Below are 57,089 nucleotides of genomic sequence, written 5' to 3' on the forward strand. Positions count from 1 at the left end.
GACCCGCGGAAGGTTGCTCGGGACCTCCGTGCGGCGGGCGTTCGCGCCTCGGTCGCGATCAAGCCAGGCACGCCGGTCGAGCGCGCCATCGAGCTGCTCGATGAGGTGGACATGGTGCTCGTGATGACCGTGGAGCCGGGCTTCGGCGGTCAGGAGTTCATGGCGGACATGATGCCCAAGTTCGAGGCGCTGCGAGCGGCCGTGGACAAGGCGGGAGCCGATGTGTGGCTCCAGGTGGACGGCGGGATCGCGCGCGACACCATCGCGACCGTGGCCCTGGCGGGCGGCGACACCTTCGTGGCGGGGTCCGCGATCTACGGCTCGCACGACCCAAGCGCCGAGGTTCGCGCGCTTCGCGAGCTTGCCCAGCAGGCCTGACGTGGCGGAGGCGATGGATAGGGCGGCGGAGCTCGCCGCACGTGGGCGGCGCATGGGCCCAACCCCAGGGTTGGCTGCGTGATCGTGGGCGTTGACGGGGCGGTCCTCGCCGAGGGCTATCACCGGGGCGCGGGCACGCCCCATGCGGAGGCCGCCGCGCTGGCCGCAGCCGCCCTGTCCGGGGTGTCCGTGCGCGGCGCGACCGCCTTCGTGACTCTGGAGCCCTGCAACCACACCGGCCGCACGGGACCATGCGCCGTGGCCCTGGCCGATGCCGGGGTTGCCAGGGTGGTCTACGCGGTTCCCGATCCCAACCCCACCGCCGCCGGTGGCGCCGCCTATCTCGCCGGGCGCGGAATCGACGTGGAACTCGTCCCGCACGCCGTTGCCCGCGGGCTCAATCGCCGCTGGCTCGTGGCCATGGCGCGGCAGCGGCCGTATGTGATCGCGAAGTGGGCCTCGACCCTTGACGGGCGCACGGCCGCGGCCGACGGCACGAGCTTCTGGATCACCGGCGAGGAGGCGCGCGAGCACGCGCACAGCGTGCGCGCAGAGGTGGACGCGATCATCGTGGGCACGGGCACCGTCGCGATCGACGATCCGGAACTCAGCGCCCGCCCCGCGGGCGTCGCTGAACCGCACCAGCCCCTCCGCATCGTCCTCGGTGAGCGCGACACCGCCGGCGCCAAGGTCTGGCGTGACGCCAATGCCGAGCGCGTGGCCTCACGCGACCCCAGCGTCGGGCTGGCGAAGGCGTGGGAGCGCGAGTGCCGAACCGTGCTCGTCGAGGGGGGCGCCACCGTCACGAGCGCATTTCTGCGGGCGGCCTCGTGGACGAGGTCCACGCGTACATCGCTCCCGCGATCCTCGGGAGTGGCACGGCGGCGGTATCGGACCTGGGAATCGGCACCATGGCGGACGCGTTGAGAGGCAAGGACGTGACGGTGACCCAATTGGGCATCGATACGCTTGTCACCGCCGTTCTCACGAAGGAGACCTGATGTTCACCGGGCTTGTTGAGGCCGTAGGCACCGTCACCGCGATCGCCGAACACGGCGCCCAGTCGCAACTGACGATTGCAACCCCTGGCTGGGGAGGGGACCTTGAGTTCGGGGAGTCGATCGCCGTGAACGGCGTGTGCCTCACGGTCGCCAAGCACACTGGCGACGAATGGGTCGCCGACGTCATGCGCGTCACCCTGGAGACCACCTCGCTGCGCAGCGTGTCGGTTGGGGACCGGGTGAACCTTGAGCGCGCCCTGAGGGCCGACGCTCGCTTGGGTGGGCACATCATGCAGGGTCACGTGGACGGCACGGCTGAGCTCGTCGCCAAGGACTCGCAGCCCGACTGGACCGACCTCACGTTCCGCATCGCGCCTGGTTACTCGCGGTATGTGGTGCGCAAGGGCTCGATCGCGCTCAACGGCGTGTCGCTCACCGTGGCCGAACTGGTCGACGACCTCGTCACCGTGTCACTGATCCCGACTACTCTCACGGAGACCAATCTGGGTGAGCTGCCCGTCGGTGCCGTGGTGAACGTGGAGGTGGACGTCGTGGGCAAGTACGTGGAGCGGATGCTGGGGGAGAGGTCGTCGTGAGCCCCGATCCCATCGCGCTGGTTGAGCGCGCCCTCGCGGAACTGCGCGCCGGCCGTCCCGTGCTCGTTGCGGACTCTCGCGATCGCGAGGACGAGGCGGACTTCATCATGTCCGCACAGACCACCACCGTCGAGTGGGTGGCGTGGGGCATCCGCCACTCGAGCGGCTATCTGTGCGCGCCCATGCCGGGGGAGAAGGCCGACAGCCTCAAGCTCCCGCTCATGGTGCCGAACAGCCAGGACCCGCGGCGAACGGCGTACACGGTGTCCGTGGACGCTGCGAGTGGGGTGACCACGGGCATCTCCGCGGCGGACCGGCACCGCACTTTGCAGATTTTGGCCAAGGCGGACGCGTCCCCGGACGAATTCATCCGTCCCGGGCATGTTCTGCCGCTGCGCGCTGTTGCAGGTGGAGTCCTGCATCGTCCCGGCCACACGGAGGCGTGCGTCGATCTGTGTCGGCTTGCCGGCCTCGAGCCTGTCGGGGTCATCGCCGAACTCGTGAACGACGACGGCACCATGATGCGCCAGGGCGATGCTTCCGCACTCGCCTCCAAGGAGGGGTTGGTTCTCATGACCATCGCCGACCTCATCGCCTACCGCCGCGCAAAGAACGACCTGCCCGCGCCGTCGGCCCCGCAAACGCACCGCGTGCTCGCCGAGGGTGAGGCACGCCTCCCCACCAAGCATGGGGAGGTCACCGTCCGCGGCTACCGCGACGCGCGCACGGGCCACGAGCACGTCGCGCTCATCGCGCCGGTTCCCGAGGGCCGCACGCCCATTGTGCGCGTGCACTCCGAGTGCCTCACGGGTGACGCGTTCGGCTCGCTGCGCTGCGACTGCGGCCCGCAGCTGGACGCCGCCATCGATCGTGTCGCCGCAGAAGGCGGTGCGGTGGTCTACCTCACGGGTCACGAGGGCCGGGGCATCGGCATCGTCGCGAAGATCCAGGCGTACGCGCTGCAGGACCAGGGGCGCGACACCGTGGACGCGAACACCGACCTTGGCCTCCCGATCGACCGCCGCGAGTACGGTGCGGCCGCCGCGATCCTCGCGGACCTTGGCTTCACGAGCGTGCGGCTGCTGACGAACAACCCCGCGAAGGTCGAGGGCCTGCGTGCCTCCGGCATCGACGTGGTGGAGCGCGTGCCGCACCACGTTGGCGCGCACCCGGAGAACGAGGCGTACCGCCGCACCAAGGCGGAGCGCATGGGCCACATCATGGAGGAGGGCGCATGAGCGGCGCTGGTGCACCGTCGTTGAGCGTTGACGGATCCGGGCTGACGGTCGAGATCGTGGCGTCCCAGTGGCACACGGAGGTCATGGACGGACTGGTGGCGGGCGCCATTCGCGCCGCAGAGGCCGCCGGGGCCGGCTATCGCGTGACCCGCGTGGCGGGTGCCGTGGAGCTCACCGTGGTCGCGGAGGCGCTCGCCCGCAACGGCGCCGACGCGATCGCCGCGCTCGGCGTGGTCATCAAGGGCGCCACTCCTCACTTCGAGTACGTGTGTCAGTCCGTGACGCTCGGCCTCACCGATGTGGCCCGCACGCACCTGGTGCCCGTGGGCTTCGGCGTGCTCACCTGCGACGACGACGCACAGGCGCTCGACCGCGCGGGCCTGCCAGGGTCTCGCGAGGACAAGGGCGCCGAGGCCGTAGAGGCCGCGCTCACCACGGCGCTCACGCTGCGCCAGCTCTAGCCGAGCCAGCCCACCCCGCCCAACCCCACCGTCGGCCCGTAGGCTCCGCACGGTCCCTGTGACCAGAGTGACGCACACACGCGCCCACGCGGCGCCCGGAGGTCCAGGTGAGTCACATGCGTCACACGTTCCGTGCGGAGCCTTAACGGCAGCGGCCCGACGGCGGGGCCGGGCGGGTCTTAATCGTCGCCCTCGCGGTTCGGTAGGGTTGGGCGCGTGAAAACCTTTGACGAGCTGTTCGCGGAGCTCACCGCCCGCGCCGCCGAGCGTCCCGAGGGATCCGGGACCGTGCGCCTTCTCGACGCGGGCGTGCATGCCATCGGCAAGAAGCTCGTCGAGGAGGCCGCCGAGGCGTGGATGGCGGCTGAGTACGAGTCGGACGAGGCCGCCGCGGAGGAGATCTCGCAGCTGCTGTACCACGCCCAGGTCATGATGATCGCTCGCGGACTGACGCTCGAAGACGTCGGCCGATACCTGTAGACCACAACGATTACCAGGAGAAACGTGCTCCGCATCGCCGTACCGAACAAGGGCTCGCTCTCTGAGCCCGCAAGCCAGCTGCTCCGCGAGGCCGGCTACAAGCAGCGCTCCAGCGACAGGGACCTGGTGCTCGTGGACGCCCGCAACGACGTCGAGTTCTTCTTCCTTCGCCCGCGCGACGTGGCCGTCTATGTTGGCGCGGGTACGGTCCACGCCGGCATCACGGGCCGCGACCTGCTCCTCGACTCAAGCGCTGAGGCCACGGAGCACCTCGAGCTCGGGTTCGCGAGCTCCACCTTCCGCTACGCGGCGCCGGTCGGCACCGCGACCACGGTTGAGCAGGTCCAGGGGCTCCGCGTTGCGACGTCGTATCCGCATCTCGTCAAGAACCACCTGAAGTCGTTTGGGGTCGAGGCGACCGTGGTGCGCCTGGACGGCGCGGTGGAGTCTTCGGTTCGCCTCGGCGTCGCTGACGTCGTCGCCGACGTGGTCGAGACCGGATCCACCCTGCGTGCCGCGGGACTCGAGGTCTTCGGGGACCCCATCCTCAAGTCCGAGGCGATCCTCATCACCGCCCCCGGCGCGCCCGCGGACGAGATCGCGACCCTCACCGGCCGCCTGCGCGGCGTGCTCATGGCACGCCAGTACGTGCTCGTGGACTACGACGTGCCGAATGAGGCGCTCGAGGCCGCCATCGCCGTGAGCCCCGGCTTCGAGGCGCCAACGGTGACCCCGCTCCACGGCGCCGAGTGGCACGCGGTGCGAGTCATGGTGCCGCGTACGGAGATGAACCACATCATGGACGACCTCTACGCGGTTGGCGCGCGCGCCATCCTCACCACCGAGCTGCTCGCGGTCCGGGTCTAGGAGCTGCGTTGGACCGGATCGCCCCGGAGGAGCGGCTGCTCAACCTCTTCATCGCGCTGAGCTCTACTCGCGCGCGCCTCACCAAGCAGGACATCCGCTCCACGGTCTACGGCTACGACGCGCGCATGCAGGGCGAAGACGCCAAGGCGGACACGGCCTTTGAGCGGATGTTCGAGCGCGACAAGGAGGACCTGCGCCGGCTCGGCGTTCCGCTCCAGACCGTCGTCGACGCAGCACACGGCGCGGACATCGGCTACCGCATCGACCCGTCCGCGGCCACGATGGAGCCGATCGACCTCACGGCCGCCGAGCTCGCGGTGCTGAGCCTCGCCGTCGACTACTGGCGCGATGCCGCGCTCGGCACGGACGCCAAGCAGGCCGTCACCAAGGTCGCGAGTCGCGTCCAGCACGAGCCCGTCCCCGAGCTTCCCCTTCGGCGCGCGCGCCACGGGGACTCGGGCGGCGCTCGGCACGCTCGCCGAGGCGCTTCACGATCGCAGGGCGGTCCGCTTCGAGTACGCGTCGTCCACCTCCGCACCCGCGGTTCGCACCGTGGAGCCGTGGCGCATCGTCATGGTCTACGGCACCGAGTACCTGGTGGGCCGCGACCGCACGGCCGACGCTCCGCGCACCTTTCGCCTGAGCCGCATCATTGGCGGTGTCAAGGCCGTGGGCGAGGGCGGCGCGTACGAGATTCCGAAACAGGTCCCGTTGGGCCCTCTCGGCGAACAGGGTCCAGGCGCGATCGTCGGCACTGCGACCCTGGCGCTGCGACCTGAGGCCGGTCACGGCTGCGCCTGGCCGGCACGCAGGTAGGAACGGATGGCGAATGGGACCTCATCGACGTCCCGTATCGCCATCTCGACTCCTTGCGTGCGGAAGTGCTCTCGCTGGGAGGCTCGGCGCGCGCCGTGGCCCCACAGCAGCTCGTCGACGACGTCATGCGCTACGTCGGCGCCGCGGTGGAGGCCACCCGTGAGTGAGAACTCCCGCGCCCGGGTCGCGCGACTCCTCGGGATCGTCGCCTACCTCGAGGACAACGGCTCAACGAGCTTCGAGGAGCTCGCCGAGCACTTCGGCGTGAGCCGCGACCAGATCGCGAAGGACATCGACCAGCTGTGGCTCGTTGGTCGCCCCGGCGGCTTCGCCAACGACCTGATCGACTTCGACTCCGACTCCTTCGACTCCGGAATCGCCAAGATCACGAACACGCAGGGCGCCACCCAGGTTCGCCTGGGGCCGCGCGAGGGCGTTGCTCTCGTCGCGGCGCTCTCGGCGATTGTGGGCGCCGGCGTCGCCCCCCGCGCCGCCCAGAGCGCGCTGGAGAAGATCACGGCCGCGCTGGGGGAGGAGACGGTCACGGTGGTCGGGGAGCCTCGACGCCGCGGCCGACACCGTGCAGACGCTCGCCATCGCGATTCACCAGGGTGTCGTCGCTCGCCTCGACTACGTCGACGCGGCCGATCGCCGCACCCTGCGTGACGTGGAGCCACACCGCATCGTGACGATCGACGGCGCTCCGTATCTCGAGTGCTGGTGCCGGAGGGCCGGCGACTACCGGACGCTGCGCATCGACCGCATTCGCAGCGCCAAGGCGACCGACGAGCCCATCTCAACCCCAGCGTCGGGCAGCGAGGGCTTTGCCCTGGCGCCCATGTACGAGGCGACCATCCGCCTGCGCAGGTTTGGGCGCTGGGCGCTCGAGGACATCCCCGGTGTGGTGCTCGACGATGACGGCGAGCTCGTGACCGCGACGATGGGGGTCAGTAACGAGCCGTGGCTCGCCGGACGGCTGCTCACCATTGCGACGGCGCTCGTCTCTGTGGAGCCGGACGCTCTGCGGAGCGAGGTGGCGCGCCAGGCGAAATCCGTGGCCGCGGCGCACGGCGAGTAGACTGGCCGGGTATTAACGAGCGGAGGATGTCATGAAGCCAATCCACTGGGTGCTGGTTCTTGTGGTTGTGTTGGTGCTCTTCGGCGCGCCCAAGCTTCCTGAGTTCGCCCGCAGCATCGGCAAGTCGCTGAACATCCTCAAGGAAGAGACGCAGAACCTCAAGGGCGACCTGAAGGCCGACTCAGAGGCCACCACCGAGAGCGAGGCGAAACCCGCCAAGGAGGCTCGTGACGACTAGGGCATCACGCCGCGCAGAAGGTGCGCGGATGCCCCTTCGCGAGCACCTGAAGGAGTTTCGCAACCGCCTCATTCTCGCGGCGATCGGCATCTTCGCCGGTGCGATAGCCGGCTGGTTCATTTACCCCTACGCCTTCGACTTCCTTGCGCGGCCGATCGAGGCCGCGGCAGAAGCGTCGGGCGGGGACGTGTCCATCAACTTCTCTGGACTCGCGACCGCGCTGGACATGCAGGTCAAGATGTCCCTGGTAATCGGGGTCATCATCTCGTCGCCGTGGTGGCTGTATCAGCTATGGGCGTTCATCGCCCCGGGCTCCGCGCGCGCGAGAAGCGGTACACGATCGGCTTCCTCGGCGCGGCCGTGCCGCTGTTCCTCGGCGGCGTGGCGCTGTCGCTGTGGGTCTACCCGCACGCCGCAGAGATCCTCCTCGGCTTCACGCCGCCGGAGGGGTCAAACTTCCTCGACGCGCAGATGTTCATGAGCTTCGCGATGCGACTTGTGCTCGCATTCGGGCTCGCTTTCATCTTCCCCGTGATCATGGTGGCGCTCTCCGCGGCCGGCCTGGTGAAGCCGACGACGTGGATGCGCGGCTGGCGGTGGGCGGTGTTCCTCATCGCGGTTTTCACGGCCATCATGACGCCCACCCCGGACGCGATCACCATGATCATCATGGCGATCCCCATGATCGGCCTGTACTTCGCTGCCGTCGGTGTGGCCGCGCTGTTTGAGCGCTCTCGTCGCCGGCGCAAGGCCGCCCTCGAGGCCGAAGCTGCGCTCGGTGACTAGTGGCTGAGCTGGGCCTCATCACCAACCCGACATCGGCGTCGGGCAGGGGAGCGAAGTGGGGAGCGGAAGCGGCCGCGGAACTGGCGCGCTTTGGTCATCGCCTGCGTGACCTCTCGCGCGGTTCGTGGGCAGCCTCGTACGAGGCGGCGATCAACCACCGCGACGAGCTCGACGGCCTCGTGGTTGTTGGGGGCGACGGGATGGCGCACCTTGGCGCGCAGGTGTGCGCGGAGCACCGGCTGCCGCTTGGCCTGATGGCCGCCGGTTCCGGCAACGACGTTGCGGCCACTCTGAGCTTGCCGATTCACGACATGCGCGCCGCGGCGCGGCGGGTCGAGGACGGCCTGCGTGGCGATGTGGCGCGCGTGGACGTTGGCCGCGTCACCGGGCCCAGCATCGAGTTCCCCGGAACGCCAAGGTACTTCCTCGCGGTGCTCAGCGCCGGGCTCGACGCCGCCGTCGCGGCGTACGCGGCAAGGCTCACTTTTCCTCGCGGCCCGCTCAAGTACAAAGTCGCCACGCTGAGGGAGCTGCCTCGCTACCAGCCATACGGTCTCACCGTGACGATTGGCGACTCGCCGGCGGAGGCGACGAGCTGCACGCTCGTCGCGGTGGCCAACACTCCCGTCTTCGGCGGCGGGCTGGTGCTCTCACCGGATTCGTCGATGACGGATGGGCTGCTCGAGGTGGTCGTGACCGAGCCGCTGACGCGGCGCGAGATACTCCAGATCTTCCCCAAGCTCCGCGATGGTTCGCACAAGGGCGATCCCCGCATTCGCACAGTGCAGGCCAGGTCCGCCACTATTGCCCAGCACCTAGGGGGAGCGACGCTTCCGGTGGCGAACGCCGACGGCGAGCTCGTCGGGGCCGAGCCGCTCAACGTGGAGGTGGCCCCGCTTGGGCTGACGGTGCTCGGCGGCCAACCGCGGTAGTCCCACGCCCCACGCCCCAACACTCCTGACCACTCAGAGGGCCTTTGGTCGCGTTGTGCACGGTCACAGGGCCGTTGAGTGGTCAGGAGTGTTGGGGGCGCGGTTGGGGGCGCCTCGGCAAGTAGCCTGGAGTCATGTCAACACCCGCGGAGCGATTCGCTGCCGCGAAGGCGCGCAGGAACCGCCCAGACCTCCAGGAGTTCGCCGAGTCGCTCGCGTTCCCGCTTGACGACTTCCAGCGCGAGGCGTGCGAGGCGGTCGCCGACGGACACTCGGTGTTGGTGGCCGCCCCCACAGGGGCGGGGAAGACGCTCGTCGGCGAGTTCGCCGTGCGCCACGCGTTCGAGCGCGGCGAGAAGGCGTTCTACACCACCCCCATCAAGGCGCTGAGCAACCAGAAGTACCAGGACCTTCGTGCTGTGTACGGCGCCGACGCCGTGGGTCTCCTCACGGGTGACACCTCGATCAACCCGCACGCGGACATCGTCGTCATGACCACCGAGGTGCTCCGCAACATGATCTACGCGAGCTCCTCGACCTGGACCGCCTCGCCTTTGTGGTCCTCGATGAGGTGCACTACCTGGCCGATCGCTACCGCGGGTCCGTGTGGGAAGAGGTGATCATCCACCTCGAGGAGCGCACGGCCATCGTCGCGCTGTCCGCGACCGTCTCCAACGCGGAGGAGTTCGGGGCGTGGCTGCGCGAGGTCCGCGGGGACACGCGCGTGATCGTCTCCGAGCATCGCCCCGTGCCGCTGTGGCCGCACGTTCTCATCCGCGAGGGCCTCTTCGACCTTTACTCGCCGGGAGTGGACCCCCTAGACCCGGGCCCCAACCCTGCGCTCAACCCCGAGCTCGTGGCCGTGACCAGGCGCCAGCGCCACGAGGTGCTCCCGGAGCTCAGGCGCGCGGGGTACAGGCCCGCGCGCGGCAGCTCGCGCCCACGCCCGCGTCGCGCGCCCCCGCGCTTCGCCGTGGTGGAGCAGCTGGACCGCAACGGCCTGCTCCCCGCGATCGTGTTCGTCTTCAGCCGCGCGGGCTGCGAGGACGCCGTAGACCAGGTGTTCGCGGCGGGCCTGCGCCTCACCAGCGGACCGGAGCGCCAACTCATCCGCGAGATCGTCGACGAGCGATGCTCCGCAATGCCGACGGAGGACCTCGGCGCGCTCGGATACACGGCCTGGCGGGAGCGCCTGGAGGCCGGCCTCGCGGCGCACCACGCAGGCCTCATCCCGCTCTTCAAGGAGGTCGTCGAGCACCTCTTCGCGCAAGGGCTCATCAAGGTGGTCTACGCGACCGAGACGCTCGCGCTTGGCATCAACATGCCTGCTAGGTCGGTCGTTCTCGAGAAGCTCGTGAAGTGGGACGGCAAGGCCCACCAAGACCTCACGGCCGGGGAGTACACGCAACTCACCGGTCGGGCGGGCAGGCGCGGCATCGACATCGAGGGGCACGCGGTGGTGATCGAGCACCCCGGCTTCGACGTTGGCCAGCTCGGCCGCCTCGCGAGCCGCCGCACCTATCCGCTCATCAGCTCGTTCCAGCCGTCGTACAACATGACGATCAACCTCGTGGCGCAGATGGGTCAGGAGCGTGCGAGAGAGGTGCTGGAGCTCAGTTTCGCCCAGTACCAGGCCGATCAGGCCGTCGTGGGCAAAGCGAGGCGTGCGCGAGAGCTCGAGTCGGCCCCTCCAGGGGTACCGCCAGGCCGCCCACTGCGACAAGGGCGACTTCATGGAGTACGCGGCACTTCGCGAGCGCATCTCTCGCGCCCAGAAGGACGCGGCGAAGGCCTCCGGAAGGGCCCGACGGGAGGCAACAGCGAGCACGCTCGCGGGCCTTCGCAGGGGCGACGTCGTGCGCGTGGGCGGCGGCCGACGCGCCGGCCTCGCCGTTGTCGTGGAGCCGGACGCCGATCCTGAGTCCCCGCGCCCAACGGTCGTCACCGACAACGCACGGACGTTCCGCCTCGCGATCTCCGAACTCCACCACGGGATCGAGGTCGTTGGAGCGGTCAAGGTGCCCAAAGGCAACGACCCACGCAACGCCCGCAATAGGCGAGAGCTCGCGGCAACGGTGAGCGCAGCGTCGGGCACCTTCCAGCGCGCGCGCAAGAAGGCGGAAGATACCAGGGATGACACTCTCGATGACCTGACGCGCCAACTGAGAGCGCACCCGTGCCACTCGTGTCCGGACCGCGAGGCGCACGCGCGGTGGGCCGAGCGCTACTACCGGGGCCTGCGGGATAAGGACCGCATGGTGAACGAGATCGACAGGGCGACCGGCTCGATCGCGCGCATCTTCGACAAGCGAATGGCGGTGCTCACGGACCTCGGCTACCTCACGCCGGACCGGGAGCCCACGCCCGCCGGCCAGACCATGCGCAAGCTCTACGCGGAGAACGACCTCGTCATCGCGGAGTGCCTGAGGCGGGGAGTGTGGGAGCAGCTGCACGGGCCGGCGCTCGCCGCCGCCGTGTCGACGCTGCTGTACAACGGACGCCGCGAGGACGAGACCCGCACGCCGCGAGTTCCCGGCGGGCCGCAGGGCGTGCTCGGCAAGGCTCTCGCCGAGACCACGCGCGTGTGGTCCAAGATGGACGACATCCACACCGAAAAGAGCCTCCCGGAGCTGCCGAGCCCGCAGTGGGGGATCGTGGGCCCCATCCACGGCTGGGCGCAGGGGCGATCGCTCGCGACAGTGCTCGCGGGCGCGGAGATCGCGCCCGGCGACATGGTCCGCTGGTGCAAACAGGTCATCGACGCTCTGGACCAGATAGCGGAGGCGACCACCTCGAGCGCGGTCCGCGCGGCCGCCGTCCAGGCCATCACTGCAATGCGCCGGGGCGTCGTGGCCTACTGATCCGCGAGCGCTAAGTAGTCTTTGGGCATGCGTCTGCTGAGGAGCCTCGCGCTCGCCGTTCTGGCGGGCGTTCTGCTGACTTTGGCCTTCCCCGATTTCAACATCTGGCCGCTCGCGATCGCGGCGATCGTGGTGCTGTGGTTTGCGCTCGGCCGCTGCGGCGCGTGGGCTGGCGTGCTCATCGGCTGGGTCTTCGGCACGGTGTTCATGCTGCCGCTCACCGTGTGGGCAAACGGCGCGGTGGGCGCCGTCCCTTGGATGGCCCTGTCGATCGCGTCAGGCCTCTTCTATGGAATCTTCGGCGGCGCGTGGGCCACCGTGCGGCGCTCGGCGATGCTCGTCAACGCGCGAGCGTGGGTGCAGCCAATCGCGTTCGCGGTCCTGTGGGGCGCCATGGAGGAGCTGCGGTCGATCTTCCCGTTCGGCGGATTCCCGTGGGGCCGCGTCGCTTTCTCGCAGTCCACGTCGCCGTTCCTGAGCCTCGCGTGGGCGGGCGGGGCCCTGCTGGTGTCATTGGTCGTGGTGCTCACCGGTGCGGTCATAGCGCTCGGCATCGAGGCCGGCAGGGCCCGACGCTGGGGTTTCGTCGCCGTGACACCCGTGGTTGCGATCGGGCTCGGCATGGCGGGCATCTTCATCCCGCTGAACGCGCAGGCCGAAGGGGGCAGCCTGAGTGTGGGCGTGGTGCAGGGGAACGTGCCCAATGACGGGCTCGACTCCTTCGACGAACCGCGCGAGGTGACGCAGAACCACCTCGACGAGACCAAGCGACTGGTGGCCCAGAATCCCGGCCCCTACGACATCATGATCTGGCCCGAGAACGCCGCGGACTACGACCCGCGCGTGGACGAGGCGACCAACCAGATGGTGACCTCTGCGGCCGTCACGGCCAATGCGCCCCTGCTGTTCGGCACGCAGGACCTCACGCCCCCGGACGGCAGGTACAACGTCTCCCTGCTGTGGTCCACGAGCGGAAAAGTCCTCGACGAGTACCGCAAGCAGCGCCCGGCGCCCTTCGCCGAGTACATCCCCATCAGGGGCTTTGCCAGGCACTTCTCCTCGGCCGTGGACCGCGTGACCAAGGATGTGCTGCCCGGCGAGGGCCCAGCGGTCATGGACCTCCCCGCCGCGGTGCTGGGCCGCAACGTGCAGATCTCCACGATCATCTGCTTTGAGGTGGCGTACGACGAGATCGTGCGCGCGTCGGTCGTGGACGGCGGCGAGATCATCATCGTGCAGACCAACAACGCGACGTTCGGCGCGACGGCAGAGTCCACGCAGCAGCTCGCTATGACCCGCCTGCGCGCCGTCGAGTTCGGCAGGACCGCCATTCAGGCGTCTACCGTCGGCGTGAGCGCGATCATCCTTCCGGACGGCCGCATCACTCAGCAGACGGAGCTGTTCACGCCCGCGTCGATGGCCGCGGAGGTTCCGCTGCGGACGTCCATGACGCCGGCCCTGTACTTCGGGGGACTGGAGCACTGGATCGTGCTGGGGCTCGGCGTGCTGATTCCGTTCTTCGCGATGCGCAAGCGCTTGGCCGACAAGTACGAGTGGTAATGCGCACCCTCGTCATCATCCCAACCTTCAACGAGCGCGAGGCCCTCCCCGTACAACTCGCGGCGGTGCGCGCCGCCACGCCGGACGTGGACATCCTGGTGGCGGACGACAATTCGCCTGACGGAACCGGCGCGTGGGCCGACGCTGTGGCCGCCGAGGACCCGCACGTGCACGTACTGCACCGGCCCGGTAAGGCCGGGCTAGGTGCCGCGTACATCGCAGGCTTCGCGTGGGGAATCGAGCGCGGCTACGACACCATCGTCGAGATGGACGCCGACGGCTCACACAGGGCCGCGGACCTGCAGGCTCTACTGGACCGAGCCCACTCAGCCGACCTCGTGATCGGCTCGCGGTGGGTTGCGGGCGGAGAGGTCGTCAACTGGCCGTGGCGTAGGAAGTTCCTTTCCGTCAACGCCAACCGCTACGTGCGCCTCGCCATGGGCCTGCATGTGCACGACGCCACGGCCGGGTTCCGCGCATATCGCGCCGAGACCCTGGCCTCATTGGATCTCGAGAGCGTCGAGTCGCAGGGCTACTGCTTCCAGGTGGACATGACGTGGCGCGTCATCCAGGCGGGAGGGAGCGTGGAGGAGGTTCCAATCACCTTCGTGGAGCGTGAACTCGGCGTCTCCAAGATGAGCGGCTCCATCATCAGGGAGGCGCTCGTGAAGGTCACGATCTGGGGCGCGCAGAGGCGCTGGCGGCAGATCACTGGTGCGGAGCGTCGGGCCGCCAAGGCGGCGCGAAAGGCGATTTAGCCCGCGCGGCCCGCGCGAAGCAGCTCGAGTCGCTCCTCGAGAAGTTCCTCGAGCTCCGGGATGGTGCGGCGCTCAAGGAGCATGTCCCAGTGCGTGCGCGCCTGGCGCTCTTCCTTCATCTCGGGACGGTCGCCGTCGCGCAGAAGCGCGAGCGCGCCGCAGTGGCACTCCCACGACAGAGGGATGTCCGCCTCAACGGAGAACGGGAAGGTCAGCACGTGCCCGTTGGGGCAGTCGTAGTGAACCTCGACGCGCTCCGCCAGTTCGGCGTGGGCTGCGGTCTCCATGCTCTGGGTTCCCAGTCGCATGCCGCGCAATGCTCGATCAGCCATGTCAGCCTCCCTCGATCGTGAGGCGCTTGTGGCGCCCGCTGTCGGTGGAACGAGTTGGGGCGTGGGTTTGTTCCGTCAGGCCGACGCTGGGGCGAGTTCGGGCACCGGCGGCGCCTTGACCTTGGGGCTCGTATTGCCCAGGAGCACCGCCCCAAGGATCGCTACGGCGCCCAACCACTGCAGTGGGCTGAGGGACTGGTCGAGCACGGCCCAGCCCAGCGCGGTCGCAACGAGTGGGGCCAGGAAGCTCAACAGAGTCACGCGCGTGGGTGGCAGGGCGAGGATGCCTCGGAACCACAGGAAGTAGCTGACGGCGCCGCCCGCGATCGCGAGCCACGCGTAGCCGGCGATGTTGGTGCCCGTGAGGTGAGCCGGGATCCCCTCAAAGAGCAGCGTGGGGATCAGCAGCACTAGGCCTCCGGCCACGAGCTGCCAGCCCGTGAAGGCGAGAAGGGACGTGGGGCGTCCCCACTTCTTGGTCAGGATGACGCCAAAGGCGGTACTCAGCCCACCCGCGAGGCCCGCGAGGACGCCGACCGTGTCGAGCGCAGCGTCGGGCGTGAGCACGAGCATCGCCACTCCCGCCAGGCCGATTCCCGCGGCCGTGAGCGCGCGGCGGTTGATCGCCTCATGCAGCACGGCGACGGCGAGCAGCGCCACGAGGAGCGGGTGTATCGCGCCAAGGGTCGCGGAGACGCCTCCCGGAAGGCGGTAGGCGGAGATGAAGAGGAAGGCGAAGAACGCGCCGATGTTGAGGGAGCCGAGGACCAGCGACTTCCACCACCAGGCGCCGCGGGGGAGCGAGCGTGTGATCGCGATGAGAATGAGGCCAGCTGGCAGGGCGCGCAGCACGCCCGCGAGGAAGGGGCGCCCTGGAGGGAGGATCTCGCTGGTCACGAGGTAGGTGGTTCCCCAGATGATGGGGGCGATGGCCGTGACGGCGAGGATGCGGGAGATCTTCATGGGGGAGTCAACTATCTTGATGTCAAGATATATTCCAATTATCTTGAAGTCAAGATAAGTTGGCGTCATGGACAGTGTGGGGCGCATCATCGAGCAGTGGGGGAGCGAGCGGCCGGAACTCGACGTGTCCGGGCTCGAGGTGATCGGCCGCATCTCGCGACTCGCATCGGTGGTTCAGGTCAAGCTCGATGCGGTGTTCGCCGAGTTCGGGCTGCAGGGGTGGGAGTTCGACGTGCTGTCGTCGCTGCGCCGGGAAGGGGCGCCGTATGAGCTCACGCCGGGGATGCTGGACGAGGCGCTGATCATCTCGTCCGGAACCACGACCCATCGGCTCAGGAAGCTGGAAGAGCGAGGGTTCGTCACTCGGCGCCAGGACGCCGAAGATGGCAGGGTGTGGTGGGTGAGGCTCACGGATGCAGGCCGCGAGGTGCAGGCTGCGGCGCACGATGCGCACGCGGCCAACGAGCTCGAGATTCTCGCTGGCCTCTCGGACGCCGATGCCGCGGCCCTGAAGCGCGGTCTCGTCGCCTTCGCTCGGCTCATCGACACCGGAGAGGCTCCGTGACGAGCCACGACGTCATCCGCGTGCAGGGTGCGCGTGAGAACAATCTGCGCAACGTGAGCGTGGACCTTCCCAAGCGGCGCCTCACGGTATTCACGGGCGTCTCCGGCTCAGGCAAGAGCTCGCTCGTGTTCGACACCATCGCCGCCGAGTCGCAGCGCATGATCAACGAGACCTATCCCGCGTTCGTGCAGGGCTTCATGGGCACCATGTCGCGGCCGGACGTGGACGTGCTTGAGGGGCTGACCACCGCGATCATCGTGGACCAAGAGCGGATGGGGGCGAACTCGCGGTCCACTGTCGGTACGGTCACCGATGCGAATGCGCTGCTCCGCGTGCTCTTCTCGAGGCTTGCCTCGCCTCACGTGGGCGGCCCGCAGGCGTATTCGTTCAACATCCCGTCCTTCACCGGCGTTGGCCAGACAAAGGTGGCGAAGGGCGCCGGGCTTGCGCAGAAGCGCGAATACGCGCAGATCGGCGGCATGTGCCCGCGCTGCGAGGGCATGGGTTCAGTTTCAGACCTGGACCTGGCCCAACTCTTTGACGAGAGCAAGTCGCTCGCCGACGGCGCGCTCACGGTACCTGGATACACGCCGGACGGCTGGTACGTGCGCGTGTTTGGCGCGGTCGTGCCCATGGACGTGCCCATCAAGGACTTCACCAAGAAGCAGCGGGACCTGTTCCTCTACGGCGCGCCGCAGAAGGTGAAGTTCGAGGCGATCAATCTGACGTACGAGGGGCTGATCCCCAAGATTCAGAAGTCGATGCTGTCCAAGGACGTGGACGCGATGCAGCCCCACATCCGCGCGTTCGTGGAGCGCGCGGTGACGTTCCAGACGTGCCCGGACTGCGGCGGAACGCGCCTAGCGGAGCACGCGCGCTCGTCACGGATCGACGGTGTGTCCATCGCCGACGCGTGCGCGCTGCAGATCTCGGACCTCGCTCACTGGGTGCGCGGGGTGGGCGACGCGAGTGTGGCGCCGCTCATCGCGAATCTCTCGCACCTGCTGGAGTCGTTCGTCGAGATCGGGCTGGGCTACCTCTCGCTCGACCGCCCCTCGGGAACCCTCTCCGGCGGCGAGTCGCAGCGCACCAAGATGATCCGACACCTCGGCTCGGCCCTCACGGACGTCACATATGTCTTCGACGAGCCGACCATTGGCCTGCATCCGCACGACATTCAGCGCATGAACGCCCTGCTACTTCGCCTGCGGGACAAGGGCAACACCGTGCTGGTGGTGGAACACAAGCCCGAGGCGATCGCCATCGCGGATCACGTGGTGGACCTGGGCCCCGGCGCCGGCGACAGCGGGGGAGAGGTGGTGTTTGCGGGCACCGTGGCCGCCCTCGCGGAGGCGGACACGCTGACGGGAAGGCACCTCCACGACAGGGCGACGCTCAAGGAATCGGCGAGAGCCCCGTCGGGCAGGCTGTCTATTGAGAAGGCGAGCCTGCACAACCTGCGCGACGTGAGCGTGGACATCCCGCTTGGCGTGCTGACGGTGGTGACTGGCGTTGCTGGAAGCGGCAAGAGCTCGCTGATCCACGGTTTCGTGGCTCCACGCGACGGCGTGGTGGCGGTGGATCAGGGTGCGATTCGCGGGTCCAGGCGGTCCAATCCGGCCACGTACACGGGGCTGCTCGAGCCGATCCGCAAGGAGTTCGCGCGAGTGAATGGGGTCAAGCCGGCGCTGTTCTCCGCCAACTCCGAGGGCGCGTGCCCCGTGTGCAACGGCGCGGGTGTGATCTTCACCGAGTTGGGATTTCTCGAGACCGTGGAGTCCGTCTGTGAGGAGTGCGAGGGACGCCGATTCAGGGACGAGGTGTTGGAATTCAAGCTTGGCGGCTTGAATATCGCCGAGGTATTGGACCTGTCGGTGGGCTCCGCCGAGGCGTTCTTTGGGCCCGACGGCGCGGTGAGTCTCCCTGCGGCGCACGCGATCCTGGATCGGCTGGCAGACGTGGGAATCGATTATGTCAAGCTGGGCCAGCCACTCACGACGCTGTCCGGGGGCGAGCGGCAGCGGCTCAAGCTCGCCGTCTCGATGGCCGGCAAGGGGGACGTGTACGTGCTCGACGAGCCGACCTCGGGCTTGCACTTGGCCGACGTCGCCAAACTGCTGGGGCTGCTGGACCGTCTCGTGGAGTCCGGCAAGACGGTGATTGTCATCGAGCATCATCAGGCGGTCATGGCGCACGCGGACTGGATCATCGACCTGGGGCCGGGCGCCGGTCATGACGGCGGGCTGGTGGTGTTCGAGGGGACGCCGGCGTCGCTGGTGGCGGCCAAGTCCACTCTTACGGGGCAGCACCTCGCAGACTATGTGGGTGCGTGACACAACGAAATCTTGCGGGACTGCGTTTGTGCTGACATGAGATGGGGGACCGTGGGTCGATGAGCAACTGGCGGGGTGTTCTCGAGCAGCTCGTACGCGAGCGCGGCAGGGCGCTCTTTGGCTACGCCTACGTGCTGACGGGGAGCCGAGATGAGGCGGACGACCTGCTGCAGGACGCGCTGGTGCGTGCATTCAAGGCGGGACGTTCCGCGCGGTCGGTCGACGAGGCACACGTCTATGTGAAGAAGGCGATTGCCACTGCATTCATCGATCACGGCCGCAGGGCCGCGGCGCGGCCGCGGTTCGCAGATGCTGACCTCGGCGTCCACGCGTCGCTGGTCGACCACTCGCATGCGACGGAGATGGTGTTGGACCTCCGGGCAGCGGTGCTGGCGTTGGGAGCGCGAGAGCGCGCGTGCATCGTGATGCGCTACATGGAGGACCTGCGCGTCGACGATATTGCGGCCGCGTTGAACCTTGCTCCCGGAACCGTCAAGCGGTACCTGCACGAGGCTATCCAACGGCTGCGCGCGATGCTTCCGGAGCTCGAGTTTGCCGATCTCGACACCACGGACGTGACCACACTCAAGGGAGGTGCGCGATGAGCGACGCTGGCGCCGCTTTCCGCATGCTGCGCGATCAAGCGGGGGCCGCGTTTGACGCGCCCGCGATGCACTCCCAGCTCGACGCTGCCGAGCATCGAGTAGAGCGCGCGAGGGTATGGCGAGCCGTTATGTCAACCGGCGCGGTACTGGTGTTCGCCTGTGTCGCCGTGTTCGCGGTACAGGCGCTCCTCGGGGACCGCAGCTCACCGATGCCTGCGCATTCGCCCTCGCCAAGTCCGAGCGTCACGCCGGACATCGCGGACGTGCTCGCATTGCCGTGCACCGTGGCGACCGTCGTGCCTGGTAATCCGATAGAACGGTCCGACGGCGGAATCCTCAGGGGCTTCGAGGGCTGGTTCAATAGCACCTACGCCGAGCCCGGGGGCTGCGACAGCTCCGAAAACTGGAACGAGGAGATCTGGCTCATGGCGAACCATCCGGACACGGTGTGGATCAACACGTCGGACAACACGGTCATCGAGGCGTACTTCCGAACGAGCAAGGACGCGCTCGGCATCTGGGCCCACATGGACGGCAAGACGATCGCCGATCCTGATCCCGCGTGGCCCGCTGACAGCGCGGTCCTCATCGACGCGCACACCGGCGAGGTGCTTCTCACGTCGCCGCTGTCGGACTATCTGGACCTAACTGAGAGCAACTCTTCAGGCTGAAAGCCACAGCACGCGTAACGCCGATAATGTCCATTATGTCAGTAAAGACGAACTTCGTACGTGGCGCGCGTAGGTGGAGACCAACGAGATAGCTCCCGCGCCGAGTTGAACGAACTATATGTAACAGGGCAACCAGTCGCTGAACTGAGGCGAACTCGTTCGCAGGAGCCACTCAGGATGCTCGCCGACGCTTGGCTAAGCACGTAAGCTCGGCGCTCGGATCGTCCGCGAACGGCAAGCGCGCTTCACCACTATCACCGCCGGTTCAGCGCTGCCAAGACGTGCGCGGCGGCGACACCCATGAACCTTGCTTGATGACAATCGACGGAGGCCCACAGCGGCCGACGTGAAGGCCCGCAGAGGCGACATGCTCATCGCACATGGCAGGCCGGCGAACGGCCCGAAGATTGCGAGATGTGCGACGCTTCCTATGCCTGCCAAGTAGCGCTTGAGCCAGATGAACGCACACTCAAGACGCACGACAGTGACCGTGCAGCCATCGGAGTCTCCTTGTAGCAATGTCACCGGGGATGACCGTGCACGTGCTTCGCCTCGCGCCGAGGCGGTGACTGGGTGTACGGTCGCTCTGGTTCGCGCAATGGTGCGCGAGCATGAACTCGGGGGGACTCGTGAACTCAACGAACATCCGCAGAATATCGCTCGTGGTTCTAGTCGCATTCTTCGGCGCGATCGTCGTGGCAGCCCTGTTGCCGTCGCGTGCGGACGCGGGCGACGACTCGGACCAGCCATGGCTTTCAACACTGGCGGACTACCTACACGTCTCCAAGCCTGAGGCCGCCGCGATCGCGGAGCAGCAGGGCGAGTTTGCTGACCTCGCGACCCGGGTGCAAGACAAGTATCCAGACGAGTACGTCGGGGCTGAGTGGTTCGGCGATCATGGCGTCGTCACCGTGACATATCCTGCCCTCGAGGGTGCGAAGCAAATCGTGGCCGATGCCGATGGGGATGTCACGGTTGTCGGCGTTGAGGGGCTTGGTCGAGGGCCCCGTGATGAGCTCATCGGCGACACCATAGACCGACTCAAAGGGGTGTTGGGCGGTGGCGACAGCGTGGACGTGGATCCCGTTACGGGCGTAGTCACAATTGGACTCGTCGACATGTCGAAAGACCATCAGGCAGAGGTTCTTCAAGGTGCCAGGGTGGCGCTCGGTGACGACGTAGTGGTCCGCATTGTGCGCAGCGAAGGGCTCGAACTGTACTAGGACGGCGGCGAGTACTACCAGGACTCGGACTCATATTGCACTGGGGGATTCATCGCGAATCGCGGCAGCACAAGCGGGGTCGTCACGGGTAAACACTGCAGGCAGAATGTTACGACTTATGATGGACAATCGGTGGGCGCAACGACTGCGGCTTCCGGCAACTACGACTTGAGGTTCCGTCGAGTGGCGTCCGGAACTCCCGACAACACGATCCGCGTCACGACCGGAAGCGTATGGAACATCACGTCCATGGCTACGTTGCCAGTTGGCATTAACGTGTGCAAGTGGGGATGGAAGACCAAGAACACATGTGGAACTACGACTTCTGCTCCCGCGGAGTGCTTGCTGGACCCGGAAGACGGCGTCAGCCACTACTGCAATATGATCGCCGTCTCTCCGTTCAGTTTCGCTGACCATGGCGATTCCGGCGGGCCTGTATACGCGGGCCAACGCGCCTACGCCACCATCACAGGCGCCAATAGCGCTGGCAATCGAGTGCTCGTGACCCCCATTCACTGGATAAGCACGATTTCCGGATCTGTCACCATCAAGACCAACTAGGGCAGAACCACGTCGGCGCGATCATCGTCAACAGGCTCCCGGAGACTGCCTCCAAGCACGACTAGTAGGCATGCCGCCGATGAGCGGCCCGAACCACGACCACCGTGAGCACCTCATCTTCGATGCGATAGAGCACCCGGTAATCCCCCGTCCTAACCCTCCACTCCGGGCGACCCACCAACTTGCGGGCCGCCGGTGGCCTGGGGTTCTCTGCAAGGAGCTCCAGCACCGCCTGCACGCGTCGCTTGGCCTCAGGAGGGAGCTTCCGGATCTCCCGAGTAGCTACCGGGAGCACCACAACCGAGTAGGTCACAGACCGAGCTCGCGCTTGACGTCCTCCCACGGAACGGGAGTTTCGCCCAGTCGCTCGGTCTCGGCCCATGCCTCGTCGACTGCGCGAATGTCCTCAAGCTCCTCCGCATCGCTCAGGAGTCGTTCGAGGACGCTGGCATCCACCACTGCCGCGACACGACGATTGCGTCTGGTCAGGTAGACGGGCTCGTTTCGAGCCTCATCGACTACCGCAGCAAGACGGTCTCGCGCCTCCGTGATGGGAATCTGGCTCATTGCGCCAGAATACCCGAGAACGTACGTTTGGCACGCCTCCGAGGAAAGGCCGCCCGCGCCGCACTAGCCTGGCGACATGGCGCGCATCTCCCCTCTCCACAGTCAGGACCGCGCCGCATGGCAGCCACTGTGGGACGCCTACCTCGCCTTCTACGAGTCTTCGCTGCCCGACGCTGTCACAAGTGACGTCTTTGCTCGCCTTGTCGCCGGCGAGAGTCTGCATGGAGCGGTCGCCTGGGGCGACGATGGCAAAGCTCTGGGACTGGTGCATTGGCTGTTCCATCCGTCCACCTGGTCCACGGCCGACTATTGCTACCTCGAGGACCTCTACGTCTCCCCCGCTGCGCGCGGGCTAGGCGTGGGTCGCGAACTGATCGCTCACGTCACGGAGGCTGCGGCCGCGGCCGGCGCGGAGAAGGTCTACTGGCTCACCCACGACACGAACGTGACGGCGCAGCGCCTCTATGACCGGGTAGCGCGGCGAACCGGATTCATCCACTTCGAACAGTCGCTCGACTAGCCGAAAGCGACCTCGTCCGTCTTCTTCACCTCGGCCGACTTGCCTGGCGCGCTCGTGAACGTCCAGTACAGGTTCGTGTGCGAGACCACGAGATCCGGCGTGGGCGCTCCCCACTCGCTGAGGTCCTCCGTAGTGTGTGCGTCCGAGACCAACGTCACGTCGTAACCCCTGGTAAAGGCGCCATGAATGGTGTTTCTGATGCAAGCGTCGGACTGTGCGCCGACGACCGTAAGGGCGCCCACTCCCAAGCCTTCGAGCACCGAACCGAGGTCCGTTCCCTCGAAGGAGTCGCCGTGAACCTTGTGGATGACGGGCTCCCCCTCCCCCATCACCAGCTCGTCCACGTACTGCCAACCGTCACTGCCGATCTCGAGACCATCGGAGTCGGAGTGCTGCACCCACACCACGGGCACGCCCGCGTCGCGCGCGCGATCGACGAGCACGGCGATGTTGGAAACTACGGCGTCACGGTTGTACGCACCGCCAACGACGTCCTTCTGGACGTCCACGACAAGCAGGGCCTCGTTGGGCCGGTTCTCCAAAGTAGTCATGACGCCAGCCTAGGCCGGGCCGCTGACACGCGTTCAGTCGAAGACGTCTTCCTGAAGCCGCTGCGCAATGGCCTCTGCCCACTCGCGGATGTCCTCGAAGTCGCGGAAGTCGCCGGGGGGCGGATTGATCGCCTTGATCAGCGCCTTCTCCCCGATGTTGAGCTTCTCGAACTGGATGGTGCCGCCGAACCTCTTGTGCTCAATGGCGCCCGCAGCGGCCGCGAGCTCCTCCGCCTCGTCGAGCGGCTGATCCGGCTTCGTCACCTGCGTCATCCCCACCGAGAACAGCCAGGTGTCGCGCGCACGAAGCGTCTGCGCGTTGTCACGCACGAGAGCCGACGCGTCTTTCCGCCACAGCCCGCCATACACCGCAGACCCGATAACCGCGGCGTCGTAGAAGCGCACCGCGTTGGCGACGTCGCAGGCGTCCATGAAGTCGGTCTCGAAGCCCCGGTCTCGCAGCACGGCCACGATCTCCGCGCCCACTTCCCGTGTTGCGCCGTACTTGGATCCCACTGCGACCAGAACCTTCATGGCTCCATCTTGCGCCACCGCGCCAAGATGCGCCGGGGACGATGGTCCCTGCGTCCATCGACAGCTAGGAGACCTCGAGCACCAGGTCGCCGCCGGACAGCGTCTCCACGCCGGACACCACCACGCGAGTGACCGTCCCGTCCACGGGCGACGTGATCGACGACTCCATCTTCATGGCCTCGATCGTCGCCACGGTCTGCCCGGCCGTCACCGTGTCGCCCACCGCAACCACCGGCGACACGGCCCCAGAGAACGGCGCGGCGATCGACCCTGGCCGCCCAGCGTCGGCCTTCTCGCGAGACACGAAGTCAACGGTCGCCGACTCGTCACGCACCTGCACGGGCCGGATGGCGCCGTTATAGGAGAACATCGCGGTGCGTTCGCCGTGGTCGTCCGGCTCGCCGAGCGCCTCGAGCGTAGCGATCATCTGGACGCCCTGGCTCAGATCAACAGTGACCTCTTCCCCACTGCCGACCGTGAGGCCATAGAGGTAGTGGAACGTGTCGATCACCGAGATGTCGCCGTACGTCTCCACGGCCACGTCGAAGTCCTTGGCCGGTCCTGGGAACAGCAGGTGGTTGAGTCGCCGTTGGCGCTCGGGGCCCGACGCTGCGAGGACCGAGCGGTCGTCTTCCGTGATCTCCGCGACCTTGCGCTCGAACGAGCGACCTGCAAGTGCCTTGGTGCGGAAGGGCTCGGGCCAGCCGCCTGGTGGGTCCCCGAGCTCGCCCTGCAGGAAGCCGATCACCGAATCCGGGATGTCGTACTTGCCAGGATTCTCCGCGAAGTCCGCCGGGTCAGCACCGATGCCCACGAGGTGCAGCGCTAGATCGCCGACCACCTTGGACGACGGCGTGACCTTGACGAGGCGGCCAAGGATCCGGTCCGCGGCCGCGTACATGTCCTCGATCTGTTCGAACTTCTCCGCGAGCCCGAGCGAGATCGCCTGCTGACGCAGGTTGGAGAGCTGTCCGCCCGGAATCTCGTGGTGATAGACGCGGCCCGTGGGCCCCGGCAGGCCGGACTCGAAGGGCGCGTAGAGGCGCCGCACGGCCTCCCAGTAGGGCTCGAGCGCCTCGGCGGCCTCAAGGGATACGCCTGTGTCTCGCGTCGTGTGCTCGAGCGCCGCGATGAGCGCGCTCATGGGCGGCTGGGAGGTGGTGCCGGCCATCGCGGAGTTCGCGACGTCCACAGCGTCCACCCCCGCCTCCGCTGCCGCGAGGAGAGTGCCGATCTGGCCGCCGGCCGTGTCGTGCGTGTGGAGGTGCACCGGCAGGTCGAAGCGCTCGCGCAGCGCGGATACCAGCGTGTATGCCGCCGCGGGTCGCAGCAGACCCGCCATGTCCTTGATCGCGAGGATGTGCGCCCCGGCCTCGACGAGCGAGTCGGCCAGCCGCAGGTAGTAGTCGAGCGTGTAGAGGTCCTCGTCCGGCGAGACCATGTTGCCGGTGTAGCAAAGCGTCGCCTCCGCGACGGACTGCCCGGTGGCGCGCACCGCCTGAATCGCCGGGCGCATCTGGTCCACGTCGTTGAGCGCGTCGAAGATGCGGAAGATGTCGATCCCGGTCTCGGTTGCCTCTTGAACGAACGCAACCGCTACCTCGTCGGGATACGGCGTGTAGCCCACCGTGTTGCGACCCCGCAGCAGCATCTGCAGGGCGATGTTCGGCATGGCCTCGCGAAGCCGCGCGAGCCTCAGCCACGGGTCCTCGCTAAGGAAGCGCAGCGCCACGTCGTACGTGGCGCCGCCCCAGCACTCCACGGAGAACAGCTCCGGAGTCATGCGCGCAACGTGCCCCGCCGCCTTGAGCAGGTCGAACGTGCGCACACGCGTGGCGAGCAGCGACTGGTGGGCGTCGCGCATCGTCGTCTCGGTGACCGCGAGGGACTGGCGCTCCCGCAGTGCCCGCGCAAAGCCCTCGGGGCCAAGTTCGAGCAGCTGCTGACGCGTGCCCGCCGGCGGCTCCGCGTGGATGTCGATGCTGGGAAGCTTCTCCCACGGCCGCAGGATGTCGTCAGCGTGCTCCCCGTTGGGCCGGTTGACCGTGGTGAAGCCAAGGTAGGTCAGCAGCTTCGTGGAGCGCTCGGCGCTCTCCGGCACCTGCAGCAACTCCGGGTGCTGGTCGATGAACGCGGTGGTCACTCCCCCGGCGCGGAACTCCGGGGTGGCGAGCACGGCCCGCAAGAAGCGAATGTTGTTGGTCACGCCGCGGATGCGGAACTCGGCGAGCGCGCGAGACGCCCGCGTCACGGCGGTCTCGAAGTCGTGGCCGCGGCACGTGAGCTTCACGAGCATCGAGTCGAAGTGCCCCGTGACCGAGTTGCCGGCCATGGCTGTGGCGCCGTCGAGGCGCACGCCGGCGCCGCCCGGGGACCGGTAGGCGACGATGCGGCCCGTGTCAGGGAGGAAGCCGTTGGTGGGGTCCTCGGTCGTGATGCGCGTCTGGATGGCGAAACCGGTGACCGTGACGTCCTCTTGGCGGATCCCGACTTCCTTAAGCGACTCGCCGGAGGCGATCCGCATCTGCGCGCACACGATGTCGATGCCGGTGACCTCCTCGGTCACCGTGTGCTCCACCTGGATTCGCGGGTTCATCTCGATGAACACGTGCTGGCCGGCGCGCTCCCCCTCGGTGGCGAGCAGGAACTCTACGGTGCCCGCGTTCACATAGCCCAAGGACGTCGCGAACTTCACCGCATCCGCGCACAGCGCCTCGCGAATCGAGGGATCCAGCGCCGGAGCGGGAGCGATCTCCACGACCTTCTGGTGCCGACGCTGCACCGAGCAGTCGCGCTCGAAGAGGTGCACGGTGGTGCCGCCCGCGTCCGCGAGGATCTGCACCTCGATGTGTCGCGGCCCAAGCACCGCCTGCTCGAGGAACACCGTGGGGTCGCCGAAGGCGTTCTCGGCCTCGCGCATCGCCGCCGCCAGAGCGTCGGGCAGGGCGTCCCTCGTCTCAACACGCCGCATGCCACGGCCGCCACCGCCCGCGACCGCCTTGACGAAGATCGGGAAGCCGATCTCCTCCGCGGCACGAATGAGAGTGCCCACGTCTCGCGAGGGCTCCGAGGAGTTGAGCACGGGCACGCCCGCGTCGCGAGCGGCCTTGAGCGCCGCGACCTTGTCGCCCGCCTTGGCCAGCACCTCTGGTGGCGGGCCGATGAAGGTGATTCCCTCTGCGGCGCAGCGACGCGCGAGCTCAACGTTCTCACTGAGGAACCCGTACCCGGGGTAGATGGCGTCGGCGCCGGAGAGCTTGGCGACGCGGATGATCTCGTCGATGTCGAGGTACGCCTTGATGGGGTGCCCCTCGACCCCGATCAGGTAGGCCTCGTCCGCCTTGACGCGGTGCTCGGACATGCGGTCCTCGTGCGGGAACACCGCCACCGTCTTTGCGCCGAGTTCGTAGGCGGCGCGGAACGCGCGCACGGCAATCTCGGCTCGGTTCGCCACGAGGACTTTGGAGAACATTTACTTCCCTTCGACGGTGGCTTCATCTTGCCAGGTTTCAGCGCGCTTACTAAAGCGGCCCCGCACCGTCGCGGGAGGTGAGCACAGTATGCCCGACGCCGTGTTTCAGGAGCGCTTCAGACCCGGCCGATTCATGGGTTCAGGAGGCGTTCGAACGGCGGGCGCGACGCTCGGCAAGCTCATCGACGACGCCGGTATCGGTCGCGACGTCCGCCTCGCCACGGTCGGCGGGCAGCTGGGACAGCGATCCCTCGAGTTCGCGCCACACCTTGCCGAGCGCGATGCCGAACACTCCCTGGCCGCCCTGCACGAGGTCGATCACCTCGTCGTTGGACGTGCACTCGTACACGGAGGCACCATCGGACATCAGCGTGATGCGGGAAAGGTCCTCGACGCCGCGTTCGCGCAGGTGCTCCACGGCCGTGCGAATCTGCTGAAGCGAGACTCCGGAATCGAGCAGGCGCTTCACGACGCGCAGCACGAGGATGTCCTTGAAGCCATACAGACGCTGGGTTCCCGAGCCGGTCGCGGACCGCACCGTGGGCTCCACGAGCCCCGTCCGGGCCCAGTAGTCGAGCTGTCGGTAGGTGATGCCCGCGGCCTTGCACGCGGTGGGACCGCGGTAGCCGACGTTCTCATCGAGGTGCGCGAGCCCGTCGTCGAACAGGATGCCTTGCGCGCCCTCACCCACACCGGAGAGGTCGATGCCAGCCGTATCAGTCACTGCCTCTCCTTCACGTTGTAGTTCAACGTTATGGCCCGGGGTTGACCGGGTCAACGACCGCGGGCTTTCACGGTACCGCGTGTCGCGCCGCACCGGAACTACACCACGGTAGTTATCGACGCAAACTGCCCCTGACACAAGCCCCGAACACCGCGATCGCGGATTCCGAGAGCTCTCGGGCGGATTCCTCGGCCTCCCCCCGCCTCTCCCCTGCCGCGCACGGGGGCGACCACGGCGTCGGCCCTATCCGCCTCTCGCCGCGCGGAGAGGCACAGCGACCGCAGTGAGCGGACGTCGCCACCCGCCGCGAGGTACGCGCCGCTCGCGACCACGAGGTCAAGAACGTCCCTCTCGAACGCGCCGGGCACCGACTGGCGAATGACTCCCGCCTCCGCCAGCTGGGCCACGACCTCTTCGCTCACGCCCGCGCGCGAAGAGAGCTGAGGGATCGTCAGGTAGTCGTCGTCCTCGCCGTCGATCGCGTGCGGAGACACCCGCTCGTGCATCGTTCCCTTGTCGAGGGCATCGAGGTGCTGCGCGATCACGGTCAGCGGGCGGTAGTGGTCGCGCTGCTGCCGCAGCACAAACCGCACCCGCTCCACGTCCGCGGCCGAGTACTGGCGGTATCCCGCGGGCGTGCGCCCCGGGCAGACAAGGCCCTGCGCGTCGAAGAAGCGGAGCTTGGAGGGGGTGAGCGCGGGAAACTCGGCCTGGATGAGCGCGAGCACGTCGCTCACGCGCAAGAGCGGTTCGTGGGACAGCGCGTGCGGCCAGCGGCCGGTCAGCACCTCGCGGTCAATGCCAGAGGTTGCAGCGCCGGAATTGGCGCTGTCGAGCGCCCCGTGCGAGGCGGCTGCCGAGCCGCTCATGAAGCGGGGCGGCCGGCGTGGAACGTGAGGCGGTACTTGCCAATCTGCACTTCATCGCCATCGTGGAGCACGGCGTCGGTCACCGACTGGTGGTTCACGTAGGTGCCATTGAGGGAACCCGCGTCCCTGATCGAGAACTGCGAGCCCTTGCGATCGAAGACGACGTGCTGGCGGCTCACGGTGACGTCGTCCAGGAAGATGTCCGAGTTGACGGAGCGCCCCGCCGTCGTCGAGTCCACGTCGAGCAGGAAGCGGGCTCCCTGGTTGGGGCCGTAATGGACGATGAGGAGGGCGTGCTCGGGCCCTAGCGCGTCGACGGCGGCCTGGTCCGCGGCAGACAGCCTCCCGGGTGCGGCCTCGTCGGTCGCGGCGTCGATCGACATGGTGCGCTCAAGAGGAGACTCGTCAAACGTCATGGCTGGCTCCCTTCTCTGTTGCAAGTGTAGGCGGCGCGCCGTCACCGGGGTGGCTAGCCGCGCGGTTGCGCACGTCCCTGACGTAACCGAGCCCGGCCGCCCAATACAGCACCGCGGCGCCGGCCGCTCCGATGATCGCGACCGTGTGCAGCCACTCCCAGTCGGGGGAACGCCACCGCCGCAAGGTAGGCGAGCGGCAAGAACACGTAGAGCAGGGCGGTCGCCCACTTCCCAGTCATCGTCACCTGCGGGGAACCGACGTTCCGAGAACGGCCCCACAGCAGCGCGATCCCCACCACGATGTCGCGCGCGAACAGCACGCCCACGAGCCACCACGGGATGATCCCGCGCAGACCAAGGCCGAGCACAACGGCCAGGGTGAGCAGTCTGTCGGCCGTGGGGTCCAGAACGCGACCCAACTTCGTGACCTGGCCCCAGCGTCGGGCAAGGAAGCCGTCGAGGAAGTCGCTGATGCCCGCGGCGGCGAGCGCCGTGATCGCCCACCCGTCGTGCTCGGTGACGAGAAGCCACGTGAACACCACGATGAGGACTATCCGCACCATCGAGATGATGTTGGGAATGGTCCAGACGGCGTCCGACGGTTCGGCGGGATTGGGCGGCGGGGTCACGCCGCCAAGTCTAGGGTCGCGTCAGTCGCTGCCATCCTGCGCGGCGAGAACCTTGTCGACCGTGGCCGCCGCCGTCTGAGCGGCCTCGTCCTCGCTCGCGCCCCGCGCGAGCTCGTTTGCGCGAATCTGCTCAAACGCCTTGTGGCGGCGATCATCCTTGTCAGTCATGGCACACCCCTTTCTTCCTCCGACGCTACGCCGGGCACCGGAGCGAGGCAAGGCGGCGCTACTGGCCGATCGGCGCGGCGGTGTCGTACTGGTCGATGACGTCCTGAATGCGGTCGAGGGCCGCCTGGTCGAGGCCCCCGTCTCCCGTGACCTTGATCCACGCGTAGAAGGTCGCGTCGGCGTAGCGGTGGCGGCATCATCCGGGACGCCCTCTGCCATCGCCATATCCGCGAGGCCCTGGAGGCCCGTCACGAGCGGGATGAAGACCATCTGCTCCGAGATGTCCGGTGAGCGCTGACCCGCAGAGAGCCACTCCGGCTTCTTGTAGAAGATGGACCAGTCCATCCACACCACGGGATCGTTGCCGTGCTCGAGGTACGCGATGCGCGGAGCGGCCCAGGTCCCGTCGAAGTCCCTCGCCGCGCTCGCATTGGGGAAGAACTGCACTTGCGGCACCGACGACACGACGGGCCAGGTGACGGGGGTTCCGGGATCGCGCATGGCGCGCAACTCGTGCGAGAGCGGCGTGATGGCCGGGGTGCCCGCGAAGACCGCGCCCTCCACCCCGTCGACCATCGCGTCAACGGTCCCGAAGGTCTCCTGGAGCGCCTGGGCCCCCAGGCTCACGCCGTACACGACCAGCTGCGGCCTATGGTCCGCGGGCAGCGCCTCCCACCATGCGTGAACTGCTTCGTAGAGCGCCTTCGTCCCCGCGACGGACTGCTCGGGGTGGAAGATCGAGCTCACCCATGAGGGAGACACCGAGTACTGCGCGGCGACCATTGCGGTGTCGCCGCCGTGAAGGTACTCGATGGAGTCGATCGCCTGCGGCTCCAGCCAGCCGGTGCCGGTCAGCCCTGGCAGAACGACGATCGCCCTGTCTTCCGCATGGGTGCGTTCGAGTTCCCTGACGGCGAGCTGCGCGCGCTCCGCGTAGGTGGGCGCCGAGTTGAGCCCAACGTAGATGCGGATGGGCTCGATGGCTGGCTCTCCGGTGACCTCGGCGATCTGTGCGGCGCTCGGTCCCGAGTCGACGACGGACCGACCCTTGGACCCGACGTCTGCCCAGTTCACGAGCGAGCCAGGGCCTCCGGATCGCAGCGACGAGGTGGGCTGTGGGTACGCAGGATCCATCGTGTTGTTGCGCACGTCCCACCTGGAGTCGAGGAACAGCACCACGCCCGAGGAGACGACGAGCCACGCGAGCAGCACGCCAAGCGCCATGACCCCGGTCGCCGTGAGGGTCGCGAGCGTCCCGCCCGATCGCCTGCCCCGCGCGGCGAACAGGTGCCCCGTGCGAACCCGCACGCGTCGGTAGAGGCGCGCGATTCCTCTCCCAATGGCCACGCAGATCCCGGCGACGGCCACGGTCACCGCGAGGAGTCGCCAGCCTTGCGCCGAGTCGAGGTCGTCCCACCCGACGGCGGCCCGCACGCCGTTCTGCCACTGGGTGGCGAAGTGCAGCATGATCACGAATAGCACCGCCCAGACGCCAGCGATGATCGCCCAGCCCCAGACCGTGAGCCAGTCGTTCCGCCACCGCACGGCCCACCGCACCACCTGCCACAGGGCCACGCCAAGCGCGTATCCTCCGGCGAAGCTCACGCCGGAGACGGCGCCCTGGTAGTACCAGGGTCGAGGCAGCATCGACGGCGTCATGGACAGCGCCACGAAGACGAGACCCACGAGCACGCCGCCGTAGTCAAGGCGGGCCCAGCGCGGGTAGGTCATCGAGGGCTCCTCATGTGTGCGTCCCGGCCCAGGCTATCCAAAGCGCGCCGCGGTCTGGGCACGCCTTGCTGTGTCATCCCAGACCGCGGCCTAGGCTGTTCACCATGTCCGACGCTGAGTTCCCCGATCGCCACGTCGCCACGCGCGTCGCGATCGTGGGCGCGGGGCAGGCGGGTCTTGCGGTCGCGTACTTCCTGCGTCGCGCGGGTCTGCTTCCCGGGCAGGACTTCCTCGTGCTCGACGCCGGGCCCCGTTCCGGCGGCGCGTGGCAGCACCGCTGGGAGTCGCTGCGCCTCGGAGACACGCACAAGGTCCACGACCTGCCGGGGATGCACGAGATGGGCCTCACGTTCGATGACGCTCCGCGAGACCGTCCGGCCCGTGATGTCGTGGCCGCGTACTACTCCATGTACGAGAAGCACTTCGATCTGAGGGTTGCGCGGCCCGCGGCCGTGACGTGGGTGGACAGGACCGATGACGGCTATCGCCTCACTCTCGAGCCCGGCGGGCCTTTCGACACCCTCGACGCGCAGGTTCTTGTGAACGCGACGGGCACGTGGACCAACCCGCGCGTTCCCGCGATCGCGGGGCGCCGAGAGTTTGGCGGGCTCCAGGTCGCGACGCCGGAATGGGTCAGCGCCGAGCCGTTCCGCGGCAGGCAGGTCGCCGTCGTGGGCGGTGGCACCTCGGCCCTCGGATTCCTGGACGAGCTCGCCAACGTCGGCGCCACGACGCTCTGGTACACGCGCCGCGAGCCGGTGTTCGTCGACGACGAGCCGTGGCTTTCCGAGACGCGCGGTGCCCGTGCCGTCTCGCTCCAGGACGCCGCCGCCCGCTCCGGTGCCATCCTCCCCTCGATCGTCTCCGTGACGGGCCTTGCCCGCAGCTCGCTCGTGCAGCGACTCGAGGCGCGCGGCCAACTCCAGCGGCGTCCGATGTTCCGCCGCGTCGTCGCCGACGGCGTCATCGAGCAGGACGGCACCTTCACCTACGTCGACGCGATCGTCTGGGCAACGGGCTTCCGTGCGGAGCTGCGCCACCTCGAGGGCCTCGACCTCGCGGGCCCCAGCGGTGCCATCACGGTCCAGCGCGGACAGGTAGTCACCGAGCCGACGATCTACATGGCCGGCTACGGCCCCCAGGCGAGCACCGTGTCGTCGAATCGGGCTGGCCGCACCACGGCCAAGCTGATCCTCGGTCAGCTCGCGGAGCGCGCTGCCGCCAACTCGACCGCCTGAGCCATCGGGCTTGGCGTGCCGAATCGGTGCGCGGTCATGGAGATCGCCTGCTCGCGCACGAACGGGAACAGCTCAAGCCGGGCCGACGCCGTGACCGGGTCGTCGAATATCGTCACCGAGGCGGTTCTCGCCTTTGCTGGGATCTCGCCAAGCGCGCGCACCCTGGCGAACCGCTCGGAGGTGACGCGCTCTGCCCACTCTTCGTCGCCCTCCGCGGTGACCACGAGGCCCCTGGATTGAAGCTCCTCGGCGAGAGCGGCGTCGGGCATGCCGGCAAAGGTGACGCGAGTGCCCGGCGACGCGACGGCCGCAGCGGCCGCTAACGCGCGCACGTCGCCAGGTGCCGCGTCGTGGCCGACGCGGATCTCGGTGAGCGCGGGCACGTAGCGCAGCACGTTGCGTTCGCACGCGAGTCCGCTCTCGTCTGTCGCCGCGAAGTCGGTGGCCATCGCCTCGGCGAGCAGCGTGTCCCACCCCGTGAGGTCCGATGGGGTCAGCGGGGCCCAACCGGTGAGTCGCTCCACGTAGTGCGGCCCTCCCGCCTTGGCGCCGGGCCCCACCGCGGAGCGCTTCCAGCCGCCGAAGGGCTGGCGCCGCACGATCGCGCCCGTGATGCCGCGGTTGATGTAGAGGTTGCCGGCGTCGACGCGCGCAAGCCAATGCTCGATCTCCGCGGGGTCGAGGCTGTGCAGGCCAGAGGTGAGGCCGTAGTCGACCGCGTTCACGACCCCGATGGCGGCGTCGAGGGTGGGCGCGGTCATGACCGTGAGGAGCGGGCCGAAGTACTCCGTGAGGTGCGCCTGCGCGCCGAACTCGACGTCCGTGCGGATTCCGGGAGACCAGAGCGTCCGCTCTTCGTTGAGGGGCTCGGCTCGAGCATCCAGCTCTCGCGGAACCCAAGCGTGGTCAGCCCCTCGAGGAGTTTGCCGCGCGGCGGCTCGATGACGGGCCCCATCTGACTCTTTAGCGTCCCCGGTGTACCGACAGCGAGCGAGGACGCGGCGTCCTTGAGCTGGGTCAGGAACCGGCGCGAGTGCGCCACGGAGCCGACGAGCACAACCAGCGACGCGGCCGAGCATTTCTGACCGGCGTGGCCGAAGGCCGACTGCACCACGTCGCGGACGGCGAGGTCGAGGTCCGCGCTGGGGGTGACGATGATCGCGTTCTTTCCGCTCGTCTCCGCGAGCAGGCGGCCCCCAGGGCGCAGACGGGAGAAGAGCTCCGCGGTCTCGAAGGCCCCTGTGAGCACGATCTGGTCCACCCGCTCGTCCCGCACGAGCGCGGAACCCACCGGGACCTCCTCGCAGTCGACGAGCTGCAGCACGTCACGCGGGATGCCGGACGCCCACAGCGCGTCGGCGAGCACCGCCGCGCAGCGCCTGGTCGCCGGTGCGGGCTTGAGGATGACCGCACTGCCCGACGCGAGGGCCGCGAGCACGGAGCCGCCCGGAATCGCGACGGGGAAGTTCCACGGTGGCGTCACCAGCGTGACGGGCCTGGGAACCGGAGTTGCGCCGGTGATGGCCGCGAGGTTTCTTGCGGACTGCGCGTAGTAGCGCGCGAAGTCGACGACCTCGGACACCTCGGGGTCGGCCTGGTCGATGGTCTTGCCGGCCTCCGCCGCCATCACCTCCACGAGGGCGGTGCGCTCGCGTTCGAGCGCCTCCGCGGCCGCCTCCAAGATCGCGGCACGGTCTCCGGGCGCCACCCGACCCCAGCGCTCCCCCGCCGCGACCGCCCTCGTCACCACGGCGTCGGCCGCGTCGACGTCATCCACCCACGCCGCGCGCACCGTCTGCTCACCAAGACGTGAGCCCGGAACCTTGCGCGCGATGTCCGCGGCCCAGCGCCTGGACTCCGGTATCGAGGGATCGGTGTCCGGCTGGTTGCAGAATCCCGCGTGAGAGGAGCTCACCACTCCCCTGTGTCGCGCCGGGATCTCGTCGTTGAGCTTTTCGAGCGAGGCCCTGAACCGGGTCTCCTCGGTGGCGACGGCGTCGGGCTGCGTGTCGAAGCGGAACGCGGAGCTGAGGAAGTTGCTGGGGTTGGCGACCTCCTCGAGTCGGCGCACCAGATACGCGATGGCCACGTCGAACTCCGCGGGCGGCACCACCGGGGTGTAGAGCCGCACGGCGCCCACGTCCTTGGCGACCACTGGGCCAACGCGTTCGGCCATGCCGAGCAGCATCTCGACGTCCATCGCCTCGGCCACTCCGCGCTCAGTCGCGAGGAGCCACGCGAACGCGAGGTCGAACAGGTTGTGGCCCGCGATGCCGATGCGGACCGCGGCGGTGTGCTCTTCGGTGAGCGCGCGAGACAGGATCCGCTTGTAGCTCGCGTCGGTCTCCTCCTTGGACTCCCACGTCGCGAGCGGCCAGCCGTGCCACTCAGCATCGACGCGCTCCATGGACAGATTCGCGCCCTTGACGAGGCGCACCTTGATGGGCGCTCCCCCGCTTGCCACACGGCCCGACGCCCACTCCAGCAGGCGGTCATACGCACCGAGGGCGTCCGGCAGGTAGGCCTGGAGCACGATCCCGGCGTGCAGCTGCGAGAACTCGCGCTCGGCAAGGAGTCGCGTGAAGACCTCGATCGTGAGGTCGAGGTCCCTGTACTCCTCCATGTCGAGGTTCACGAAGGTTCCCGTGCGGGAGGCCGCCTGGTAGATGGGCCGCAACTGGTCGCAGATCGCGACCAGGGCGTCGTCGAATCCCCAAGGCGAGTGAGGGGCCACCACGGAGGACACCTTGAGCGACACGTAGTCCACGTCCGGTCGTTCGATGAGCGCGATGGTGCCGTCGCGGCGTTGGCGGGCGGACTCGTTCCCGAGGACGGCCTCGCCGAGAAGGTTGACATTAAGCCTGACGCCTTGATTGTGGAGGCGGCGTAGGCCCCTTGTGAGCCGAGCCGGTCGGGCGTCGAGCACCAGGTGGCCCACGAGTGCGCGCACCACGCGGCGCGTGATCGGCACCGCGATCCAGGGTGCCACGGGCGCCAGGCGCGCGAGCGACAGCGCGGCGCGCATGGGGCGTGAGAGGAAGGGCGCCGGCATGCGTGCGGCGGCCGCGAGGTTTCGCGCAGCGACGTGCGAGTCCTCTGGGCGGATGGTGCCGTCAACGAACGCGACGGCGAACGCGAGACCCTCGGGATCGGCGACGAGTCGTGCGAGGCGCCTGCTCGATGCAGACTCCCTATGGCTATGGGCTTCGGCGAGCCACGAGTGAACGCGCGCGACCGCGGCGTCCGCGACGGCGCTGTCGGCAGTGACGGTCATAGTGCCAGTGTGCGGCGAGCGACCATGAATAAGAAGCGATGCTTCCTTAACAATATTGTGCGGCACGGCTTAAACTGGAGAGATGCTGGACCTTCACCGCCTTGCCCTGCTGCGCGAACTCAGCCTGCGAGGCACCATCACCGCCGTTGCGGGCACCACCGGGCTGTCCGCATCCGCTATCTCCCAGCACCTCTCGACCCTGGAGCGAGAGGCAGGCGTGCCGCTCCTGCGCCGCTCGGGCCGGGTCCTCACACTGACGCCCGCAGCCGAGAGGCTCGTGCACCGGACAGAGGAACTCCTTGCAACGATGGAGCGCGCGGAGGGCGAGCTCGCCGAGACGGGCAAGGCGGCGGGCACCGTACGGCTGGCGATCTTCCAATCGGCCGCGCTCGCTCTCCTCCCCGGCGCACTCCTGCACCTTCGGGAGCGGTATCCGGACGTGAGGGTCGTGGCCACGCAGCGCGAGCCCGCGGCCGCCCTCGAGGACACCTGGGTGCGCGACGTCGACCTCGTCGTGGCCGAGGAGTATCCGCACCACGCCGCGCCGCACTATCCCGGAGTCGAGCGCGTCCCGCTCACGCACGATGAGATTCTGTTGGCCGTAGGCCGAGACGTGAACGTCGTCACCCTCGCCGACGCGGCGGGCCTTCCCTGGGTGATGGAGCCGCGGGGAGCGGCCTCACGCCACTTCGCGGAGCAGCAGTGCAGGCTCGCCGGCTTCGAGCCCGATGTCCGCTTCGAGACGGCGGACCTGCAGACCCACGCACAACTCGTGGAGAGCGGGCTCGCCGTGGCGCTGATCCCGGGGCTAATGTGGCGCGGACGGACCATCGACGCGCACGCGCGCGGCTCCCAGAGCGGCCTCACAGGACGGTCTTCACGGCCGCGCGTGGCTCGTCCCGCAGGTCGGCGGCCGTGAGCGCCGTCAGGGCCGCCCTGCTCCAGGCGGCGCAGGCTCTGACCCCGTAGGCGCCGCGAGGCGCGCCGCGAGCAGCGTGCCGCCCGCCACGAGCGAGGGCATCGCCACCACCGCCGCAAACGGGATGAGGCACGCCAAGTAGCAGGTGACGCCGAAGCCCAAGGTGAGAGAGCGTCGGGCAGCCGCAAGCCGCCTGCGCTCACGGAGCGTGGTGATGCCAACTCGCGAGAGCGGGTACGCGGTGAGCTCGAGGGTCAGCAGCGATCCGCCGACGACCGCCGCGAGGACGAACGCCGCCGCCGAGCCGACGACGGGGATGAAGCCGAGGGCGAAGCCAGCGATGCCAACCACCAGGCCGAACGCGAGCAGACCCAGCCCCTCGCGGATGCCGCGGAGGGTCGAGCGCAGCCACGGCTGCTCATCCGCGGTGAAGACCAGTCCCGCCCCTGGAGCGACCCGATCGGCGATCGCCTCGAAGAAGGGCTGCCCGATCAGCAGGGTCACCGCGGTGAAGGTGAAGACCGCCAGGAGCGCGCTTCCGCCGATGATGCCCACGGCGACGAGCGCGACGATGAGGCCGTTGGGCGTGGGGTCGCCGGTGACCGCGCTCGCGATCCCCCGCGACCAGTCGTCGACCCACACGGCGATCGCGACGAACACCCCTACGAGAAGCAGCGCCGTGATCGCACCCGGAATGAGACCGAGCATCATGAGCCGCGGCGAGGACCGCCACACGCGAAAGCCGGCGCCGGCGAGGCGAAAGCCCTCGATCACGCCGCGCCCTGGCCTCCGCACGGTGGCCAGCCTAGGGCCGGATCAGGCGAGCGTGGCCTCCACGAGCTCGATAGGTACGGCGCGCAGCGCCTGCGACACGGGGCAGTTCGCCTTTGCATCGAGAGCGGCCGCCGAGAAGGTCTCCTGGTCGATTCCCGGCACAGTCGCCACTACTGCTATCTCGATGAGCGTGATGCCCTCGCCCGGCACGAAGGTGACGCGTGCGTCGGTCGTCACGGCCGTGGGCGGGTTGCCGGCCTTCGCGAGCCCGTTGGACAGGGCCATTGAGTAGCAGGAGGCGTGCGCCGCGGCGAGGAGCTCCTCCGGCGTGGTGGTGCTGTCGGCCCCCTCCGATCGCGCCTTCCAGTTCACTGCGAACGTGCCGACGCCCGACGCGAGCGTCGTCGTTCCCGATCCGTCCGTGAGGCCCCCCGCCCACTCGGTGCGCGCTGTGCTGATCATGTGTCCTCCAGGTGCTCGCCGGCGCGGCCGCGCCGTGCTCGGTCCACGGTAACCCGGCGGGATAGATTGCCACCAACGGAAGGAGACACTTTGGCGGTACCGGTGATCGGCATCTCGAGTTACCTCGAGCGTGCGAAGAGTGGCGTGTGGGACGCGCAGGCCGTGTTCCTGCCGTGGGCCTACGCGGCCCCCGTGGTGGCAGCCGGGGGCGCGGTGAGCGTCCTGCCTCCTCAACCGCCAACGCCCGACGCTGTGGCTGGGGTGCTCTCCTCGATAGACGGGCTCTACCTCGCCGGGGGTTACGACGTGGATCCGGCGACGTACGGCGCGGAACCCCACGCGGAGACCGACGAGCCACGTCGCGACCGTGACGCGTGGGAGGCCGCGCTCTTCGATGGCGCGTGCGGACTAGGGCTTCCGGTGCTCGGCGTGTGCCGCGGTGCACAGCTGATCAACGTGGCGCGAGGCGGCACCCTGGTTCAGCACCTCCCCGACCGGCTCGGTCACACCGGCTACCAGGGCGGGGATGCCGTGTACCGGCGCGTTGGGGTCACCGTCAGCGAGGGCTCCTTGCTGGCAACCATGCATCCGCGTGAACGCGAGGTGCCCATGTATCACCATCAGGCGATCGACAGGCTCGGTTCCGGGCTGACAGTCTCTGCCGTCTCCATAGACGGGGTGATAGAGGCCGTGGAGGACCCTTCACTCGCGTTCTGCGTGGCCGTGCAGTTCCATCCCGAGCGCGATGACCTCACGGGGATCTGGGATGCGTTCGTCGCGGCGGCAGCCGCCTACAGGAAGGCTCGCTCATGATCGTGATCGCCCTCGTCTTCGCGTCGCTAGCGGCGCTCATCCACGTGTACATCTTCTGGCTCGAGTCGTTCGCGTGGACAACGCCGCGGGGCCTTGCCACGTTTGGAATGTCGGCAGAACAGGCCGCTGCCACCAAGGAGCTCGCCTTCAATCAGGGCTTCTACAACCTGTTCCTCGCGGTGGTGAGTGCGGCGGGGGTGGTGACCACGGCCGTCGGCCATGAGGGGCCGGGGGCGGCGCTGCTAATCGCGGGCTGCGGGTCCATGGTCGCGGCCGGGCTGGTGCTGCTGATCTCGTCGCCGTCCAAGGCGAGGGCCGCGCTGGTGCAGCTTGTAGCGCCGGCGCTGGCGCTGCTTTTCTTGGGGATCGGCGCCCTCAGCTAACCGTAGTACCGCCCCGGGCGGTGATTGATGGCGAGCACCAGGTTGAGCACCAGAGCGCCCACCACGGACCAAGCCAGCGTCCACAGGTCCACAAGGGCGAGCGACGCGATCACGACCACCACGTCAAGCGCCCCCTGCACATAGCCCGCCCTGATGCCGTGGCGCTCCTGCATGTACGCGGCGAGGATGCCGAATCCGCCCGCGGAGGCGCCGTGGCGGAAGAGAACCAGCATCCCCATGCCGATCGCGAGGCCCGCGAAGATCGCGGCGTAGGGCGTCGCCACGTGGCTCACGTCGATGTAGAGCCGGTGCAGCCCGGTGCCGATCGAGATCAGCGCCACGGTCACCAGGGTCTTGACCGTGAACCGCGGGCCAAGGCGTCGCCACGCGAGGTAGTAGAACGGCAGGTTTACCACGAAGAACACGAGGCCGAGTCGCCACCCGGTCGCGTACGTGACGAGGAACGAGACGCCGGCAAGGCCGCCGCTCACGCCGCCGATCGTCTTCAGCAGGAACATGCCCCAGGAGACGAGGAACGCGCCCGTCACGAGCGCGATCGCGTCCTCCCACAGCGCATGCTTGCGCACCGGCGCCGGGGTTACTAGAGCTTCCACTCGCCCATCATGCCGCGTCAGGAGGGCAGGCCCGCGGCGAGCTCGCGGAACACGTCACCCGCCTCGGCGAAGATCGCGAGCGGGGCCGATTGGCCAACCCAGAGCGACAGCAGGTCGGCCTGGTCTCGCTTCGCGGCCTCGGCGCGGAACTGACCCGTGAGCCAGTTCTGCGCGGGGAACGGGAGCTGCGGCTCCGATTCGGCTACCCGCATGGCCCGGTTCGGGACCCCGCGCGAGAGGCGCCCGCTCATCGCCGTCGTCAGCACCGTGTCGTGGGCGGCGGTGCCCAGGATCGCGCGCCGGTATGAGGCGCAGATCGCGGACTGCTGCGTCCTGAGGAAGGCCGTGCCGACGACCACTCCCTCGGCACCGAGGGCGAACGCGGCCGCCACTCCCCTACGATCGGCGATGCCGCCGGCGGCGAGCACGGGCACGCGCACGGCGTCGGCGACCTGAGGCACCAGGCTCATGCTGCCCACAAGAGCGCCCGCGGGGTCGTGGAGGAACGACACGCGATGGCCCGCGGCCTCGGACCCGCTGGCAACGATCGCGTCCACTCCCCCGGCCTCGAGAGCGAGCGCTTCCGGAACGGTCGTCGCCGTCGCCACCACCGCGATTCCCTCCGCGTGCGCGCGCTCTATGACGTCCGCGGACGGAACCCCGTAGACGAAGCTCAGCACGGCCGGCCTGGCCTCGATAGCCGCGTCCACCTGCTCCTCTATGGGGGGTAGGAAGCGCTCGGGGAGCACGGGTTGCGCGTCCATCTCCTCGAGCAGCTGCCCGACGCCTGGGCCGGGTGTCACGTCGACGTCGCCTGGGGTCACCTCGTCTCCGCGGGGCAGCCACAGATTCAGCGCGATGCTCCCGGTTGTGCGCGCTCGCAGCTGGGCCGCCGTGTCCGCGATGCGTGCGGCGTCATACCCGTAGAGGCCATAGGACCCTACGCCCCCGAGATCCGCGACGGTGCCCACGAGCTCCACGCTCGAGGCTCCCCCGAAGGGGCCAAGGACTATCGGCAGTTCACTGTTCAGCAGTCGCGTCAGCCGCGTCATCCCTCTCCTCGGTTCGTATGTCCCTGCCGCAGCGCCAGCATGTGGTCGCGGGACCTTCGTTGATCGCTCCGCACTCACACACTTCGGAGAGCCAGCAGGCGTCGCTTCCGTTCACTTCAGCCGCTCCAGCAGCGCCTCGCGCAGCACCACGGCTTGGTTCACGGCGGGATCCTTAGCCGCAAACAGTAGCGTGACCACGGGGTTGGCCTCACACACGGTGACGAGCTCATCCAGCCCGGTGCGGCCGCGAGTTCGGCGCGATAGCGCGCCGCGAACTCCTCGAAGAGCTCGGGGTCATGGTGAAACCAGTTGCGAAGTTCCGCGCTCGGCGCGACGTCGGTCGCCCACAGGTCGAGCGGGAGCCGCTCTTTGCTGATCCCCCGCGGCCACAGCCGATCCACGAGCACGCGGAAGCCGTCAGCCGGCGACGGCGCGTCGTACACCCTTGCGAGCCGGATCTCGGTCATGTGGAGCTCCCCGCGCTCAGCGCGATGCGGCACAAGGTGGGGTCCACGAAGGGCTCGATGTCCACGCTCCAGGTGCCCACGCCGTCGGCCCTGTCCGCGAGGCGCTGCGTGAGGCCGAGGTGAAGGGCGCACACGACGCGCGGTGACCGGCGTGCCGCCTCGCGGAACGGGCAGCCATGGAGATCAAAGCCGCTCTCCGTGCGTTCCGGCGCGAAGCCGCGCACGGCGAGGACGCGCTCGATGGTCTCCGGCGCATCGCCGGTCACGTCGGAAATCGCGTCCGCCCAGGCTCGCCCCGCCGCGAGGGCGCCGTCGGGGCCGGTTCCGCTGTCCACGAGGTCCGCTAGCAGCGCTATGAGCGAGTCGCGAGCGGAGTCGGCGTCGATGAGGGCATAGGCGAGCTCGGGACGCCCGCGCGCGCCCTTGGGCGCGTGCGAGATGCGAACGGCGGTGCCGCCCGACACGAGCCTGTCGAGGTGGTACCGCGCCGTCGTCACGTGGACCCCGAGGGCGGCGGCCAGCCACCGAGCGGTCACGGGCGCGCCGTGGCCGCGCATCGCCTCGACCACCGATTCCTGCATAGGATTGACCGTAACATCTTCCGCTTTAATCGTGAGGCACTATGTCCCATCTAGTGATCCGCCCATCGGTGCTCTACGTAGGCACCCCCGTCATGCTGCTGGGGTCCACCAACGGCGACGGCACCGCCAACCTGGCCCCAGCGTCGTCCTATTGGGCGCTTGGCCAGATGCTTGTCATCGGCCTTGAGGATGGCGGGCAGACCATCGACAACGTGACGGCACGCCCAGAGCTCACCGTGAACTTCCCCGGCCCCGAGCTGTGGCCCGCGGTGGAGCGCATCGCGGACACGACTGGGCGCAGCCCTGTGCCCGCAGAGAAGGCGCACCGCTACGCGCACGTGGCGGACAAGTTCGCGGCCGCAGGTCTCACGCCGGAAGCGGCGGATCTCGTGGCCCCTCCGCTCGTGGCCGAGTGCGCGCTGCAGCTAGAGGCGCGCGTGCTGCGCATCACCAAGGGACTCGAGGGGTACTCCATCGTGGAGGCGGAGGTGGTGCGGGTTCACGCGGATCCGCGGATCGTCGCCCCTGGAACGCAGCACATTGACCCGCGCGCGTGGGAGCCCACCATCTACAGCTTCCGCCACTACTTCGGCATCGGCAAGGAGCACGGGCACAGGCCGACGAGCGACACCGCGGGCGCGCATGCGATGCACGGGGAATCTTGAGCCGCGAGACGCGTTGTTTCTGACATGACGACTCTCGCGGACTTCAGTGCCGACCTGTTGCACGGCGGGCACAAGGATCTGGGCGACTACGTTGGCAAGGTCGTGCTCGTGGTGAACACCGCGAGCAAGTGCGGCAAGACGCCCCAGTTCGAGGGTCTCCAGAAGCTCTTTGAGGAGTTCGGGCCCGACGAGTTCGTGGTGCTCGGCTTCCCCTGCAGCCAGTTCGCCGGTCAGGAGTTCGACGACGCGGATGCGATCGGCGAATTCTGCCAAATGAACTACGGCGTCACCTTCCCCATGTTCTCCAAGATCAACGTGAACGGGCGCCACCAACACCCGCTCTACAAGTGGATGAAGCAGCAGAGGCACAACCGCCTCACGGGCGTGATTCCGTGGAACTTCACCAAGTTCCTCATCGACAAGCAGGGCAACGTCATCGCGCGCTACTCCCCCGACGACCTGCCGGCAACCCTCGTAGGCGACATCCGCGCCGCCCTGGACGCCTAGCGCCAGCGCTAAGTCTCAGCAATCTCCCAGGCCGTTCGCGGCCGAGTCCAGGGGTGCGTTCATAGCGTCGACCGCATGAGACGTCCCCTCGTGAAGTCGATCCTCGGATCCATCGCCCTGCTGCTGCTTGCCGCGGGCATCGTGGTCTACTGGGCGCTCGATCGGTACGTCTTCGACCATGTAGAGGTCTCGCACGCCAGCGCCTACGAGGCACAGCAGAGCGCGGACGCGGCCTCCAACGACACCGACCTCGCCGAGCCGAGCGTCACGTACACCAAGCACACGCTGGAGACCGCCAGCGGCACGGTGACCTACTACGTCGCCGACGTCACCTTCAGCGACATCACCCAGCTCAAGTCAGCGTTCGCCAACGACGAGTTCGGCCTGAACATCACGGAGGATCCGAGCGACATTGCGGCAGATGTGGGCGCCGCTTTCGCCATCAACGGCGACTACTACGGCTTCCGCGACACCGGCATTGAGATCCGCAACGGCGTCATCTATCGGGACTCCGGGGCGCGCACCGGCGCGGTCATCTACCGCGACGGCACCATGGCGATCTACGACGAGACCGCAACCTCGGCCCAGGAGCTCGTCGACGCGGGCGCGTGGCAGACGCTGTCATTTGGCCCCGCCCTTGTCGACGACGGGGAGATCGTCTCGGGGATCGATGAGGTCGAGGTCGATACCAACTTTGGCAACCACTCCATCCAGGGCAGCCAGCCGCGCACCGCCATCGGCATGGTCAGCGCCAATCACTTTGTTTTCGTGGTCGTCGACGGCCGCTCGAGCGAAAGCTCGGGCGTCACGATGACGGAGCTCGCCGAGATCATGCAGTCGCTCGGTGCCACGGTCGCCTACAACCTCGACGGCGGTGGCTCCTCGGCGATGGTCAGCGACGGTGAGCTCGTGAACAACCCGCTCGGCAAGCACCGCGAGCGCGGCACCTCAGACATCCTGTGGTTCGAGTGAGCGGGCGGGTGTCGCCGTGTGGGTGCTGATCCCCTCCTATGAGCCCGACGCTCGCTTGCCAGAGCTCGTCTCTCGCCTCGCCCCGTGGTCCCGCGTGGTCGTGGTAGACGACGGATCAGGGGAGGCGTACGCGGAACTGTTCGCAGCGTCGGGCCGGCTTGGCGCGGTGGTCCTGACCCATCTCGAGAACGAGGGCAAGGCGGCGGCCCTGCGGACGGGGTTTCGCTGGCTGCTCGAGAATGCGCCGGGCGAGACGGTGGTGTGCGCGGACAGCGATGGCCAGCACCTTCCCGAGGACGTGCGCGCTGTCGGTGCATTGGCGTCGGAACGCCGGGCCGCGGGTGAGGCGGACGGCATCGTGCTGGGCGCACGAAGGTTCGATGTGCCGGTGCCGTTGCGGTCGCGATTCGGCAACTCGGTGACCTCGTGGCTCGTGGCATCGGTCACGGGCAGGCGCCTCACGGATACGCAGACGGGGCTCAGGGCGTACCCGCCGGGGCTCCTTCCGTGGCTTCTGACCGTCCGCGGCGAGAGGTTCGCCTATGAGCTGCGGATGCTGCTGGACGCGGCTCGGCAGGGCGTGCCCGTGGTCGAGGTACCCATCGAGACCGTCTACCTCGACCACAACGCGTCCTCGCACTTCCGGCCCATTGCGGACTCGTGGCGAGTGCTCCTGCCGATCCTGCTGTTCGCCGGATCGTCGCTCATCGCCTTCGGGCTCGACACCCTGCTGTTGCTGGCGCTCTCGGCCCTGACCGGTAGCCTCGCGGTCTCCATCGTCGGCGCCCGGCTCGTCTCCGGAACGGTCAACTTCACGCTGAACCGCCGCACCGTCTTCCGCTCCACAGGGCGCCTTGGGCCGCAGATCGCGCGCTACGCGGCGCTCGCCGCGGCACTGCTGGTCGCTTCGTACCTCGGACTCTGGGCGCTCACCTCCGTTGGGCTCCCGCTGCTGGCGGCCAAGGTCGCTACGGACCTGACGCTGTTCGCCGCCTCCTACGCCGTGCAGCGCACGCACGTGTTCGGCCGCGTGGGGGCGCACCGCCAGGCTTCCGTAGAATTGCCCGAATGCGCGAAGGAATCGACCCCGACGACCTCGAGGTGACCCTGCGCGTGCTCGCGTCGCTCAAGGAGGTCGGCGAGGACCACCCGGACTTCGTCACCGTGCGCAACGCCACGGCCCACATGATCAAGGCCGTCAAGCAGCAGCGCCGCAGCGACCGCAGGGCGGCGATCTATGAGGCAGACAAGGCGGTCGTGGAGGCCACGGCCACCGGCGCGCCAGACCGCATCGACGATGAGACGCGGGGCATCACGCTCACGGCGCAGGCGGCCGTGCCCACCGTCGGCACCTTCGCCAAGGCGCGCCCGTGCTACATCTGCAAGCGCAAGTACACGGTGGTCGACGCGTTCTACCACCAGTTGTGCCCCGATTGCGCTGCCCTCAGCCACGCCAAGCGCGAAGCCCGAGCGGACCTCAGTGGGAAGCGCGCGCTGCTCACGGGCGGCAGGGCGAAGATCGGCATGCACATCGCGCTGCGGCTGCTGCGCGACGGCGCGTACACGACCATCACCACGCGCTTCCCTCGCGATGCCGTGCGCCGGTTCTCCGCCATGCCCGACGCCGCCGAGTGGCTACACCGCCTGCGGGTGGTGGGCATCGACCTGCGCGACCCCTCTCAAGTGGTCGCGCTCGCGGAATCTGTGGCCGCGGACGGCCCACTCGACATCCTCATCAACAACGCGGCGCAGACGGTCCGACGCTCCCCCGGCGCCTACTCTCCGCTCGCCGATGCGGAACTGGCTCCCCTCGAGGCGGGCCTGTGGCCGGAGGGCCGGGGTCCGGAACTGCTCACGCTCGGACGCACCAGCGACGTGCACCCGCACTCGATCGAGGACGCCGTCGCCACGCACCCTTTGCTCGCGTCCGCGAACGCCCAGCGTCTCACCGCGCTCGCCTTGGCCCCCGGATCCTCTTCGCTCGCGAAGCTCGCGGACGGCACCGCGATCGACGCCGGAGGCCTCATTCCCGACCTGCACCACACCAACTCTTGGGTGCACGCGCTCGGCGATGTGGACGCGCTGGAGCTGCTCGAGGTCCAGCTGTGCAACAGCACGGCGCCCTTCATCCTCATCAACGCGCTGAGGCCGCAGCTGGCCACCGCGGCCCGCGGGGCCCGCAGCGGCCGCAGCTACGTGGTCAACGTGTCCGCGATGGAGGGGGTCTTCAACCGGGGATACAAGGGTCCTGGTCACCCGCACACGAACATGGCGAAGGCGGCCGTGAACATGCTCACCAGAACCAGCGCGCGCGAGCTGTTCGAGGCCGATCGCATCCTCATGACGAGCGTGGACACCGGCTGGATCACCGACGAGCGCCCCCACCCCACCAAAGTGCGGCTCGCCGAGGAGGGCTTTCACGCTCCCCTCGACCTCGTGGACGGCGCCGCGCGCGTCTACGACCCCATCGTCAGAGGCGAGCTCGGCGAGGACCTCTTCGGCGTCTTCCTGAAGGACTACAAGCCTTCGGCTTGGTAGTGCGCCACGACGCGCTGTCGAATCCATCACAGCGGGCGTGCCTGGGTGAGGACTTCCCCCGGCCGGTAGGTAGAGTCCCGGAGTGTGAGCAAGGGTGCCACGATCGCCGGGCTGAGACTCGGCGCCGCCGCCGCCATCGCCACCAGTCTGTGCTTCCAGGCCTGGGCAGACCTCACATATGGGACATTCACGTGGGCGGAACTACCCGTCTACTTCACCCCACTCGCAGCCCTCGCTGCCATCGCCGCGCTCGTCTGCGCCGCACTCAACGGTCCGCACGAGCCGCGCTGGGTGGCCCTGCTTCGCGTCAACGCCGCCACCTACGCCGTCATCACCGGCGTCGTCTACTGGGCGATGCTCGCCCACTTCGGCCACCCGACGTTCCCGTGGGCGAACGCCATGATCCACGGCGGCACCGGCGTGATCCTCGTGGCCGACTGGGTGCTCGTGGGCCAACGGGAGCGGCTCCCGTGGCACACCCTGTGGACCGTCTTCGCGGTTCCCGCGCTGTGGCTCGGTTACATCGCCGCCAACGAGGCGCTCGGCGGCCGCATCCCGTACCCGTTCCTCGACCCCGCCAACGGGTTCGGCAGGCTCGCGCTCACGGTTGCACTGCTGGTTACCGCGGGCCTTGGCGTGGTGAGCGCGCTGAGGCTGTGCACGGGGGCGCGCCTCTTCGCGCGGCACTCAGCGCCCGCACAATAGTCGGGTGCGCCTCTGGTCCCTCCATCCGAGCCAACTCGACCGAGCTGCGCTCGTCGCATGCTGGCGAGAGGCGCTCTTGGCGCAGGCCGTGCTCGCCGGCCGCACCCGCGGCTATACGCGCCACCCGCAGCTCGATCGATTTCGCGCGACCGAGACTCCCCTTGAGACGATCGGCCGCTACCTGTCCGCCCTCGCGGATGAGGCCGATGCCAGGGGTTACCGCTTTGACCGAAGCCGAATCGACGCACCAGGTGAGGCGAACGCCCAGCTGACCGTAGCGTCGGGCCAACTGGAATTTGAATGGGCGCACCTTGGCGCAAAGCTCGCGGCCCGCTCTCCCGCGGATGCCCGACGCTGGGCGGGCTCAGCGCCGAGGCCTCACCCCCTCTTCACGGTGGTTGTAGGACCAACGGAAGCGTGGGAGCGTCCCTGACGGCGGGATACTGGTCTCACGGGCCGACGCTGGGTTGGCTGGAACGAAAGGGTCACCGTGCGCGCGCTCCTCAAATCGGCGGCTGGGCCGGGTCTGCAGCTCACCGAGGTGCCAGATCCCACGGCCGGCGATGCGGACGTGACGATCCGCGTGCTACGCACGGGCATCTGCGGCACGGACCTGCACATCGAATCTTGGGACAACTGGGCCGCGTCGACGCTGGTGCCGCCCATCATCCCCGGGCACGAGTTCTCCGGCGAGGTCGTGGCGGTGGGGCGTTCGGTGCGGGACGTCCACGTTGGCGAGATCGTCTCCGGCGAGGGCCACATCGTGTGCGGCACGTGCCGCAATTGCCGCGCGGGGCGCCGGCAGATGTGCAACCGCACATCCGGTTTGGGGGTCAACCGCAACGGCGCCTTCGCCGAGTACGTGGTGCTTCCGGAGTCCAATGTGTGGGTCCACCACGACGAGATCGACCTGGATCTCGCGGCGATCTTCGACCCCCTCGGCAACGCGGTCCACACCGCGCTCAAGTTCCCCCTCGTGGGCGAGGACGTGCTCATTACCGGGGCCGGGCCCATCGGCCTCATGGCCGCCGCCGTCGCGCGGCACGTTGGTGCGCGGTTCATCGTGGTCACGGATATCTCGGAGCCGCGCCTCGAGCTCGCGCGGCAGGTGGGCGCCGACCTCGTCATCGATGTCTCGAGCGAGCGCGTGGCTGATGCGCAGCGGCGCCTCGGCATGCGTGAGGGCTTCGACGTCGGCCTCGAGATGAGCGGGCAGCCGACCGCGCTGCCCGAAATGATCGACAACCTCACCCACGGCGGCCGCGTGGCGATGCTGGGCCTGCCAACGGGCCCCATCGACGTGGACTGGGCCAAGGTGGTCACGCACATGCTGACCATCACGGGGATCTACGGTCGGGAGATGTTCGAGACCTGGTACGCGATGAGCGCCATGTTGCAGACCAGCGCCGAACTGCGCGCCGCGCTCGACACCGTCATCACCCACCGCATGCCCGCCCGGGACTGGGAGCAGGGCTTCGCGACGGCCCGCACCGCGCATGCGGGCAAGGTGGTGCTCGACTGGACCCAGGCTTTCGACTGACCGCCGGTTTTCGACTGACCATCTGAAGAAGGGATCGCCATGTACGGAGCGATGAAGGAGCGGCTCGCGACAACGCTCGAGGAGATTCGTGAAGCAGGCACGCTCAAGGGCGAGCGGCCGCTAGCGGGCGCGCAGGCCGCGCTCGTCAGCACTGGCGGTGCCGAGGTGCTCAACTTCTGCGCGAACAACTACCTCGGGCTCGCGGACGACCCCCGCATTGTCAAGGCCGCGCAGGGCGCCATGGATGAGTGGGGCTTCGGCCTGGCGAGCGTGCGGTTCATCTGCGGCACGCAGGAGCTGCACGTGGAGCTCGAGCGCCGCGTGTCCGAGTTCCTCGGCACCGAGGACACGATCCTCTTCTCCTCATGCTTCGACGCGAACGGCGGCGTCTTCGAGGCGCTGTTCGGCGCCGAGGACGCGATCATCTCCGACGAGCTCAATCACGCGTCGCTCATCGACGGGATCCGGCTGTGCAAGGCCCAGCGGTTCCGCTACCGCAACCGGGACCTCGGCGACCTCGAGGCGCAACTGGAGGCAGCGTCGGGCGCCCGCCAGATCGTCATCGTCACGGACGGCGTGTTCTCGATGGACGGGTACTTCGCGCCGCTGGAGGGAATCTGCGACCTCGCCGAGCGATACGGCGCCCTGGTGCTGGTGGACGACTCGCATGCGGTGGGCTTCATCGGCGCCAACGGCCGCGGCACGCCCGAGCTGTTTGGCGTGGAGCGGCGCGTCGACATCTATACGGGAACCTTCGGCAAGGCGCTCGGCGGCGCCTCCGGCGGGTACGTCTCCGGGCACGCGGAGATCATCGCGCTGCTGCGGCAGCGCGCCCGGCCCTACCTGTTCTCGAACACCGTGGCGCCGGCCGTCGTCGCCGGAACCCTCGAGGCTCTGGACCTGGTGGCGGGCGGCGCGGAGCTCCGCGCTCGAGTGGCGCGCAATGCGGCGCTGTTCCGCTCGCTCATGGCGGATGCGGGGTTCGATCTGCTGGACGGCGAGCACGCGATCGTGCCCGTGATGTTCCGCGACGCCGCGCTCGCCGCCCGCATCGCGGACCGGATGCTCGCGCTCGGCGTCTACGTGGTGGCGTTCTCGTATCCGGTGGTGCCCGTTGGCAAGGCGCGGATCCGCGTGCAGCTGTCCGCGGCGCATTCCGAGGACGACATTCGCCGCTGCGTGGAGGCGTTCACCGCGGCTCGCGACGCGGAACTCCGCTAGCGGCGCGCTCCGAACACCGCGTACGCGAGCGGGAGCACAGACGCCGCCATCATCCAGGTGCCGAGCGCGGGCTCGTGCGCGTGCAGCACCGCGCCGCCAACGAGCAGCCCAACGAAGATGACGGAGCCGACGGCGCGCTTCACGAGCCTCTCGACCCGCTCCACGGCCGCCTCCACCTTGGGCACCGAGATGGGCAGGGTGCCGTCCTCGAGCCGCGTGACCACCTCGTCGAGCCGTGCGGGCAGCTTCCACGCCACCTGCACGTTGCCCACCGCCTGCTTGGCGAAGTCGTTGAGGAGATTGCCGCTCTCCTCGCGCAGGAGCTGCTGCGCGTAGGGCTCCACGGAGTCCCACAGGTTGTAGTCGGGCTCGAGCGAGCTGCACAGCCCGGACGTCAGCGAACCCGCGCGGCCGATCAGCAGGAAGTTCTCCGGGAGCTGGAAGGGCTGGGCGAGCAGCACGTCGCCGAACTCCTCCGCGAACTCGCGAAACTCTCGCGGGTCCACCTCCTTGAGGTCGGCGAAGCCCATCCCGCCAAACCGCGCGAAGAGCTTGGTGAGCACGCGCTCCAGCTCGTGCGTGTCCGCGCCGGGCAGCAGCACGCCTGCTCCCTGAACCGCATCCACGATGCCCTTGCCGTCGCGGGCTGCGGCGGCGATGAGCAGTTTGCGCAGGTTGGAGCGGAGCGTGGGCGGGATTTCGCCCATCATGCCGAAATCGACAAATACCAGGGACCACGCCGGCCCAACGCTTGGTTCGGGTGAGGGCGCGACGAACAGATTTCCCGGGTGTGGGTCCGCGTGGAAGAACCCGTGGGTGAAGAACTGGTCGAACATCACCTCGGCGAAGCGGTTGGCGACGTCCTTGGGCTCGATGCCGGCCGCGATGAGCGCGTCCTTGTCGATGATCTTGATGGCGGTGACGTCCTCGAGCGTCAGCACCCTGCGAGTTGTGCGCTCCCACGCCACCGCCGGCACCTTGACGTCCGGCGCGTTGGCGAAGTCCGCGGCGAAGCGCTCGGCGTTCGCCGCCTCATGCAGGTAGTCGATCTCCTCGCGGCTCGTGGCCGCGAATTCCTCGATGAGGGCGGGTGCGTCGGCGCGCTTGGAGACCGCCTTCAGGCGCTGCAGCCAGCGCGCGATGCGGCGCAGGGCCGCGAGGTCCACGTCCACCACGGCGTCGATTCCCGGCCTCTGCACCTTGAGCACGGCCTGCGTGAACCCGGCGTCCGCAGCGTCGGCCGGGCTGAGGGTGACCCGGTAGACCTGGCCGAGCGAGGCCGCGGCAACGGGAGTGGTGTCGATCTGCGCGAAGACGCGCTCAAACGAGACGCCGAGCTCCTGCTCCGCGAGTTCCTTGATGTCGGGGAACGGGACTGCCGGCACCTCGTCCTGGAGCCCTTCGAGCTCCTTCGTGAGCTCCGGCGGCAGCACGTCGAGGCGGGAGCTCATGTACTGGCCCACCTTGATCATGAGCCCGCCAAGCTCCACGGCGAGCGCGCGGAACTTCCTCGCGAAGCGAATCATCCGCTCCGACCGGTTGCGCTCGGCGACTCGGCGCAGGCCGATGACGGGCAGCACCAACTCGAACCACCAGGTCACCGCGAGATTCCACGCGGCGAACCTGATGATGCGGCGGTAGCGCGCGCGACCGCTAAGGCTCACTGCGCCAGGATCGCGTAAATCTTGCGGCGCGTCTCGTCGAGCAGGTCCTTAGCCTGTTCCTTCTGCTCGGACGTACCCGTCCGGGCGACCTGGGAGACGGCCTGTGCGAGGTCCAGGCCCGCCTTAGGTAGCGGGCTGTGGGGTGCGGCGGCCTCGAAGGCCTCCTCCTTGGCCCATGGGGTGTCGTCGACGACCTCCGCCGCGGCCTCCTTGCCGGTCTCGGTTAGCTCGTAGGTCTTGCGGTCCTGCTCGACCTTTGCCGTCACGAGTCCCTCGTCGGCCAGCATCTGGAGCGTGGGGTAGACGGAACCGGCGCTCGGCTTCCAGCGGCCGTCCGTGCGCTCCTCGATCTGGCGGATGATCTGGTAACCGTGCATGGGCTGCTCGGTCAGGAGCGACAGGATCGCGGCGCGCACGTCTCCCCTGCCCATTCGGGTGCTGACCTTGTTGCCGACGCTGCCCACCTTGTTCTCGAGCGCCGAGCGCAACTGGCTCATGGCGTCGAGCATGGTCTCGGCTGCAAGCTTGGTGTAGGTGCCGGCGCTCTCGCTCGGCGTGGACTGCTCGGTCATGACAAACCTCTTCTCAACGACTGTCGAACGATAGTGACCGACATATCGCTAGGCTCGCACCTTTTGCACGAATTGGCAAGCCGGGCGCCCGCTGACTAGAAGGGTGCAAGCAGCGGCACAAGGATCACGGCGACCACGAGGACGACGAAGGTGAAAGGTACGCCGATGCGCACGAAGTCTCCGAAGGTGTACCTGCCAGGGTCGACCACCAAGGTATTCACGGGAGATGACACAGGGGTCATGAAGGCCGACGAGGCTGCGAGAGCGACGGTGATCGCGAACGGAATGGGCGAAACCTCGAGCTGCGCCGCCGTGGCGATCGCTATTGGCGCCATGAGGATCGCCGTTGCCGTGTTGGAGACGAAGAGCCCGATGACCGCGGTCGCCACGAAGAACACGGCGAGCATCACCCTGGGCGCGGCCCCGCCGAACGCTCCGACCAGTCCGTCCACTACGAGGTCAACACCGCCCGTCTTCTCCAGCGCGATCGCGATCGGAAACATGCCCGCGATGAGAAGCAGCGTCGGCCAGTGAATTGCCCTGTAGGCGCTGCCCATGTCGATCACGCCGAACGCGCCCATGAGCACCGCGGCAATGAGCGCCGCGATCACGTTGGGGACGATTCCGCTGACCATGAGCACCACCATCAGCACCACGGCGCCCACCGCATAGGGCGCTCGTGGGGCGGCGGGCGACATTTCCCGCACCTCCACGGGCAGGTCAAGCGCAACGTAGTCGCTCGCCCGCAACTGGAGCGCCTTGATCGCGTTCCAGCCGCCCGCAACCAGGATCGTGTCGCCCATGCGCAGGTCGTAGTCGGAATACGAGCCATGGCGGGCCTCACCGCCGTGCCGCACACCGAGCACCGTGAGGCCGTACCGTTCGCGGAAGCGCAGGTCCCGCGCCGAGCGGCCGATGGCGCGCGACTCTGGAGTGACGATGAACTCTGCCATTCCCACCTCGCGCGAGAAGCGATCGTAGAAGCTTTTCAGGCGCGCCCTGTCCCCGAGCCCCAGCACCTGAGCCTGCTCGTCGCTCAGCTCCGCATTGATCACGAGCGCGTCACCCGCACGTATGCGCGTCTCCGGATCCACGAGAAGGGTGTCGCCGCGGATAGGCCTGGTGCGCACGATCGCAAGCACCGATCCACGGGCAGGCGCCAGATCTACGTCGGCGAGTTTCTCCTTCACCAACTTCGACGCGCCGGCCACGCGGTATCGATGGGTGCGGGCCTCGATCCCAAAGTCGTCAACAAGGGAAGTGAACGTGCGGCGAGACGTGGCCGCGGCGTCGGGCGTGCGCGTAGCGAGCCTGCGGTGCGCGAAGAGCATATAGACGATGCCGAGGGCGAGTACCACGAGCCCATATGGCGTGAGCGTGAAGAAGCCGAGCCCCCACCCCGCGCGCCGCAGTTCCGCATCGATCACCAGATTCGGCGTGGTCGCGATGAGCGTGAGCATGCCGGAGATGAGAGCCGCAAAGCTCAGCGGCATCATGAGCTGGCGCGCCGACAAGCCGGTTCGTGCCGCTATCGACAGCACAACGGGGATGAAGATCGCGACCACCCCAGTTGAACTCATCACCGCTCCGAGGCCCGCAACGGACAGCATCAGGAGCACGATGAGGCGGCCCGTAGAAGCGCCGGCGCGCGCTGCCAGCAGGTCCCCTAGCCGATACGTCACGCCCGTGCGCGCCAGACCTTCGCCCACCACAAACAGTGCCGCGATGAGCAGCACATTGGGATCGGAGAATCCCGAGAGCGTCTCGTCGATATCGAGGATCCCGAGCACGGGAAGGGCGATGATGACCAGAAGCGCCACGACGTCCATGCGCGGCCGCCCTGCGGCGAACATCGTCACCGTCGCGACCAGCAGCACGCCGACGATGATGAGATCGGTGTTCATCGTGCCGCCCCGCGAGTCACTCCGCCGCGCCGCCCACGGGCCCGACCTTCTCGATGTAGCACTTGCCGCACAGCGACTCGTACGACGCCTGCTGGCCGTCGATCGCCACCTGGGCGCCGTGGCTCACAAAGTGCCCGTCCACGATGCGCGCGTTGAAGATCGCCTTCGATCCGCAACGGCAGATGGTCTTGAGCTCCTCGATCGAGTGGGCGATCTCCATGAGCCTGCGTGAGCCGGGGAAGGAGACCGTCATGAAGTCGCCGCGCAGGCCGTAGCAGAGCACGGGGATGCCACCGGTGACGGCAAGGGTGAAAGCCTCGTCCGCTTGCGCGGGCGTGAGGAACTGGGCCTCGTCAACAAAGACCGCGTCGATCTCCGACAGCGGCGCCAATTGCTCGAGGCGCCCGACTAGCGACTCGTCTGCGCCAAGCAGGATGTCCACGTCTCTGGTGATGCCGATGCGCGAGGACACGGCCTTCCCCGCCTTGGTGTCCATTCCGGGCTTGACGAGCACCGGGCGCTGATCGCGCTCCTCGTAGTTGTACGCGGCGGTGAGCAGCAGCGCGGACTTCGACGAGTTCATCGCGCCGTAGCGGAAGTAGAGCTTGGCCATTGATCCCTCTCAACCGAGCTCGACGAGCTCAGTGGTGTCATCTGTGGGCAGCGTGTCGACCACGGCGCGTATTTCCATGTCCTCGAGGGTGACCTCGCCGTGGTGGGTGGACACGAAGGCAATGTCGGACGCGTCGCGGCCCGTGGCGATCCGCAACAGCGAGTGCCGCGGCGCGAGCGCCGTGGCGTCGATCGCGTACCAGTGGCCGTCAACGTACGCCTCGCACACCGCGTGGAAGTCCATGGGGGCGAGTCCGGGGGCGTAGACGGAGACCACGCGCGCGGGGATGTCGCGCGCGCGCAGCAGCGCCACAGAGAGGTGCGCGAAGTCGCGGCACACTCCCCTGCGGCTCAGCAGCGTCTGGACGGCGCCATCGGTTGGCTGGCTTGAGCCGGGGATGTATTCGAGCCGCGAGCCGACCCAGCTCGAGATGGCGGCGAGCAGCGCGTGCCCCTTGAGACCGGCGAACTCCGCCTGGGCCGTGGGATACAGCGTGTCCGAGTCGCAATAGCGACTGGGGCGCAAGTAGAGGATGCCGTCGAAGTCTCGGAAGGCGGGCGGTTCCGTTCGCCCGTCCACCTCGGCGGAGTAGCGCACCGACATGCGACCGGGGCCTGCGTCGATGGTGTGCAGGCGGCTTCCATGGTGGTCGGTGAGCTCGGTCACGAGCGCCGGCTTGCCGTCGATTTCGACGACCAGCTCGTCGTCTACGGCGAGTCCCTCGCCGCGTGCGACGGCGATGGACAGGATCAGGCGCGCGGGCTCGAGGACGTTCAGCGTCAGGTCTGCGGCCACGGAGCGATGCACGGGCCAATCGTGCCACGCGCGCGTATTGGGCGGGTACCCGTCACGCCGGGGCCAAAGAGCGCCTAGGTTTATCGCATGAGCGCTACGGAAGACGACGAGACAACCTTCGAAGACCTCGGCCTCGAGGGGACCATCCTCAAGGCGCTGAAAGACGTGGGCTACGAGACGCCGTCGGCCATCCAGACGCAGACCATTCCCCCACTCTTGGCCGGGCGCGACGTGGTGGGACTTGCTCAGACGGGCACGGGAAAGACCGCGGCCTTCGCCCTGCCCATCCTGGCCCGACTCGACCTGCACCAGAAGGCGCCGCAGGCGCTCGTGCTCGCGCCCACGAGGGAGCTCGCGCTCCAGGTGTGTGAGGCATTTGAGCGGTATGCGTCGCACCACAAGGGCGTGCACGTGCTTCCCGTGTACGGCGGCCAGGGCTACGGCGTGCAGCTGTCCGCGCTGCGTCGCGGGGTCCACATCGTCGTAGGCACGCCCGGCCGCATCATGGACCACCTCGACAAGGGCACGCTGGATCTGTCCCAGCTCAAGTACCTGGTGCTGGACGAGGCAGACGAGATGCTCAAGATGGGCTTCGCGGAAGACGTGGAGACCATCCTCGCCTCGACGCCGGAGGACAAGCAGGTGGCGCTGTTCTCCGCGACCATGCCGGCGCAGATCCGGCGGTTGTCGGCGAAGTACCTCCGTGACCCGCAAGAGATCACGATCGAGCGCAAGACCACCACGTCCTCGACCATCGCGCAGCGCTACCTGATCGTGAGCTTCGCCCAGAAGGTCGACGCGCTGACGCGCATCCTCGAGGTGGAGAACTTCGAGGCGATGATCGTCTTCACCCGCACCAAGAACGACACGGAGACCGTTGCCGAGAAGCTGCGCGCGCGGGGATTCGCCGCGATGGCGATCAACGGCGACGTTGCGCAGGTGCAGCGCGAACGCACCATCAAGCAGCTAAGGGAGGGAAAGCTCGACATCCTGGTCGCGACGGACGTCGCCGCGCGCGGGCTCGACGTGGAGCGCATCAGCCACGTGGTGAACTTCGACATCCCCATCGACACCGAGTCCTACGTGCACCGGGTTGGCCGCACGGGCCGCGCGGGCCGCGCGGGGGACGCGATCAGCTTCGTGACCCCGCGCGAGCGGCGCATGCTCGGCGCCATCGAGAAGGCGACTCGCCAGCCCCTCACCGAGATGCACTGGCCAAGCGTCGATGACGTCAATGCGACTCGACTCGCCCGCTTCGACGCGTCCATCACCGCGGCCCTGGGGCAAGAGGCGCGCGTCGCGCGCTTCCGCGACATCATCGCGCACTACGTG

The 57,089-nt window shown here is 68.3% G+C and carries 55 protein-coding genes and 5 pseudogenes (2 of these 60 only partly in view); 36 read left to right on the forward strand and 24 right to left on the reverse strand.

Features of this window, described 5'->3' with window-relative positions; genetic code table 11:
* From rpe to NVV57_12000, 16 genes and pseudogenes are all read left to right on the forward strand, one after another.
* On the forward strand, window positions 1-378 hold the 3' portion of the coding sequence (gene rpe / locus NVV57_11925) for a ribulose-phosphate 3-epimerase (protein MCR6713342.1). 273 nt of this gene lie to the left of the window's left edge; the window shows 378 of its 651 coding nt (coding positions 274-651); its start codon lies off the left edge, out of view; it ends in the stop codon at window positions 376-378.
* 78 nt (window positions 379-456) lie between these two features.
* Complete coding sequence (gene ribD, locus NVV57_11930; protein MCR6713343.1) at window positions 457-1,305, forward strand: bifunctional diaminohydroxyphosphoribosylaminopyrimidine deaminase/5-amino-6-(5-phosphoribosylamino)uracil reductase RibD; 849 nt, start codon at window positions 457-459, stop codon at window positions 1,303-1,305.
* Between the two features lie 73 nt (window positions 1,306-1,378).
* The gene (locus NVV57_11935) at window positions 1,379-1,975 is read left to right on the forward strand and encodes a riboflavin synthase (protein MCR6713344.1); all 597 of its coding nucleotides are present in this window, start codon (window positions 1,379-1,381) and stop codon (window positions 1,973-1,975) included.
* Window positions 1,972-3,213, forward strand: coding sequence for a GTP cyclohydrolase II (gene ribA / locus NVV57_11940; GenBank protein MCR6713345.1), 1,242 nt, complete (start codon window positions 1,972-1,974; stop codon window positions 3,211-3,213). Before NVV57_11935 ends, ribA begins: the two co-directional genes overlap by 4 nt.
* Window positions 3,210-3,674, forward strand: a complete 465-nt coding sequence (gene ribH, locus NVV57_11945; protein MCR6713346.1) for a 6,7-dimethyl-8-ribityllumazine synthase — start codon at window positions 3,210-3,212, stop codon at window positions 3,672-3,674. Before ribA ends, ribH begins: the two co-directional genes overlap by 4 nt.
* A 216-nt stretch (window positions 3,675-3,890) precedes the next feature.
* A complete protein-coding gene (locus NVV57_11950) occupies window positions 3,891-4,154 on the forward strand; it encodes a phosphoribosyl-ATP diphosphatase (protein ID MCR6713347.1) in 264 nt (87 codons plus the stop codon).
* A gap of 24 nt (window positions 4,155-4,178) precedes the next feature.
* A complete protein-coding gene (hisG, locus tag NVV57_11955; protein ID MCR6713348.1) occupies window positions 4,179-5,021 on the forward strand; it encodes an ATP phosphoribosyltransferase in 843 nt (280 codons plus the stop codon).
* A gap of 8 nt (window positions 5,022-5,029) precedes the next feature.
* The gene (locus NVV57_11960) at window positions 5,030-5,800 is read left to right on the forward strand and encodes a hypothetical protein (GenBank protein ID MCR6713349.1); all 771 of its coding nucleotides are present in this window, start codon (window positions 5,030-5,032) and stop codon (window positions 5,798-5,800) included.
* 196 nt (window positions 5,801-5,996) lie between these two features.
* Window positions 5,997-6,503 (forward strand): HTH domain-containing protein, encoded by a 507-nt coding sequence (locus NVV57_11965; GenBank protein ID MCR6713350.1) that lies wholly within the window; start codon window positions 5,997-5,999, stop codon window positions 6,501-6,503.
* Window positions 6,418-6,915: a WYL domain-containing protein gene (locus NVV57_11970; protein ID MCR6713351.1), complete on the forward strand. Its 498-nt coding sequence runs from the start codon at window positions 6,418-6,420 to the stop codon at window positions 6,913-6,915. The genes NVV57_11965 and NVV57_11970 overlap by 86 nt, the downstream gene beginning before the upstream one ends.
* A gap of 31 nt (window positions 6,916-6,946) precedes the next feature.
* The gene (gene tatA / locus NVV57_11975) at window positions 6,947-7,153 is read left to right on the forward strand and encodes a Sec-independent protein translocase subunit TatA (protein MCR6713352.1); all 207 of its coding nucleotides are present in this window, start codon (window positions 6,947-6,949) and stop codon (window positions 7,151-7,153) included.
* 28 nt (window positions 7,154-7,181) lie between these two features.
* Window positions 7,182-7,939, forward strand: a pseudogene (gene tatC, locus NVV57_11980) (twin-arginine translocase subunit TatC).
* The gene (locus NVV57_11985; GenBank protein MCR6713353.1) at window positions 7,939-8,871 is read left to right on the forward strand and encodes a diacylglycerol kinase family lipid kinase; all 933 of its coding nucleotides are present in this window, start codon (window positions 7,939-7,941) and stop codon (window positions 8,869-8,871) included. The pseudogene tatC and the gene NVV57_11985 overlap by 1 nt, the downstream one beginning before the upstream one ends.
* A 134-nt stretch (window positions 8,872-9,005) precedes the next feature.
* Window positions 9,006-11,732 (forward strand): annotated as a pseudogene (locus NVV57_11990) (DEAD/DEAH box helicase).
* 27 nt (window positions 11,733-11,759) lie between these two features.
* Entirely contained in the window at window positions 11,760-13,292 is a 1,533-nt protein-coding gene (gene lnt, locus NVV57_11995; GenBank protein MCR6713354.1) for an apolipoprotein N-acyltransferase, read from the forward strand.
* Window positions 13,292-14,050, forward strand: coding sequence for a polyprenol monophosphomannose synthase (locus tag NVV57_12000; protein ID MCR6713355.1), 759 nt, complete (start codon window positions 13,292-13,294; stop codon window positions 14,048-14,050). Before lnt ends, NVV57_12000 begins: the two co-directional genes overlap by 1 nt.
* Here NVV57_12000 and NVV57_12005 read toward each other — a convergent pair.
* Together NVV57_12005 and NVV57_12010 are read right to left on the reverse strand one after the other, a co-directional pair.
* The gene (locus NVV57_12005) at window positions 14,047-14,382 is read right to left on the reverse strand and encodes an RNA polymerase-binding protein RbpA (protein MCR6713356.1); all 336 of its coding nucleotides are present in this window, start codon (window positions 14,380-14,382) and stop codon (window positions 14,047-14,049) included. The genes NVV57_12000 and NVV57_12005 overlap by 4 nt on opposite strands.
* A gap of 75 nt (window positions 14,383-14,457) precedes the next feature.
* The gene (locus NVV57_12010) at window positions 14,458-15,345 is read right to left on the reverse strand and encodes an EamA family transporter (protein MCR6713357.1); all 888 of its coding nucleotides are present in this window, start codon (window positions 15,343-15,345) and stop codon (window positions 14,458-14,460) included.
* A gap of 67 nt (window positions 15,346-15,412) precedes the next feature.
* Between NVV57_12010 and NVV57_12015 the strand changes: the two genes are divergently transcribed.
* The 5 genes from NVV57_12015 (at window position 15,413) to NVV57_12035 (ending at window position 20,742) form a co-directional block, all read left to right on the forward strand.
* Window positions 15,413-15,910 carry a MarR family transcriptional regulator gene (locus tag NVV57_12015; protein MCR6713358.1) on the forward strand — a complete coding sequence of 166 codons (498 nt, stop codon included), beginning with the start codon at window positions 15,413-15,415 and terminating at the stop codon, window positions 15,908-15,910.
* On the forward strand, window positions 15,907-18,243 hold the full coding sequence (locus NVV57_12020) for an excinuclease ABC subunit UvrA (GenBank protein ID MCR6713359.1): 2,337 nt from the start codon (window positions 15,907-15,909) through the stop codon (window positions 18,241-18,243). The genes NVV57_12015 and NVV57_12020 overlap by 4 nt, the downstream gene beginning before the upstream one ends.
* 59 nt (window positions 18,244-18,302) lie before the next feature.
* Entirely contained in the window at window positions 18,303-18,848 is a 546-nt protein-coding gene (locus tag NVV57_12025) for a sigma-70 family RNA polymerase sigma factor (GenBank protein MCR6713360.1), read from the forward strand.
* Complete coding sequence (locus tag NVV57_12030) at window positions 18,845-19,519, forward strand: hypothetical protein (GenBank protein ID MCR6713361.1); 675 nt, start codon at window positions 18,845-18,847, stop codon at window positions 19,517-19,519. The genes NVV57_12025 and NVV57_12030 overlap by 4 nt, the downstream gene beginning before the upstream one ends.
* A 629-nt stretch (window positions 19,520-20,148) precedes the next feature.
* A complete protein-coding gene (locus NVV57_12035; GenBank protein MCR6713362.1) occupies window positions 20,149-20,742 on the forward strand; it encodes a hypothetical protein in 594 nt (197 codons plus the stop codon).
* 622 nt (window positions 20,743-21,364) lie between these two features.
* Here the strand turns inward: NVV57_12035 and NVV57_12040 are convergent.
* Entirely contained in the window at window positions 21,365-21,616 is a 252-nt protein-coding gene (locus NVV57_12040) for a type II toxin-antitoxin system RelE/ParE family toxin (protein ID MCR6713363.1), read from the reverse strand.
* Window positions 21,613-21,870, reverse strand: a complete 258-nt coding sequence (locus NVV57_12045) for a type II toxin-antitoxin system Phd/YefM family antitoxin (protein ID MCR6713364.1) — start codon at window positions 21,868-21,870, stop codon at window positions 21,613-21,615. Before NVV57_12045 ends, NVV57_12040 begins: the two co-directional genes overlap by 4 nt.
* Before the next feature lie 76 nt (window positions 21,871-21,946).
* Between NVV57_12045 and NVV57_12050 the strand changes: the two genes are divergently transcribed.
* Window positions 21,947-22,390: a GNAT family N-acetyltransferase gene (locus NVV57_12050; GenBank protein MCR6713365.1), complete on the forward strand. Its 444-nt coding sequence runs from the start codon at window positions 21,947-21,949 to the stop codon at window positions 22,388-22,390.
* Here the strand turns inward: NVV57_12050 and NVV57_12055 are convergent.
* The 8 genes from NVV57_12055 to NVV57_12090 all read right to left on the reverse strand — a co-directional run bounded on the left by NVV57_12055 (window position 22,387) and on the right by NVV57_12090 (window position 31,484).
* Window positions 22,387-22,941: an isochorismatase family protein gene (locus NVV57_12055; protein ID MCR6713366.1), complete on the reverse strand. Its 555-nt coding sequence runs from the start codon at window positions 22,939-22,941 to the stop codon at window positions 22,387-22,389. The genes NVV57_12050 and NVV57_12055 overlap by 4 nt on opposite strands.
* Before the next feature lie 33 nt (window positions 22,942-22,974).
* A complete protein-coding gene (locus NVV57_12060; protein MCR6713367.1) occupies window positions 22,975-23,475 on the reverse strand; it encodes a flavodoxin domain-containing protein in 501 nt (166 codons plus the stop codon).
* Between the two features lie 64 nt (window positions 23,476-23,539).
* Entirely contained in the window at window positions 23,540-26,947 is a 3,408-nt protein-coding gene (locus tag NVV57_12065; protein ID MCR6713368.1) for a pyruvate carboxylase, read from the reverse strand.
* A 139-nt stretch (window positions 26,948-27,086) separates the two neighbouring features.
* Window positions 27,087-27,638 carry a MerR family transcriptional regulator gene (locus NVV57_12070; GenBank protein ID MCR6713369.1) on the reverse strand — a complete coding sequence of 184 codons (552 nt, stop codon included), beginning with the start codon at window positions 27,636-27,638 and terminating at the stop codon, window positions 27,087-27,089.
* 131 nt (window positions 27,639-27,769) lie between these two features.
* A complete protein-coding gene (locus NVV57_12075; GenBank protein MCR6713370.1) occupies window positions 27,770-28,540 on the reverse strand; it encodes a MerR family transcriptional regulator in 771 nt (256 codons plus the stop codon).
* Complete coding sequence (locus NVV57_12080; GenBank protein MCR6713371.1) at window positions 28,537-28,923, reverse strand: FHA domain-containing protein; 387 nt, start codon at window positions 28,921-28,923, stop codon at window positions 28,537-28,539. Before NVV57_12080 ends, NVV57_12075 begins: the two co-directional genes overlap by 4 nt.
* An 86-nt stretch (window positions 28,924-29,009) precedes the next feature.
* Complete coding sequence (locus NVV57_12085; GenBank protein MCR6713372.1) at window positions 29,010-29,585, reverse strand: CDP-alcohol phosphatidyltransferase family protein; 576 nt, start codon at window positions 29,583-29,585, stop codon at window positions 29,010-29,012.
* Between the two features lie 21 nt (window positions 29,586-29,606).
* On the reverse strand, window positions 29,607-31,484 hold the full coding sequence (locus NVV57_12090) for an alpha/beta-hydrolase family protein (GenBank protein ID MCR6713373.1): 1,878 nt from the start codon (window positions 31,482-31,484) through the stop codon (window positions 29,607-29,609).
* Window positions 31,485-31,588: 104 nt separating this feature from the next.
* On the opposite strand from NVV57_12090, the gene NVV57_12095 reads away from it, so the two are divergent.
* Window positions 31,589-32,722: an NAD(P)/FAD-dependent oxidoreductase gene (locus NVV57_12095; protein MCR6713374.1), complete on the forward strand. Its 1,134-nt coding sequence runs from the start codon at window positions 31,589-31,591 to the stop codon at window positions 32,720-32,722.
* Here NVV57_12095 and NVV57_12100 read toward each other — a convergent pair.
* Window positions 32,683-35,996 (reverse strand): annotated as a pseudogene (locus tag NVV57_12100) (bifunctional proline dehydrogenase/L-glutamate gamma-semialdehyde dehydrogenase). The gene NVV57_12095 and the pseudogene NVV57_12100 sit on opposite strands and share 40 nt — an antisense overlap.
* A gap of 82 nt (window positions 35,997-36,078) precedes the next feature.
* Between NVV57_12100 and NVV57_12105 the strand changes: the two are divergent.
* A pseudogene (locus NVV57_12105) lies at window positions 36,079-36,965 on the forward strand (LysR family transcriptional regulator).
* Here NVV57_12105 and NVV57_12110 read toward each other — a convergent pair.
* Window positions 36,922-37,710 carry an EI24 domain-containing protein gene (locus NVV57_12110; GenBank protein MCR6713375.1) on the reverse strand — a complete coding sequence of 263 codons (789 nt, stop codon included), beginning with the start codon at window positions 37,708-37,710 and terminating at the stop codon, window positions 36,922-36,924. The pseudogene NVV57_12105 and the gene NVV57_12110 sit on opposite strands and share 44 nt — an antisense overlap.
* A 21-nt stretch (window positions 37,711-37,731) precedes the next feature.
* On the reverse strand, window positions 37,732-38,151 hold the full coding sequence (locus NVV57_12115) for an OsmC family peroxiredoxin (protein MCR6713376.1): 420 nt from the start codon (window positions 38,149-38,151) through the stop codon (window positions 37,732-37,734).
* 90 nt (window positions 38,152-38,241) lie between these two features.
* On the opposite strand from NVV57_12115, the gene NVV57_12120 reads away from it, so the two are divergent.
* Both NVV57_12120 and NVV57_12125 read left to right on the forward strand, forming a co-directional pair.
* Complete coding sequence (locus NVV57_12120) at window positions 38,242-38,964, forward strand: gamma-glutamyl-gamma-aminobutyrate hydrolase family protein (GenBank protein MCR6713377.1); 723 nt, start codon at window positions 38,242-38,244, stop codon at window positions 38,962-38,964.
* Window positions 38,961-39,347 carry a DUF1304 domain-containing protein gene (locus tag NVV57_12125; protein ID MCR6713378.1) on the forward strand — a complete coding sequence of 129 codons (387 nt, stop codon included), beginning with the start codon at window positions 38,961-38,963 and terminating at the stop codon, window positions 39,345-39,347. The genes NVV57_12120 and NVV57_12125 overlap by 4 nt, the downstream gene beginning before the upstream one ends.
* Here NVV57_12125 and NVV57_12130 read toward each other — a convergent pair.
* The 4 genes and pseudogenes from NVV57_12130 to NVV57_12145 form a co-directional block, all read right to left on the reverse strand.
* Complete coding sequence (locus NVV57_12130) at window positions 39,344-39,961, reverse strand: YitT family protein (GenBank protein MCR6713379.1); 618 nt, start codon at window positions 39,959-39,961, stop codon at window positions 39,344-39,346. The two genes, NVV57_12125 and NVV57_12130, sit on opposite strands and share 4 nt — an antisense overlap.
* Before the next feature lie 17 nt (window positions 39,962-39,978).
* The gene (locus tag NVV57_12135) at window positions 39,979-41,013 is read right to left on the reverse strand and encodes a nitronate monooxygenase (protein ID MCR6713380.1); all 1,035 of its coding nucleotides are present in this window, start codon (window positions 41,011-41,013) and stop codon (window positions 39,979-39,981) included.
* 111 nt (window positions 41,014-41,124) lie between these two features.
* A pseudogene (locus NVV57_12140) lies at window positions 41,125-41,480 on the reverse strand (DUF488 family protein).
* Window positions 41,477-42,061: a hypothetical protein gene (locus tag NVV57_12145; protein ID MCR6713381.1), complete on the reverse strand. Its 585-nt coding sequence runs from the start codon at window positions 42,059-42,061 to the stop codon at window positions 41,477-41,479. The pseudogene NVV57_12140 and the gene NVV57_12145 overlap by 4 nt, the downstream one beginning before the upstream one ends.
* A 41-nt stretch (window positions 42,062-42,102) precedes the next feature.
* On the opposite strand from NVV57_12145, the gene NVV57_12150 reads away from it, so the two are divergent.
* The 9 genes from NVV57_12150 (at window position 42,103) to NVV57_12190 (ending at window position 50,209) form a co-directional block, all read left to right on the forward strand.
* Window positions 42,103-42,726: a flavin reductase family protein gene (locus NVV57_12150; protein ID MCR6713382.1), complete on the forward strand. Its 624-nt coding sequence runs from the start codon at window positions 42,103-42,105 to the stop codon at window positions 42,724-42,726.
* A gap of 24 nt (window positions 42,727-42,750) precedes the next feature.
* On the forward strand, window positions 42,751-43,233 hold the full coding sequence (locus NVV57_12155; GenBank protein ID MCR6713383.1) for a glutathione peroxidase: 483 nt from the start codon (window positions 42,751-42,753) through the stop codon (window positions 43,231-43,233).
* Window positions 43,234-43,308: 75 nt separating this feature from the next.
* Window positions 43,309-44,205, forward strand: a complete 897-nt coding sequence (locus NVV57_12160; GenBank protein MCR6713384.1) for a phosphodiester glycosidase family protein — start codon at window positions 43,309-43,311, stop codon at window positions 44,203-44,205.
* Window positions 44,206-44,221: 16 nt separating this feature from the next.
* Window positions 44,222-45,310: a bifunctional glycosyltransferase family 2/GtrA family protein gene (locus tag NVV57_12165; GenBank protein ID MCR6713385.1), complete on the forward strand. Its 1,089-nt coding sequence runs from the start codon at window positions 44,222-44,224 to the stop codon at window positions 45,308-45,310.
* Window positions 45,274-46,743, forward strand: a complete 1,470-nt coding sequence (locus NVV57_12170) for an SDR family NAD(P)-dependent oxidoreductase (protein ID MCR6713386.1) — start codon at window positions 45,274-45,276, stop codon at window positions 46,741-46,743. Before NVV57_12165 ends, NVV57_12170 begins: the two co-directional genes overlap by 37 nt.
* A gap of 84 nt (window positions 46,744-46,827) precedes the next feature.
* Window positions 46,828-47,448, forward strand: a complete 621-nt coding sequence (locus NVV57_12175) for a Pr6Pr family membrane protein (protein ID MCR6713387.1) — start codon at window positions 46,828-46,830, stop codon at window positions 47,446-47,448.
* A gap of 4 nt (window positions 47,449-47,452) precedes the next feature.
* Window positions 47,453-47,881: a pyrimidine dimer DNA glycosylase/endonuclease V gene (locus tag NVV57_12180; protein MCR6713388.1), complete on the forward strand. Its 429-nt coding sequence runs from the start codon at window positions 47,453-47,455 to the stop codon at window positions 47,879-47,881.
* 57 nt (window positions 47,882-47,938) lie between these two features.
* A complete protein-coding gene (tdh, locus tag NVV57_12185; protein MCR6713389.1) occupies window positions 47,939-48,988 on the forward strand; it encodes an L-threonine 3-dehydrogenase in 1,050 nt (349 codons plus the stop codon).
* 39 nt (window positions 48,989-49,027) lie between these two features.
* Window positions 49,028-50,209, forward strand: a complete 1,182-nt coding sequence (locus tag NVV57_12190; protein MCR6713390.1) for a glycine C-acetyltransferase — start codon at window positions 49,028-49,030, stop codon at window positions 50,207-50,209.
* Here NVV57_12190 and NVV57_12195 read toward each other — a convergent pair.
* From NVV57_12195 to NVV57_12215, 5 genes are all read right to left on the reverse strand, one after another.
* A complete protein-coding gene (locus NVV57_12195) occupies window positions 50,206-51,873 on the reverse strand; it encodes an AarF/UbiB family protein (GenBank protein ID MCR6713391.1) in 1,668 nt (555 codons plus the stop codon). The two genes, NVV57_12190 and NVV57_12195, sit on opposite strands and share 4 nt — an antisense overlap.
* The gene (locus NVV57_12200; protein ID MCR6713392.1) at window positions 51,870-52,445 is read right to left on the reverse strand and encodes a PadR family transcriptional regulator; all 576 of its coding nucleotides are present in this window, start codon (window positions 52,443-52,445) and stop codon (window positions 51,870-51,872) included. The genes NVV57_12195 and NVV57_12200 overlap by 4 nt, the downstream gene beginning before the upstream one ends.
* Window positions 52,446-52,540: 95 nt before the next feature.
* Complete coding sequence (locus tag NVV57_12205) at window positions 52,541-54,349, reverse strand: SLC13 family permease (protein MCR6713393.1); 1,809 nt, start codon at window positions 54,347-54,349, stop codon at window positions 52,541-52,543.
* 16 nt (window positions 54,350-54,365) lie between these two features.
* On the reverse strand, window positions 54,366-54,962 hold the full coding sequence (locus NVV57_12210) for a thymidine kinase (protein MCR6713394.1): 597 nt from the start codon (window positions 54,960-54,962) through the stop codon (window positions 54,366-54,368).
* A 9-nt stretch (window positions 54,963-54,971) separates the two neighbouring features.
* Window positions 54,972-55,769, reverse strand: a complete 798-nt coding sequence (locus NVV57_12215; GenBank protein ID MCR6713395.1) for a transglutaminase family protein — start codon at window positions 55,767-55,769, stop codon at window positions 54,972-54,974.
* Window positions 55,770-55,844: 75 nt separating this feature from the next.
* Between NVV57_12215 and NVV57_12220 the strand changes: the two genes are divergently transcribed.
* Window positions 55,845-57,089, forward strand: the 5' portion of a protein-coding gene (locus NVV57_12220) for a DEAD/DEAH box helicase (protein MCR6713396.1). It continues 474 nt past the right edge of the window; the window shows 1,245 of its 1,719 coding nt (coding positions 1-1,245); it begins with the start codon at window positions 55,845-55,847; the stop codon falls past the right edge of the window.

Origin of the sequence: Demequina sp. (genome assembly GCA_024707205.1) — a bacterium.
Lineage (GTDB): Bacteria > Actinomycetota > Actinomycetes > Actinomycetales > Demequinaceae > Demequina.

Bases quoted from the DNA above. Each gene is read 5' to 3' on its own strand.
- NVV57_12005 (MCR6713356.1), bottom strand. From the start codon at position 14,382: ATGGCTGATCGAGCATTGCGCGGCATGCGACTGGGAACCCAGAGCATG.
- NVV57_12050 (MCR6713365.1), top strand. From the start codon at position 21,947: ATGGCGCGCATCTCCCCTCTCCACAGTCAGGACCGCGCCGCATGGCAG.
- NVV57_12135 (MCR6713380.1), bottom strand. From the start codon at position 41,013: ATGACGCGGCTGACGCGACTGCTGAACAGTGAACTGCCGATAGTCCTT.
- NVV57_12065 (MCR6713368.1), bottom strand. From the start codon at position 26,947: ATGTTCTCCAAAGTCCTCGTGGCGAACCGAGCCGAGATTGCCGTGCGC.
- NVV57_12025 (MCR6713360.1), top strand. From the start codon at position 18,303: ATGAGCAACTGGCGGGGTGTTCTCGAGCAGCTCGTACGCGAGCGCGGC.
- NVV57_12115 (MCR6713376.1), bottom strand. From the start codon at position 38,151: ATGATCAGCACAGCGCGCACCGAGTGGGCGGGGGGCCTCACGGACGGA.
- NVV57_12170 (MCR6713386.1), top strand. From the start codon at position 45,274: ATGCGCGAAGGAATCGACCCCGACGACCTCGAGGTGACCCTGCGCGTG.
- NVV57_12155 (MCR6713383.1), top strand. From the start codon at position 42,751: ATGACGACTCTCGCGGACTTCAGTGCCGACCTGTTGCACGGCGGGCAC.
- NVV57_12205 (MCR6713393.1), bottom strand. From the start codon at position 54,349: ATGAACACCGATCTCATCATCGTCGGCGTGCTGCTGGTCGCGACGGTG.
- lnt (MCR6713354.1), top strand. From the start codon at position 11,760: ATGCGTCTGCTGAGGAGCCTCGCGCTCGCCGTTCTGGCGGGCGTTCTG.
- NVV57_12090 (MCR6713373.1), bottom strand. From the start codon at position 31,484: ATGACCTACCCGCGCTGGGCCCGCCTTGACTACGGCGGCGTGCTCGTG.
- NVV57_12200 (MCR6713392.1), bottom strand. From the start codon at position 52,445: ATGACCGAGCAGTCCACGCCGAGCGAGAGCGCCGGCACCTACACCAAG.
- ribH (MCR6713346.1), top strand. From the start codon at position 3,210: ATGAGCGGCGCTGGTGCACCGTCGTTGAGCGTTGACGGATCCGGGCTG.
- NVV57_12030 (MCR6713361.1), top strand. From the start codon at position 18,845: ATGAGCGACGCTGGCGCCGCTTTCCGCATGCTGCGCGATCAAGCGGGG.
- NVV57_12080 (MCR6713371.1), bottom strand. From the start codon at position 28,923: ATGTCGATCGACGCCGCGACCGACGAGGCCGCACCCGGGAGGCTGTCT.
- NVV57_12125 (MCR6713378.1), top strand. From the start codon at position 38,961: ATGATCGTGATCGCCCTCGTCTTCGCGTCGCTAGCGGCGCTCATCCAC.
- NVV57_12190 (MCR6713390.1), top strand. From the start codon at position 49,028: ATGTACGGAGCGATGAAGGAGCGGCTCGCGACAACGCTCGAGGAGATT.
- NVV57_12060 (MCR6713367.1), bottom strand. From the start codon at position 23,475: ATGAAGGTTCTGGTCGCAGTGGGATCCAAGTACGGCGCAACACGGGAA.
- NVV57_12015 (MCR6713358.1), top strand. From the start codon at position 15,413: ATGGACAGTGTGGGGCGCATCATCGAGCAGTGGGGGAGCGAGCGGCCG.
- tatA (MCR6713352.1), top strand. From the start codon at position 6,947: ATGAAGCCAATCCACTGGGTGCTGGTTCTTGTGGTTGTGTTGGTGCTC.
- NVV57_12210 (MCR6713394.1), bottom strand. From the start codon at position 54,962: ATGGCCAAGCTCTACTTCCGCTACGGCGCGATGAACTCGTCGAAGTCC.
- NVV57_12095 (MCR6713374.1), top strand. From the start codon at position 31,589: ATGTCCGACGCTGAGTTCCCCGATCGCCACGTCGCCACGCGCGTCGCG.
- NVV57_12160 (MCR6713384.1), top strand. From the start codon at position 43,309: ATGAGACGTCCCCTCGTGAAGTCGATCCTCGGATCCATCGCCCTGCTG.
- NVV57_11935 (MCR6713344.1), top strand. From the start codon at position 1,379: ATGTTCACCGGGCTTGTTGAGGCCGTAGGCACCGTCACCGCGATCGCC.
- NVV57_12000 (MCR6713355.1), top strand. From the start codon at position 13,292: ATGCGCACCCTCGTCATCATCCCAACCTTCAACGAGCGCGAGGCCCTC.
- NVV57_12145 (MCR6713381.1), bottom strand. From the start codon at position 42,061: ATGCAGGAATCGGTGGTCGAGGCGATGCGCGGCCACGGCGCGCCCGTG.
- NVV57_12075 (MCR6713370.1), bottom strand. From the start codon at position 28,540: ATGAGCGGCTCGGCAGCCGCCTCGCACGGGGCGCTCGACAGCGCCAAT.
- NVV57_12045 (MCR6713364.1), bottom strand. From the start codon at position 21,870: ATGAGCCAGATTCCCATCACGGAGGCGCGAGACCGTCTTGCTGCGGTA.
- NVV57_12150 (MCR6713382.1), top strand. From the start codon at position 42,103: ATGTCCCATCTAGTGATCCGCCCATCGGTGCTCTACGTAGGCACCCCC.
- NVV57_12055 (MCR6713366.1), bottom strand. From the start codon at position 22,941: ATGACTACTTTGGAGAACCGGCCCAACGAGGCCCTGCTTGTCGTGGAC.
- NVV57_12010 (MCR6713357.1), bottom strand. From the start codon at position 15,345: ATGAAGATCTCCCGCATCCTCGCCGTCACGGCCATCGCCCCCATCATC.